The sequence below is a fragment of the Streptomyces sp. NPDC002911 genome (genome assembly GCF_053591835.1).
Genome location: NZ_JBSFUO010000005.1, coordinates 57,672 through 114,786 on the forward strand (window position 1 = coordinate 57,672; position 57,115 = coordinate 114,786).

A 57,115-nucleotide genomic window follows, 5' to 3' on the forward strand; every position below is an offset into this window, starting at 1 on the left:
CGTGGTCGAGGACGACGCTGCGGCGCAGGACCTGGAAGCCAAGCTGCAGTCAGTTGTCCGCGACGAGTCACCGGCTTTCGACGGCACGAAGGTGACCGTCGAGAAGGGCGAGCAGCCTATGGTGCGGGCCGTGGTCCCGGACACCGCCACTCAGCGGCCGGGCCGGCTGATCCGCACCGACGTGGAGCTGTGGATGGCCTCCGCCAGTGACGACTGATCAGGGTCCGGCGGTGGTACGCCGGGCGACGTACTGGCCGGCCAGTCACTGGGCGATCACACGGCCTTGATCACGGCCGCCCCGCGTGCAGGGCGGTCCGCGCGCTCGCGCTCATCGAAGCGAGCCGTCCCGGCACCGCATAAAGGCCGTACACACAGAGGGCAACCGCTTGGCCTCCAGCCGCGCAGCGTCCCGGAAGAACGGCGGGTACTGCGAACGCGCCAGCTCCTCCTTCAACGCCACCAGCAACCCACCGGCATCCAGCACCCGGTCCGCCTTGTCGACGAGCTCCGGCTGCGGAATCCGCCGTCCCTGCTCGAACGACGTAAATCGACTGCGCCGCACACCCCACCCGCTTGCCGAACTCCACCCGGTCCAGCCCCGCCCGCACCCGCGGCAGCTTCAACTGCTTTCCGAACGTGACCGCAACCCCGTTCTCCCACTTACCCTCCGGCTGCGTCCCCGACGAGGGCTGCCCTGACCACCGAACACCTTCACCGCAGATGCCAGACCGGGACCTCAGAGGCCGCCCAGGCCGGCCGCGAGGCCCGGACCGCGCATGCCAGGGAAGGCGTAGCCCTCGATCGCGTCCCACGGCACGTCGAGGTCGTCCATGTGCACGCGCCACTCCGCTTCTGGCAGCGCGCGGCGCAACTCGGGTGACCGAGGGCAGCACATGGTCGAGTACCGGCAGTGCCTTGCCCCGGTCGAACGGCATCTTGGCGGACCCGGCAACGACCTCGTCCGGCCGGCTGTCATCACTGTCGTACAGGTGCAAACTTTCCTGGTCCTCGTACGGGAAGGACGCCATGTGGGCGGCGACGATTCGCTCGGCAGCTGCCGTCTCGGCATCCGGTCAGCGGCGTGGCCCGGCTTGCACAGTAGTAGAGGCAAAACCCGGTATGCCTCCGGCTCGAAACGCTCTGGAGAGTGACCATGATCTGTTCAGAGCCCCTCCTGGGTACGGAAAAGCCGAATCGAAGTCGCCTGGTGTGACGGCGACGAACGGATGCCGAGCCGCCCCCGAGCCAGGACCGATCACGAGGTCCCCACTCTCGACCACCGCCACCGCTTCGCCGACACGCCATCTTGTGAAGGTCTGACCACGGATGTTCGGGTTCCTTGATCAGCCCTTGCGGGCGCCGCTCACCTCGACGTAAGTAACTGTTTCATGAACCTCTTCAGCCGCAGCTCCTTGCTCCGACGTCCGGAGCCCCGTACGGAGGAGCCAACTGCCTCCCCTGCGGCCGCCGGTGCGGCAGTTCTGCCGGATCCCCGTCTGGCCGCTCTCACAGGAGAGTGGATGATCGACCCCGCACACAGCAGGATCGGCTTCTCCGTGCGGCACGCCATGGTGACGACGGTGCGTGGCGCGTTCCTGGAGTACGAGAGCCGCCTCTACTTCGACGGGCGTAACCCTGCACGCTCGCGGGCCGAGATCTCGCTGGCCACCGCGAGTGTCGACACCGGTGTGGAGCAGCGCGACGCGCACCTGATCGGCCGCGACTTCCTGGACGCCAGGAATCACCCGCGAATCAGCTTCGTGAGCACGGCCGTGCAGCTCATCGGCACGGACGTCTACCGCATGACCGGTGACCTCACCATCCGGGGCATCACCGGGCCCGTGGTCCTGGATCTGACGTACATCGGGTACGTCACCGACCCGTTCGGTTACGAGCGCGTCGGGTTCGACGGGACCACCACCATCAACCGTTCCGACTGGGGCCTGACCTACAACGCCCGGCTGGCCGAGGGCGGCGCCATGGTCAGCGAGAGGCTCCGCCTGCAGTTCGACATCGCCGCCATCCGTACCCCCTCCGCCGGCTGAGACCTGTCAGGCCACCGGGCCGGCCGCCGCACCCCTGAACGTGTAGGGGGAGGCGCGCGGCGACACCCTCAGCGCCGCTTGGCTGCCGGAGGCACACCGGCCGAGGTGAGCACCCCGCAGTCGTCGATGCCTTCGTGGAGGTAGCGGTAGCCGGTGGTCCGGGAAACGCCGGCGTCCCGTGCCGGGCAGTGCACGCAAGCGTGTTCGCGGAACCAGGGCAGGACGAGCACGGCCTGGCGAAACGTCCCGAGCGCGCGGCTGCCGCGCGGGGTGCCGATGCGGCGCCGGGGGCGGGACAGCAGACGAGACAGGTGGTCCACGACATGGCGCGGGACGTCGAGCGTGGCAAACATAGGTGACCGACGTGAAGCCTCTGGGAATGCAGACATGCTCTTGTGGCGAGACCTGTCCTACCAGGAGCCTTACATGCGTCCGCGGCCGAGTGTGGTCCGTACGACTCGTCGTGGCCAGGCGGTAGTTCGCACCGCGTCGGGCAGGTGGTTCCCAGGGCTCGGCGGACGAGCCGGCTAACGCGCCACGCGGTAGCGGAGGTAGACGACTCTCGAGCTGAAGGTACGGGTCTCGACGAGTTCGAGATCCACACGGCGCTCGCGCTGGGGAAAGAATGGAATGCCACCGCCGACCAGCACCGGGTAGACCCTGGCCCGGTACTCGTCGATCAGACCCAGCGCGGCCGCCTCGGCAGCGAGGGTCGCGCCGCCGATCGCGATGGCGCCGTCCCCCGGTTCGACTCGCAACCGCTCGATCTCCTCCGCCAGGCCGCCAGAGGCCAGGCGGGCATTGCCCTGGACCTCCGACAGCGTGGTGGAGAACACCACCTTGGGGAGCGGCTTCCAGATCGCGGCAAACTCGAGGGTTGAGAAGTCGAGCGAGGAATTCTGGTCGGCGCTCTCCCAGTACAGCATCGTCTCGTAAAGCCGTCGTCCCAACAAGTGGACGCCGACCTCTCGCACCTCGTCGGTGGCCAAGCGAAAGACCTCCTCGTCGGGCGTCGTCCAGTCGAAGCCGCCGTCCGGGCCGACGATGTAACCGTCAAGTGAGACGCCCATCGAATAGGTCACGCTGCGCATCAGAAGTCCTCCTCGGTAAGGGGTTCGACAGTATGACTGCCGGACGCCGCAGAACTCATCGCGGCTCGTCGGATCCCCTGGGCCGAGTCACCACACGAGATCATCTCGATGAGAGAACCTCAGTGCGTACATCGCGTCAACACGCGTGGCCGACTCTGAATGGCGAATTGCCAAACCACATGCAAGCCTGAGAAAGGCCGAGGAGAACGGGCCGAACTCACCCCATCCTCCGAAACGCTGTTTCGAGGCCATTTCGAGCGGGTGACACCGAGAATTTCGGTCCGGTGACCGTCGAGGTGCAACGCGTGATCCGTTTCCGGCGTTTCGATCGCTGCCCCTGGACCACAGCCTCGACTACCTGGCCTTCCGGAAGACGGACCCCACGAGAACGACCAAATGACAGTGCGATTTCTTGACGGCGGACCGGTCGGCGTCGACCTGCGGCTCGCGATGGGGCGGGAGATCCATGAAGAAGGAAGGGGATCTCACCACCGAGACGCATTCCCACTGATTCTCGTACCGCCGGTGAATCCCACGGCTGGTCACCGTCCTCACCGGGCAGTCCACACCACCTGCTGACCTGGATCTCTCACCGGGAGCGGACATGAACCTCGATGACATCTCCTTCTGCGAAATCCACCCTACGGTCGGCATCGCCAGGCTGGGCGACAGCCCCGACGGCTTCTTCATCGGTCCGGAGGCCCCCGGCATGCCGCCGCGGCCCGACGGCGGCTTCAAGGACACCGCCGGACGGATCAAACGCCAAGCCGCCCGGTTCCGCCTGTACGCCTACGACCAGGCCGGCGCTGTCCTGGGCGAGCTCACCTCGGCCGACGCGCACATGTCCTGGACCGCCGAACTGGCCAACTCGAAGGGCGAGTGGTTCAAGTTCGCCGGGCGCTTCCACCAGTCCGGGGCGAACGCCGACCGCCGTAACCGGCATCTCGATCCCGGTGATCCCTCGGCTCGCGCCCGGCTGGTCATCCGGCCCGGCCCCCGCAGTGTGACCGGTCCGTCCCAGGACGGCACGGGCGCCCGGTTCGACACCGGAACCTTCCTGGGCACCCCGGTAGCGCTGGGGGAACTGCGCACCGACGAGGCCGGCCGACTGCTCGTCCTCGGCGGCTTCGGAAAGTCCGCCTCGGTCAAGGCCGCCAACCCGATCAGTCACTTCGCCAACAACGACTTCTGGTTCGACGACATCTCCGACGGTCCGGTCAGCGCGAGCGTACGCCTGGGCCCGCAGGGTCGCCTGGTACCGGTGACTCCCGCCTGGGTCGTGACGGTCCCTCCCGATTACGCACCCCACACGCCGAGCCTGATCACTCTGTACGACGTCGCCCTGGAGGCCGCCCGCACGTTGGGCAGGCTGCCTGTACCACCGGAGGTTTCCTTCACCCGGGACATCTACCCGTTGCTCGCCCGGCCGGTCGAACACGCATGGGTCAACGCGGTCGCGCGCCTGAAGCACGGCGCCGGGCGGAACTTCCTCACGCCTGACCGCCTCACCAAGCTGTCCTCGAACGCCGACGTCAACGCAGCGCACCGTCAGGCCGTCTTCGATCGCTTGCGTACGCCGAAGCCTGGACTTCTGGACCTCAGCCAGGCCAACGATGGATTCATGCCTGTCCTTGCCGGCGACGGAGGAGACAGAGACCCCGAGCAGCCGAACACCTGGCTGACACTTCTGCCAGGCCAGTACGAACGGATGCGGCGCTGGGCCGTCGGCGACTTCCTGGCCGACTGGCCGGGCGCGCCCGCCCCTGCAGTCCCGCTCGAAGCCTTCGCGCCTGAAGACCAGCCGCACGCTCTGGTACGGGCTGCGTTGGAGGCCTGCAGCGGCGGGGGATTCTTCCCTGGAATCGAGATGACGTACATCGCCGACAATCCGGCCACCTGGGCCGCGCCCTTCCGGCTCCGCAAAGACCTGACCGCCGGTGATGTCACCAAGTACATGGCCCTGCCCTGGCAGGCCGATTTCCACGCGTGCCACACCCACTGGTGGCCGGCTTCCCGTCCCGACGAAGTCCTTCCCGAGCCGGAGCACGACGCGCTCATCCAGGTCGCGGCCGAGGCGTTCAAGGAGTGGGACCGTGGCATCGACGACGCTGACGAAATGGTCGCGAGGTGGAGCACTCTCGGATTCGTCGTCGCCCGGACCGGCCCGGACGGCCGCACGATCCTGGTCGAGACAGAGCGGACGGTTACGGAGCCCGAGTAGGCCAGGCAGAGACTGGAGCAGTGGGTTGAGTGACAGCGGTTCGAACAGCGGCGTGAGGATGCGGCACTGCGACGTTCTGGTAGCCGGTGGCGGGCCCGCCGGGTGCGTGGCCGCGCTGAGCCTCGCCCGGGCCGGGGCGCGAGTCGTCATCGTCGCCCCGGTGGCCTCACCCGGCTCGAGGGTCGGGGAGAGCCTTGCTCCTACGGCCCGCCCGCTGCTGGAACGACTGGGAGTGCTCGACCGTATCGCCGCCGATGGGCACGCGCTCTGCCACGGCAACCTGGCCGCTTGGGGCGAGAACGCGCTCAGTGCCGCGGAGTATTCGTTCGGGCCGTACGGCGATGGCTGGCACCTGGACCGAGCCCGGTTCGATGCCGTCCTCCTGCAGGCAGCCCGGGCCGGTGGCGCCTGCCTGTACGCCGGGCGCGTCCGCGGCGTCCGACGGGAGCACGGTCATTGGCAGGTCGTCATGGGTGACGGCAGTGCTCTGCCCGCCGGCTATCTCGTCGACGCCACCGGCCGGGCGGCGCGGCTGGGCCGCCGGGTCGGAGCGACACTGACCCGCTCCGACCGCCTGGTCGCGGTCGCCGGACTGTTGGGTCCGCCGACGACGGGGGCAGCGGACCTGGAGCGGACTTCGCTGGTGGAGTCCACTCCCTGGGGCTGGTGGTACACCGCCCCCATGCCCGGTGGTGGGCGGATTGTGATGGCCATGACCGATGCTGACCTCAGCCGCGGCCTTCGTCTGCTCGATCCGGATGTGTGGTGGGCCCGAGTACAGCTCGCCGCTCACATCCGGGACCGCACCGCCCATTGGGAGGAGCCGCCCCGGCGGCTGCGGGTGCTGGCGGCAGGCTCCGCCTGCGCCGACCCGGCGGCCGGACCGGGCTGGGCAGCTGTCGGCGACGCCGCCACCGCGACCGACCCTCTGGCCGCCAGGGGGATCGTCACCGCGCTGGCCACCGGCCTGGCCGCGGCACGGGCCGTTCTGGCCGACCGAGCCGGTGAGACCGGTGCTCTGGATGCCTACGCTCGGCGCATCGCAGTCGTACACGCCGAGTACCTCCAGGCACAGGCCGCCCAGTACCGACGCGAACAACGCTGGGACACCCCGTTCTGGCGCCGCCGACACTGAAGCCACCTGCCTGTCAGCCTTATCCCCCTCCTCCGCCGCCCCGGAGGGAGCGTCACCCGCTGAGATCAAGCGTTCTCGGCCCCGCTTCCTGTTCTGTCCGCGACGTACCGGAATTCCGGACCGTATGTCTTGCCGCTGCCGTCCGGCAGCGGGATCCGCATCAGATCCTGTGCGGGCTCCCGCAGTCTGCGCATCTTCCCGATGGCTTGATTCAACAATTGCGTTGCCGTACCGGTCTGCTCCGTCTGCCACGCCTGTTCGAGGAAATAGAGCAGCGAGCTGTAGTGCTGGTTGAAGGTGTGGAGAATTCTCCTCACCTCGCTGGGGACCGCAGGAAGGCCCGCCTCCCAGCCGCCCCCGGGTACCGTTCCCATGGGGAAAGTCCCCGGCATGGGAATCTCGGCTCCTTGGAAGTCGAACGTCTTCGGATCCTCCGACACCACGATCAGCTTTCGGCCGTGATAGATCTCCCGGAACGAATAGAAGTGAGCCAGCTCACCGGGCTGCCCAGGGAACGGGTTCTCCGGCGAAGTCGTGGTTCCCTCGCCCTGTTCCTTGATGATCTTGATTGCGGCCTCGACGTCACTGAACGATCTGAGCGCTACAACGTCATTCCCCCTGCCATGGTGCGACATTCTTGCGGTGACCTGCCGGGTGCCCGCGATCAGGTCCTGCTGCTTTCGGAAGGATTCCAGGATTGCAGCGTAGAAAGCCCCGATGGACGTATGGCTTTCCCTGATCTCGGCGACTGGCTGGTCAGGCGCTTCGATCCGGGAGTACATGTCGAGCGAGTGCCTGGACAGCCCGGTCAGGGAGACAGACAGCTCGGGGCGCACCCCGCCGGGCAGGGGGCCGGGATACTTCGGCACCAGCCTCTCGTCGGCGACCCGCGGAGTACCGCCGACAGTGGTGAGCATATTGCACACCAATCCCATGTGGGACATCTCGTCGAAGACGATTTCTTCGATCGTCGTGAAGACGTCGGAGCCACGACCTGAATCATCGATCGACCAGAGCCCGCACAAATAGGGAGGAAGGGTCGCGAGTTCCAGCATGATGGCCTGTTGCAGCGCATTCTTCAGCCACACCTCGTCATGTTTTTCAGGAGGCATCGCCATGAGCTCGACGATCATGCTGCTTTCGAAGTCGAAGGCTGCGGCCACGGTTTCCCTCTCGGTCATGGATTCTGATCCATTTTGAAGCGAGGCGTGTCGACACCATCAGTGCGCAGGGGCCGTACTCCCGGAGTTCATCCGTACGGCTGACAAATGATCAGGCACACAGCTGGTCTGATCACACGCCCCTGGGGGTGAGCGTGGAGGCTGACGAAGCACTACCAAGCCCTGCTCCCTCGTCGGCGCCGCGCTTTCCGTACAGATCGCTGGACCGCACCTGCATCAGGCCTCCTCGTCGGCGCGGCCCTCGCCCGCCATGTACCGCCAGACCAGGGCGTGAGCCAGGACGACCAGGACGATCAGCATGAGAGCCTCGGTCTGGATGGGGCGCAGTCCGACGTGCCGCGCGAGTCCGGGCCAGGCACCGACGACGGCGATCAAGGCATAGAGCAGTCCGGCAGCGGTCTGCTGCCAGGTGATGAAGTGGTCGCCGCGGACACGGGCCAGCAGGCGCAAGGTGCACACGCAGCCGATCACGGAGAGGACGACGAAGGCCGATCTCCAGATCTTCGGCTGTTCGATGCCGCCGACCTGGGCGAACAGGCCCATCAGGGCGGGCAGCAGGAAAGAAAGGTAGATCCCGCCGACGACACGACGCAGGGCGGGGTCACGCATCCAGTCGGCATGGCTCTGCACGACGTTCCACCACAGGCCGACCAGGGCGAAGCAGGTCGTGGAGAAGAGGGCGTAGAAAGTACTGACATCCATGGACGACGAGGATGGCAGTGCTTCCGGCTCCGGCGGGCGCCACACGCCCTGCCACTCCCCGATGCCGCCGGTACGGACCAGTGAGGTCCATCGTCCGGTACCGCCGGCACGGCACCCGCCTCGTCGGCGGCGACGAATCCCACTCCGTCCGGACGGGCACTTCCGCCGAGGCCGCCTTCGGCCGCCCGGCTTCCTGGACCACCGATCGCGTGCCGCTTGGTGGCCCGGGACCGGAAAGCCCGACCAGTCCGTCGCAGGTTGGCAGGTGATGATGACCAGCTTGGCTGTCGCTGATCCTCCGGCCCCGCCCCCGGCGCGCCCTCGCCGGTGCTGGTGCCGGTGCCGGACCACCGGCCTTCGAACGCGAGCTCCACAAGGCCCGCAACCTCATCACACGCTACTTCGTCCGGGCCGGACACGCGGGAGTCCCTCGGGAGCACCTGCAGGAGGAGGGCCGTGCCGACGGCGTCCGCGCGGGGACGCCCCCAGGTCTCATGGGCGATGCGGAAGCCCGGGAGAACAGCACTCGTCTCCGGCGCCAGGGGACCACCCACTCCGGGGGGCGGCGACGGGTGGCCGAGGTACGGCCCGTGCGGCTCAGTACGACTGCACCTCAGTCCAGCTGCCGTACGCCCGCCGCGTCGCGCACGAACACCGTGCGGGTGTCCGTGGCACTGTAGCGCTCCCTGATGGTCAACGTTTCCGGCATCCCGGTCCCGGGTTCGTCCGGCCGCTCCCCGTAGAGGACGTAGGTCTTCGCCTCCTCGGTCTCTCCCTCCAGCTGCAACCAGCCCTTGCACCCGGCAACGGGGAAGGTACCGGTCGCCGTGATCGTCACGGAGGTGGCCGTCCGGCTGAGGGCGTACGTCGCCGTGCCGAGGTCCAAGCGCTTGCGGACCCCGTCCTTCCAGCGCTTGAAGAGGGCGATCCACTCCGCCGGCCACAGTCCGCCGGTGGCGGTCGGCGGCATATCGTCCTCCAGCCGGGCGAGGATGTTCTCTGCCTGGGCGACGACAGCGTCGTAGTCCCACAAGTCGCACAGAAAGGCCATGTGGGTGCGGTCGATGGCGCGGAACATGGGCCGGATGTGGAGCTCGAAGACAGGCGTCCGCACGTCAGCACACCTCCATCAGTACGTCCCTCAGCACGGCCTTCGTGCTGAGATCCGGTGGCTGCTGCGCGCTGCCGACGAGGTTCGGTGGCGGTGTGCACCGGAGAGTCAGCGCCTGGCCCTCGGCGGCCGCGGCCGCCGGCTCCGGCACCGCCGCCGCGTCGAACCGGACGGCGCAGGCGACCCGGTGATGCGGTCGCGGCTCGCAGCCCCTGCGCCCCCGGTGCCGGGCGCGCTCTCCGTGATCACCGGCGGGCGCGCGCCGGATGCCGATAGCGTGGATGCAGTCGTCCAGCTGCACGGCGCCCAGCGAATTGATGTTCCAGCGCTTCTTGGCCATCGTGGTACCTCCGTTTCCTCGAAGAAGGAAGATAGACAAGGCGGCGGCGTGCCCCCGAGCATGGCGCCGAACGAGGGCGCGCCAGAACCGGCCGGCCGAGAAGCCGCATCTCAGCCGAACGTCGTAGAGGACCTCTGCGCAGTGCAACGCGTCTGCGACGGCTTGGAGGCCCTGGAACCCGGCGTCGTCACCCTGACCCGTCGGCGTCCCGAACCGTCGGAAGCCCCGGACGACACCCTGCCCACGTGGTGCGCCGTCGCCCGTAAGGCGTAACGGCGGCTTTCCCGCTCCCCGCGCCCGCAGGACGTCACGCCGCCGTTCGTCCTTACCCCGCCCGCCGGCCCTCCGCCGCTCGTCCCGCCCGGCCCGGCCGCCGGACCGAGCCGTCGCGCGCTGCTGGTGGGGCTCGCAGCTGGAGCCGTGGCACTGACAGGGGGTGGCACGGCGCTGACCCTGTGGCTGTGGCTGTGGCTCCAAGAACGGAACGTTCGTCTGTTCCATCGACCCGGCGAAACGGAAAGTCGGCTGACAGATGGTGCTCACGAGCACCGAGACGCAGGCGAGCAAGGGCGATCTGTTCGTACCGTCCTCCGGGACGCGGCTGCTCTGGGCGAGCGCCAACACCGACGGGAGCGCCCCCTGCCATCACGGGCTCGAGCGCCATGGACGTACTGTCCCAAGGTGTTTACGGACCGTGGCGGGACGGCGCGCACTCCTCGGCCGGTGGCTTCTTCCTCCATGTGGCCGACCGCCTCTACGCCATCGACCCGGCCAACGGGCAAGTGGCCTGGAAATCACCTGAGGTCGCCTTCAAGGCCGTGGTGGCGAGCCCGGACGGGAAGGCGGTCTACGCCGCCGCCGGCACAGGCCTCGCGATGGTCGTCTACGCCCTGGACGCCCACACCGGAGACGTGCGCTGGGCGGGCTCCCTCTTCGAGGGAGGATCATCCGGCCTCCCGCACCTCCAGTGCGCCGACGACACGGTCTACCTGTGTACGGGCGCCTGGCTGTGGGCTCTCGATGCCGGTGACGGCAGGGCCCGTTGGAGGGCCGAGCTGGACTCCGCCGTGACCTATGGCCAGCTCCCGCTCTTCGCGGGGGACGGCTTCGTGTACGCCACGGGGCCGAAGGGGCTCATGGCCTTCACGTCGACAGGCAAGGCGACGTCCTGAGCGGTCGACGCCGACCGCGGGAGGGTGGCGACGACCATGCACAGCGCGGTCACATTTATGCCATACGATGCGCACACCTGTTCACCGCTTTTCCGTTTGAGGATGCCCACGTCATGTTTTTCGGTGTCACGTCCCGTTCAGCTCGCGGCATGTCCGCCGCAGTCGCCCTTCTCGCGATAGGCGCGGTGGGCTGCGCCGATGCCATCGACAGCGCCAAGGCCGGCGCCAAGACAGCAGTTCGTCAGCGGTCTGTCTTCTCGCTCACCCCTGGCGACTGCTACAACCCGAACAGCGCGGCGACGGCGAGCGAAGAGTTCAGCGTCGAGATCGTGCCCTGCGAGGAAGCACACGAGGGCCAGGTCGTCGGCGAGTTCGCCATCGACGGGGAGTCGGCGTACCCGGGTGACGCGGGGGCCTCGAAGATCGCGGACGAGCGGTGCCCGGCGGAGTCGCAGAAGTTCGTCTCCGACACCTGGGCGATACCCAAGGGCGTCGACCTCTTCTACTACTACCCCACCAGCGAGAGCTGGAAGACCGGCGACCGGGCGGTGAGCTGCACGTACGCCATGGAGAAGGGCACGTTTTCCGGCTCGCTCCAGAACAAGTCCCTGGACGCCGACCAACGCGCTTACCTGAAGGGCGCGAACGCCGTCTACGAGGCGCTGTGGAGCAACCAGCCCGAGGCGGAGGAGATCGAGAAGGACCTCGCCGGCTACAAGAAGCAGGCCGAGGCCGTCTCGACCGCGCTGAACACCCACCTGACGAACCTGAAGGGTGTGAAGCAGCCGGAGACCGTCAAGCTCCGCTCGCAGCTGACGGAGACCGCGGAGGCGTGGGAAGACGCCGCTTCGGCCGGCAACACGGACGATTTCTACGTCGCCTACGACCTGGCCTTCGCCGGCATCGACCCGAACAAGACGGTCGCCGCCCGGAAAGAGTTGAAGCTCGCCACCACTGTCCCGGCCGACGACGCCGAGGTGTGGGCCGGCTGATCCGCCGACCCGCGGACACCGCGTGAGGCGGTCCTCCGGTCCTCCCTCGCCCACCGGAGGACCGAAGTCGGCTTTCGCTGCGCCTTCCTGGCCGCCGCCGCGGCTCAGGACCCGGTGGCTGGGTTCGCCGGCCCCGAGTTCTCCCGGATGATCGCCGACAGTCCCACGCTCGCGGCCTGTCTGCGTGGCCTGCACGACAGGCCGCGAGGAGGCGCTGGCCGAGGCGTCAGGCACCTCAGCCGGCGACATCGCCGCGATTCTCGAACAGGAGGCCGCCCTCGCCTTCGCTCTGCTGGGACCGTCCCTCGCGGACTACGCGGCGGCTTGGGGGCCACCGCCGGGCACGTACGGTGTCAGCCGCCCTGTGGTCAGCGCTGCCAGCGCCCCGGGCGCGCCCTCGGGTCCACGGATGCCGGGGAATGCGTTGACGTCGACCACGACAGGCTCGCCCCTGCGGTCCAGCACATCGATCCCGTAGACGTCCAGGCCGAAGACCTCACCCACGTACAGGGCCAACCGCGTCCAGGCGGGCGGTGGTTCGCCGGTCACGGGGCCGGGCAGCGGGCTCGTGGTCCGCACCGTCCCGGGTGCGGGGCGCAGGCCGGTGAACACCTGGCCGGCGATGACCCACAGCTTGTGGTCCCAGCCGCTGTTCGGTGTGAACTCCTGGACCACCACGGGCTCCTCGGGCCACGCGGCGGCGATTTCACGGAGCCGTGCCGGGCCGTCCACGCGGACGACGAGGTCTCCGCGGCGGTTGTGGCGGCTCTTGACCATCAACGGATATCTCTCCGCGTCCGGCAGGAGCGCGCACAGCGCCGGCAGCGTGCGGGTGCGCGGCATCGGGATTCCCGCCCCCGCCGCCACCTCCGCGATCCGGCTCCTGTCCTGGCAGAGCTCCGTCGCCGCGGCCGAGTTCACCACCCGGGCGCCTCGCGCCTCGAGGGCGCGGGCCAGCGCCAGAGCTCTGGGGGTGTGCGCCTTGAGCAGGTAGACATCGGCGAGGCCGGCTCCGTCCGCCGCGCCTTCGGAGTCCGGGTCGGCGTACGTCACCTCGTGCCGCGCCTGGAGCAACAGGGAGGCCGTGGCGGCGAGCATCGGATGATCCGGCTTGTCGGTCAGCAGGCACACCCTCATACGGCTTTGCTCCCGAGCGCGTTGACGAGGGCGGCGGCCGGCTTGGGGGACGGTATCTGCAGGGGCAGGAGCGTTTCCGGGCCGATGAGCCGCCCCGGCCCGGTGCGTCCGTTCCCGCGCCTGGCGAGGCCCAGGATGGCGTCGGCGACCCGCGCCACGGAATCGGGGACCTGCCGGAAGCTGGGGAAGTCGTTGATGTCGACGACGACAGGGCCGTCGGGCCCCAGCACGATGTCGACGCCGTACAGATCGAGTCCGAAGACTTCTCCGACCCGTTCGGCCACCGCCGCCACCTCGGCGGACAGCGGCACTCCTCTCGCCTCGACCGGCCGGTCGGGGTGGAGCGGCGACTGCCGCCGGGTCGCGTGGAGTTCTCCCGCGAGGCAGTACACCTTCAGGTCGGCACCGGAGTTGGGTACGTAGGGCTGTGCGATGAGCCGCCCTCCCCCGGCCTCCTCCCCCTCCCCGGACGACAGCCCGGCCGGATCGCGCACCAGACGGACCCCGCGGCCCGAGCTGCCTTCGGCGGGCTTGACGACCAGCGGGAAGAGCTCGTCCGGGACGGCGGCGAACAGCGCGGCCCGTGGGGCCGTGTACGTCACCGGCACCGGCAGCCCGTGCTGTCGCGCGATCACCGAGGTCAGGGCCTTGTCGCGCACCGGGCGGATGGAGCGGGCGTCGTTCACCGTGGTCAGCCCGACGGCCGCGGCGGCCTCGAGCAGCGTGAGCCCCGGGCCCCCGGAGACGGTCTTGAGTATCCAGGCATCGTGGGTCCCGCCCCGGATCTCCTCGGAGACGCGCATCATCGAGGCGCCTGGCCTGACCACATCCACGTGATGCCCCAAGGTTTTCAGCCGTACGACTACATCGAGCGGCATGCCGTCCTGCCGGTACTGCTCTTCGACGAGGAAGCAGAGCTTCATCCGAGAACTCCTCGGCGCCACCGTAGGAACGTGAGCGCACAGCGATCCGCGCGGCGCCCTTGAGGACACCTCCGAAATGGATACGCTACGTCACATTAACCCCCAAGCTTGAAGGGCGGGGGGCCTGGTGGCCACGGCACGGACGGACACCAGGGCGCCGGCAGCGCTTCACACCCCCATCCGCCCCTCCACATGGACGAGGAAAGACCGTTGAGCCCTGCCCCTTCGCCCTTCCGACTCGTCCCCGGCGCCCCCGGCTCCCCTGTGCTGCTGCACGTCCCGCACTCCTCCCGGGCCATCCCGGAGCAGGTACGCGGCGGCATCGTGCTCGGTGACGAGGCGCTTGAAGCCGAACTCGACCACATCACGGACTCCCACACGGCCGACCTGGCCGCCAGGGCCTCCGAGGCCTGCGCGGCGGCGCCCTGGCGCTTCGTCAACGGCCTGTCCAGGCTGGTCGTCGACCCCGAGCGGTTTCCCGACGACCGGGAGGAGATGCTGGCCGTCGGCATGGGCGCGGTCTATACCCGCACCACGCACCGGAAGCCGCTCCGCCCGGCCGGTGCGGACCCGGAGCCGCTGCTCGACCGGTATTTCCACCCGTACGCGCGGGCGATGACCGCAGCCGTCGACGAACGGCTCGCCGCCATGGGACGGGCCGTCGTCATCGACGTCCACTCCTACCCGGCCACCGCGCTCCCGTACGAACTGCACGGCACCGGTCCGCGCCCTCCGGTCTGCCTGGGCACCGACGGCTTTCACACGCCGCCCGGGCTTCTGGCCCGGGCGGAGGCGGCATTCGCGGGATTCGGCGGCACAGGGCTGAACAGCCCCTTCCCTGGTACGTACGTGCCGTTGAAGCACTACGGGACGGACCCGCGGGTCAGCGCGCTGATGATCGAGATCCGGCGCGACCTGTACATGACCGAGCCGGGCGGACCGGCCGGCCCGGGGCTGGACGCACTGGCCTCGGCGCTGGCCGGGCTGGTGGACGCCCTCCTGGACGCATGACGAGGGGCGCAGAAGGCGCACGGGAGGCGCATAAGGAGCGCCTGTTGCGGGGATGCCACCAGCAGGTCACCTGAGTGCATAACCTTGTGTGGCACGTGAGTGCAAGCGGGTGCACGAGGCGTCGTTCAGTCCACGGGGGGAGCTGGATGGTCGACGACAGAGCCGACTGGTCGGAGCGGGACCTGGCCGTACGCAGACGCGTGGCTGAGGCCCTCAGCAGGCAGCCGGGGCCGTTGCGTCCGCTCCCGGCCCTCATGCTTCTGGGGCCACGCGGCAGCGGGAAGACGGCGCTCATGGGGCATCTGCGCCAGTGGGCGCAGCGCGTGCCGCTGGCGCACATCGATCTGGAGCCGGTCGGCGAGCGGGGCGGAACGCCCATCGACGTGCTGATCGAGACGGCCTTCCAACTCAGCGCCCGTCACGACGGCATCCCCCGACTGGGCTTTCCCGCCCTGGGCTCGCTGCTCGCCGCCGTCGGCACCGCCGTGGACGCGCGCAGCCGGGAGCGAGCCGTCCGTGACATGGCCGAGGCACTGCGGGCAGGGCGTGCGCGGGAGCATTCGTATCAGGAGTTGCAGGGAATCGTCGACGGAGTCGCCCAGCTCGCCGGTCTGGGACTGCCCGGCTGGAGTTCCGTCGTGGTGCCTCTCGTCCAGGGCGGGATACGCATGCGGCTCGGGCTGCGGCTGCGCCGTCGCCTGGCCGAGATGTCCGCCTCCGGCCCGGGGCGCGGTGCGACGGCCGACTTCCTGGTGGGCGTCAATCGGCTGTACCACGGCTATCCGGCCCAACGGGCCGAGGCCGAGCGGGTGTTGCTCGACTCCTTCCTCGCCGACCTGCGCGGTGCCTATGCCTCCGGCCGCGCCGACCGGCTGCGGACCACGCACTGCCTCGCTCTCCTGGACAACGCGGACTCCTCCGTCGGCGAGGCCTTCCTCACGCTCCTGCTCGAATCGCGCGAGCGCTCCGGCCGCCCCGATCCGCTGCTCGTCGTGACGACAGCGCGCAAGCGCCCGGAAACGCTCGTCCGCGCGGAGACGGGTAGTGGGCACCGCCCCGACTACCGTGAGAGCTGGCCGCAGCCCGCCCTCCTCCGGCCGCTGTCTGCGGGACCGCTCGTGGCGGCGGGGCAGTTGCGTGATCTCAGCCGCCGTGAGGTCGAGGCCCAGGCAGCCGCCACCCTCGACACACTGCCGACCGGTTCCGTGCTGCCGCGCGCCGACAACGCGGTGCAGTGGCTCGGCTGGATCGTGTACGAGATCACCCGGGGCCATCCCGCGGGAACCGCCGCCGTGCTCGACACGCTGCGCCGCATGCCCGCGGACCTGCCGTGGGACGAACGTGTCCACCAGTGCCTCGCCCCGCTCGACGGCAGCGTCCAGCCCGTGCCCACGCTGTCCGCCGGACCGGGACTGCTCGAACTGCTGCTGCGCGACTGCTCCGCACAGCTGGCCCGGCTGATGCCACGGGTCGCCGCCGGGGTAACCCTCGGCCGGGCGGAGACCTGCGAATCCCTGTGGGAGGGGCAGGAGCCCGTGCTACGGGAGTTCGTCGGCTACTGCGCGGACGATCTGCGGACCGTGCCCGAACCCGACGAGGGTCTGCCCGCCCTGCACCGGCTCACCCGCTTCCTGCTGCTGCGCCGTCTGGAGGGCGCACCGGAGGACGTCGGACCGGGCTCCTGGAAGGGCGCACACCGGGCGCTGCGTGCGGCGGCCACGGCCCGTGGTGATCTGCGTGCCGCCGCGTACCACAACCTGGCCCTGGACGATCTCGGCTCCGCCGTCGACTATCTGCGGGACCGTTTCGACGAGACGGGCGCGGACGAGTGGTGCGCCGACCTGGCCTGGCTCCAGCGTGCCCCGTGCCGTTGGGACTCAGCCCTGCCCGAGGCGGCCCGCGAACGGTACGAACGCCTCGTCGGCGTCGCCGGGGGCGATCCCGCCCGCCGTGCCATCACCAGGCTGCTGGCGGCCGGCTGGATCACCCCGCACCCGCGGCCCGACGGGGCCGCCCAGCCGTACGGGGATCCGCTGGGCGACCCGTACGCGGAGCTGTATCCCGACATCGCCGAGGAGTTCCTGACGCTCCGCCGGCCCATCGGCGACGAACACGACCGCCATGTGCTGCTGCGTATGGCTCAGCGCTACGAAAGGAAGCCGTGGTGGTAGCTCCCGACGACGACACGTTCGTCCCCCCGCGCCCGCCCCGGCGCAAGGCACCGTGGATCGCGGCGGGTGTCATCGTGCTGGCCGCCGCGGTGTGGGGCGGTGCGGAGGCGTATGAGGCCTGGCAGCACAACAAGGTGGAATGTGCGCCGGGCATCCTCAAGGTGGGGGCCCGCGAGGAGTGCATCGGCGTCAGTGACGGTTCGTTCACCTTCGACCCGTCGCTGAAGGAGGTCATGGGCAAGATCGAGGCGGAGAACGAGCGCGTCGAGAAGTCCGGCAAGAAGTACGTCTCCCTCGCCTATGTCGAGCCGCTGACCACGGTCAAGGGCGAGGAGGAGGCCAAGTACGGGCTCCGGGGCGAGCTGATGGGCGCCCATCTGGCGCAGCGCGAGCTCAACGACCCCCGTCTCGGCGCCGGACGCGGCGATCTGCCGCAGATACGCCTGCTCGTCGGCAATCTCGGGCTGCGGTCGGAGCAGTGGCGAACCCTCACCGACGATCTCGTCGCCCTCTCCGAGGACGAGAACCGTCTTGTCGCCGTCGCCGGCTTCGGACAGAGCCGCGGGGGAACACAGAACGCGGTCGACGCGCTCCGTGAGGCGGGTATCCCGATGATGGGCGCGACGGTGACCGCGGACAGCCTCTCCGACGCGGCCCGGCCCGGTTTCTTCCGTACGTCCGCGCCCAACCGCGACCAGGCCAGGGGCGCGGCCAACTATTTGAAGAAGCAGCAGGAGAAAGACCCCGGTTACCAGGTCGCGGTCATCCGCGACCGCAATGAGGACGACATCTACAACACCTCCATGTCCAGCGCGTTCACGCAGGCGGCCGAGGAACGGGGGCTGAAGCTCGAGGGCACCCCTCTGGAGTTCCTCTCCGGTGTGGACGGAGTGTCCAACGCCTTCTCGTCCGTCGCCGACAAGGTGTGCGACCTCCGTCCCGACGCGGTGTTCTTCGCGGGCCGGGGCATCAACATCCGCAACTTCATCTACTCCATGTCCGCACCGGACCGCCGGTGCCCGGTCACCCTGGTCACAGGTGACGACGCGGTCGGCGCCTACTACGGCTCGCTGGTGAGCGAACCGCAGCGGGAGAAGTTCCGTACCGAGTGGACGGACAGCAGGGTGACCGTCCTGTACGCCTCGCTGGCCCATCCCGCGCTGGCCGGCGAGCTCTATGCCGAGGCGAACAATCCGTTGCCGGACTTCCTCTCCCTGTACCGGACGGAGTTCGGCGGAGCGGCCGACGCCACCATGCAGGTCCTCCAGGACGGCCAGGTCATCATGGGCCACGACGCGCTCTGGACGCTCGGAGTCGCCGTACGTAACGCGGCGGGACCCGACGGCAAGGGACAGGTCAATACGGGCGCCGCACTCCAGATGCTGCTCCAGCTCAGCGGCAGGGCGGCCGTGTCGGGCCTCAGCGGGCCCATCTCCTTCGCCTCGGACGGAAATCCGGACGGCAAACCGATGGCGCTGGTGCGGATGGAGCCGTCAGGTGTGTACACGTTCCGTGAGGTGCTGCGGCCGTAGCAGTGCTGTCCCGGGGTGCGCGCATCATAGGTCTCGGTGTCGCGGCGACAGGGTGCCGGCGGGATCCGGTCGAGGACCCGGCGGCGGGCACCGGCCAGATGGGCGGGCTGTTCCGCCCCCATGGCACGCAGCCCGGTCTCGGTGAGGACGGCGTCGTTCCCACAGCCGTCCTGGCCTGGGCCGGCGTCCCCACACCGTCTTCACCGAAGGCCCGACCCGGTACTGCAACGCCTGAAACTGCCCAGCCGCACAGCTGACGGCTTTCGGAGGAAGGGGGTGCGCGCGTCCCGTACGCCTCGACCCGGTGGTTCCCCCTCCGGACGCGGCGTCGGTCGCGGCCCTGCGACGACTCAGAAGAAGACGCCGCACCTCAGCAGTACGTTCGCGTACGGCCGGGCCTCCCCCGTCCGCACCACCAGACGTGCGGACGCGCTGTGCGCCTTCAGCTCTTCGTGCGGCACGTGTGTCAGGTCCGGTAGGCGGGCGGTCAGGAGGGCGGAGGCTTCCGGGTTGCCCTCCCGTATCTCCTCGGCCGCCGTCGCCCCCTCCACGACGAGCTCGTCCAGCAGGCCGTCCAGGACGTCGGCGAACGACGGGACGCCCGCCCGGAAAGCCAGGTCGACCACGCGGGGCCCCGGTGGGATGGGCATGCCCACGTCGCAGATCAGGACGCCGTCGCCGTGGCCGAGCTCGGCCACGGCTCCCGCGAGGTGACGGTTCAGGATGCCGGACTTCTTCACAGTGCAGAGACCTCTTCCGCGGTCGGGAAGGACGCCTGCGCGCCTTCCTTGGTGACGGCTGCCGCGCCTACCCGTACGGCGAACGCGGCGGCCTCGATGAGTCCCTCGCCCAGGCCGAGCCGCCAGGCGAGAGCGGCGGTGAACGCGTCGCCCGCGCCCGTGGTGTCCACGGCGTCGACCTGAGGGCTCGGCACCCGCACGGCGCCATCGCCACGGGTGTCGGCGACGAGCGCGCCGTCCGCGCCCAGGGTGATCACCACCGAGCGCGGGCCGAGGGCGGTGAGCCCCCGCGCCCAGGACTCCGGGGTGCTGCCCGCGCTCTCCCCGAGGATGTAGCGCGCCTCGTGCTCGTTGACCACCAGAGGGTCGCAGGCGGCCAGCACCTCGTCGGGGAGCGGCGCGGGTGGGGAGGGGTTGAGGACCAGACGCGCGCCCGGGGCGAGGGCGCGGGCCGTCTCCGCGACGGTGGCCGGCGGGATCTCCAACTGTACGGAGACGACGCGGGCCGATGCGAAGAGTGGTCCCGCGGCCCTGATGTCCCCGGGGGTGAGCCGGGCGTTGGCGCCCGGGGAGACGACGATGCTGTTGTCCCCCGAGGGGTCGACGGTGATGAGGGCGACACCGGTCGGCGCCCCGCCGACGAGGACCCCGCCCGTGTCGACGCCGGCCGCCTGCTGCGAGGCGCGCAGCAGTTGCCCGTGGGCGTCGTCGCCGACCCGGGCCAGCAGCGCCGTACGGGCACCGAGGCGGGCAGCGGCCACCGCCTGGTTGGCGCCCTTGCCGCCGGGGTGGACGACGAGGTCGGAGCCGAGCACCGTCTCCCCCGGCCCGGGGCGGCGGTCGACGCCGACGACCAGGTCGGCGTTGGCCGAGCCGACGACCAGCAGGTCGTACCGGGAAGGCGCGGAGGCCGAGGACAACGCGTGATCGTACATCTGAGCAGTACCTTCCGTGATCAGGAGAAGTCGGCGACGTTCTGCCGGGTGACGACCTTGACCGGCACCTTCACCATGCTGTCGACCTTCTTGTCGTCGGCTGCCCGGACCGCGTTCTGTACGGCGATCTTCCCCAGCTCCTTGGGCTGCTGGGCGACGGACGCGTACAGGGTGCCCGCCTCGACCGCCGTCAGGCCGTCGGGGGTGCCGTCGAAGCCGACGACCGAGACGGACTTCCCGGCCTTGCTGCCCAGCGCCTTGACGGCACCGAGAGCCATCTCGTCGTTCTCGGCGAAGACACCGGTGATGCCCGGGTGGGACTGGAGCAGGTTGGTCATGACGTCCAGGCCCTTGGTGCGGTCGAAGTCGGCCGGCTGGGCCGCCACGATCTTGATGTCCGGGTACGCCTTGATGCCTGCGGCGAAGCCCGCACCGCGCTCGCGGCTGGCGGAGGTGCCTGCGGTGCCCTGCAGGACGATGATGCTTCCCTTGCCGCCGAGCCGGTCCGCGAGCGTCTTCGCGGCGAGCCTGCCGCCGGCGACGTTGTCGGAGGCGACGAGCGTCGCGGTCTCGGCCTTGTTGACGCCGCGGTCGGCGGCGACGACCGGGATGTCGGCCTTGTTGGCACCCCTGACACCGGGGCCGACCGCGTCGGAGTCCACCGGGTTGACGATGACGGAGTCCACCCCGGAACTGGTGAAGTTCTCCAGCTGGTTGGCCTGCTGCGAGGCGTCGTTCTGGGCGTCGGTGACGGTGAGGTCGATCCCGGCCTTCTCGGCCTCCTGCTGCGCGCCTTCCTTCATCTGCACGAAGAACGGGTTGTTCAGGGTGGAGAGCGACATGCCCACCTTGGTGGTGGTGCCGGAGGAACCGGACTTGAAGAAGGTCACGGCGGCGATGACGGCGGCCAGGCAGACCACCGCGATACCGACCTGCATCGCTCCCTTGCGGCCCTTCCCGGGTCCTCCGGGCGCGGCGGACGCGCCGCCGGCGGACGCTGCACCCGATCCGGCCTTGCGGCGGAGCGTATCCAGCAGCACCGCGAGGGCGATGACGACGCCGATGACGACCTGCTGCCAGAAAGCGGACACGGACAGGAGGTTGAGGCCGTTGCGGAGCACCGCGAGTATCAGCGCGCCGATCAGGGTGCCGGATGCCTTGCCCACACCGCCCGCGAGGCTGGCGCCGCCGATGACGACCGCGGCGATGGCGTCGAGTTCGTACCCCTGTGCGGCCTGCGGCTGCGCGGAGACCAGGCGGGAGGCGAGGACGATACCGGCGACGGCGGCGAAGAGACCGGAGAGCGCGTAAATGGCCAGCTTCTGCTTCTTGACCCGCAGTCCGGAGAGCCGGGCCGCCTCCTCGTTGCCGCCGATGGCGTACATCGAGCGGCCGATGTAGGTGCGGGCCAGGATGAGCGCCGCTATCAGGCCCATCGCGATCATCACGAGGACCGGGACGGGCAGCCAACCGCCGAGCGTGTCACCGAGCACGGAGACGGACCCGGGGAACGGGATCGGCCGGCCCTGGGAGATGACCAGGGAGAGACCGCGGGCCACCGAAAGCATGGCCAGCGTCGCGATGAACGAGGGCAGCTTGCCGTAGGCGACGAGGGCGCCGCTGACGAAGCCGCAGGCGATGCCGGTGGCGACGGCGAGAATGACGGCGAGCCAGACCGGAACGCCTTCGGAGGTCGCCGTCCAGGCCAGGACGGTGGCGGAGAGCGCGGCGACGGAGCCGACCGAGAGGTCGATGCCCGCCGAGACGATGACGAAGGTGACGCCGAACGCGAGGATCGCGGTCACCGCCGCCTGGACACCGACGTTCAGGAGGTTCTGAGTGGTGAGGAAGTCGCCGGAGAGCAGCGACATCGCCACCAGGAGGACGACCAGCGCGCTGAGGGCGCCGTTGTCGAGCAGGAGACGGCGGAGGGTGTGTCCGGCGCCGCCCGCGCCCGCCTTGCTCGGATGCGTGTCAGTGGCCACGGGGGCTCTCCTCTGCGTTCTCTGCGTGCTCGGTGGATTCTGTTACGGGGGCTGCGCTGACGGCGAGTGCCATCACGGCGTCCTGGGTGGCTTCGTGGGCGGGGAGTTCTCCCGCGATGCGGCCCTGGGCCATGACCAGAACCCGGTCGCTCATGCCGAGGACCTCGGGCAGGTCGCTGGAGATCATCAGGACGGCGTGTCCGGAAGCCGTCAGCTCGTTGATGAGCTGGTAGATCTCGACCTTGGCCCCGACATCGATGCCGCGCGTCGGTTCGTCGAGGATCAGCACCCGGGTGTCGGCCAGGAGCCACTTGCCGATGACGACCTTCTGCTGGTTGCCGCCGGACAGGGTGCGGACGTGCTGGCCGAGGCCCGCCATCCGTACGCCGAGCTGCTCGGCGACGCGGGCGGCAGCGGTGCGCTGCCCCTTGACGTCGACGAGTCCGGCGCGGGTCGCCGAGCGGAGGGTGACGAGGCCGAGGTTCTCCTGCACCGAGGCGTCGAGCACGAGGCCCTGACCCTTGCGGTCCTCGGGGACCAGCCCGATGCCGGCGCCCATGGCGGCGGTCACGTCGTGCTTGCCCAGGCGCTCGCCCTGAACGTCGACGGTGCCGGCGTCGTAGGGGTCGGCGCCGAAGACGGCACGGGCGACCTCGGTGCGGCCCGCTCCGACCAGCCCGGCGAGGCCGACGACCTCGCCGGCCTTCACGTCGAAGCTGATGTCGTGGAAGACCCCGTCGCGGGTGAGCCCGCGGACGGAGAGCAACGGGTGCCCCGTTTCCGGGCGTTCGCGTGGGTACTGCTGGTCGATGCTGCGTCCCACCATCAGCTGGACGAGCTCCGCCTCGGGTGTCGAGGCGGGCACCTGGTCGATACTGCGGCCGTCGCGCAGGACGGTGACGCGGTCGCCGAGGGCCGCGATCTCGTCGAGGTGGTGGGTGATGAAGACGATGCCGACGCCGTCGGCGCGCAACTGCCGCACGATCGCGAACAGCTTGTCGACCTCCTCGGAAGTGAGGACGGCGGTCGGTTCGTCCATGATCAGGACGCGCGCGTCGAGGCTGAGCGCCTTCGCGATCTCGACCATCTGCAGGCGGGCGATGCCCAGTTCACGGACTCTTGCCCTGGGTGAGATGTGCAGGCCGACACGGCGCAGGAGCACCTCGGCGTCGGCCTCCATACGCCGACGGTCGATCATCCCGAAGCGGCGCGGCTGCCGGCCGAGAAAGATGTTCTCGGCGACCGTCAGATCGGGCACCAGGTTGAACTCCTGGTAGATCGTGGCGATTCCGAGCTTCTCGGCGTCCTGCGCACCATGGATGCGCACCTCCTGGCCACCGGCGAAGATCCGGCCGCTGTCCGGGCGATAGGCGCCGGAGAGCATCTTGATGAGGGTGCTCTTACCGGCCCCGTTCTCACCGAGCAGGACATGCACTTCACCGCTGCGCAGGTCGAAGTCGACACTGTCCAGGGCGACGACACCGGGGAAGGTCTTGCGTACGCCTTCGATGCGCAGCAGCTCCACTGATTCGCTCACTGGTTGCTCCCGGGGGTGGAGGTGCGCTCGCCGCAGGAGCCGCGTACGACGAGGGTGGCGGGCAGGGTGACGGACTGCGGGGGACGGCCCTCGACGATGTCGACCAGCGCGCGGACGGCGGCGCGGCCGAGCTCGCCCGTCGGCTGGGCGATCGCGGTGATCGGCGGACCGGTGTGGACGAACCACGGGATGTCGTCGAAAGCCGCGATCCCGATCTCCTCGGGGACGCGCAGGCCACGGGCGCGGATGGCGTCCAGAGCGCCGAGCGCCATGAGGTTGTCGGCGGCGAACACGATCTCGGGCGGGTCGGGGAGCGACAGGAAGTGCTCGGTGGCGCGCCGTCCGCTGTCGGCCTGGAAGTCGCCCTGCCCGATGTATGCGTCGGGCAGGGCGAGTCCGTGGGCGCGCATCGCTTCCCTGAAGGCCTCGACACGCTCGTTGCCCGTGGTGGTGGCCGCCGGGCCGGCGATGATGGCGAGCCGGCGGTGGCCGAGCGCGTACAGATGGGCGACCAGCTCCTGGATGGCCGCGTGGCCGTCCGCCCGCACGACGGGGACGTCCACCCCGGGAATCCAGCGGTCGACGAACACCATCGGCGTACCGGTTCGTGCGACGTCCAGCAGCATCGGGGACTCGCCGTCGGCGGGTGAGACCAGGAGCCCGTCGATCCTGCGGTCCAGGAGCGTACGGACGTGGTGGTCCTGCTGCTCGGGCCGCTCGTCGGCGTTGCCGATGATCACGCTGTAGCCGAGCGCGCGGGCCTCCTCCTCCACGGAGCGGGCCAGCGCGGTGAAGTAGGGGTTGAGTACGTCGCTGATGACGAGGCCGAGCGTGCGGGTCTGGTCGGTGCGCAGCGAGCGGGCCACAGCGTTGGGCCGGTAGCCGAGGGCGTCGACGGCGGCGAGGACGCGTCCGCGTGCGTCCGGGCTGACGGAGGGATGACTGTTGAGGACACGGGAGACCGTGGCGACAGAGACTCCTGCCTGGGCCGCGACATCCTTGATGCTCGCCATTTCCGGACCACCTCCTTGTGGTTTCCGTGAGCCTCGAGACCATCGGAACGGGCCGTGGAATCGATTACATGGGTGATTGGAATCGATTCCACGGCTGAAAACAAGCCCCTCCCCCTGCCCGAGACCCGATCGTGACACGAGCGCCCGCACGGCACTCCGGGAGACGGCGTGCACACATGGAGTCGAGGGCGACGGGACCCAGGGCGCGGCCGCGGCGGCCGGCGGCCCGATCGCCCCACCGGCCGGAAAGGCCACCAGGGAGAACCGCTCACCATGTCCGAATGAAGCCCTGTCGCCACCCGGGAATAGCTCTCCGCCTATTCGGCACCGACGGCAGGCAGTCTCGACACCCTGAACATCCGGCATTCCGGACACCCGCCCAATTACCGGAATCGCCTGCCTCTCGGAGTTCTCCGCCCTCATCGGTACGCATGCGCAAACGCATTTCAGCCACGCCTATTCGGACAGGAGGGCCGAACGAGCAGGAGTGGACCGAGGTGCAGGTGGGCACTCGGTGTGACCTGACTCCCCTATCGCCTCTCCGAACGGCCCACCGTCCGGCCCGAGTCGCGACGCGCAAGGCGTGGACCGCCCACCGTCCGCCCCGAGGCGCGACATGCAAGGCGACTTGATGGTCACCTATCTGCTCAATGCGCTTTCGGCACGGATAATTTCACCCTTCCAATGCTCTACTTCCACATTCTTCACACGAGATTAACCTGACAGGAATTTCCACCTGTTAACGTCGTTGGCACAGCAGACGAAGTACGGGAGGAGGCGCAGTGCGAGATGCGACGGCCCGGATCGTGATCTCGATCCTGACCGCCATCCTGTTGGCCGTGCAATTTCCGGTCCCTGCCGCCCCCTCCTCATCCGCCTACAGCGCCCAGGAGTCCCCCGCCGGCTCTCCGGAAACGCACTCGGTCGGCCTCCCGGGCCAGGATGTGACGCCGGCCTGGCAGGAGTACACCCCGTGCGGTCCGCCGAGCCAGGAGCGGGAGCCGAACGGCCTGCTGCACACCCGCGACCGGCACCGCGCTGTGGTCCAGTCCGTCCCCGAGACCCTCTCTCGCTGCCTGGTTACAGGTGACACCTCCGTCCGGCCCCCGACCGCGGCACTCATCGCGGCGGCCGACCCGCACCGCACACCCTCGGCCTCTCTCTCTCCTGCCGTGCTTCAGGTGTTCCGCTGCTGAGCTGATCCGCGGCGCTACAGACCTCGCCCGCAGGCTCCGCACCGCCAGGAGCGGCGACGTGCGTTCATGTCGCCGTGCCCGCCCGCACCACTGTTCTCGTACGTACGCCGACGCGCCTTCAGCTGCGCGCCAGGAGGAACAACAAGTATGCAACCCCTCATCGATCACGCCCGATCCTTCCGCGAGCGGTCCACGGAGCGTCCTGAGGAGTTCGCCCAACTGGCCCAAGGCCAGTCCCCGCAGGTCCTGTTCATCACCTGCTCGGACTCCCGGGTCGTGCCCGCCCTCATCACCGGCGCCCGCCCCGGTGAACTCTTCGAACTGCGGACTGCCGGCAACATCGTCCCCCCGTACGCTCCCGGGCAGCCCACCAGCGAGGCAGCCACCGTGGAGTACGCGGTGGAGGTGCTCGGCGTCACGGACATCGTCGTCTGCGGCCACTCGCACTGCGGCGCCGTCGGCGCTCTGGTGCGCGGCGACGACCTGACCGCGGTGCCCGCTGTGCGCGACTGGCTCGCGCACTCGTCTTCCCGCCCCGAAGGAGCGGTGGGAGACCCGGCCGTGGCCGAAGCCGTGAAGAACCACGTGCTGACGCAGTTGCTGAGGCTGCGCTCCTATCCATGCGTCGACAACGGTCTGGCCGGAGGACGACTGCGTCTGCACGGCTGGTTCTACGAGGTGCACACTGGAGCCGTACTGACGCACGACGCGGCCTCCGACACCTTCCAGACGCTGTGAAGGCCGGTATGGAACGCCGAATGACGTTTCCCCATCTGCGGCAGGACTTCACCGCCTCGATCGTCGTCTTCCTCGTCGCCCTGCCCCTGTGCGTGGGCGTCGCCGTGGCCTCCGGTGTGCCGGCGGAGCTGGGGCTGATCACCGGCATCGTGGGTGGCCTCGTCACAGGCTTCATGCGTGGCAGCAGCCTTCAGGTGTCAGGGCCGGCCGCCGGTCTGACCGTGCTGGTCTTCGAAGCCGTCCGGAGCTTCGGGCTCGCCGCTCTCGGAGTGATCGTGCTGACCGCCGGGCTGCTTCAGCTCGCCATGGGCGCCCTGAAGCTGGGGCGCTGGTTCCGGGCCATCTCGGTCTCGGTCGTCGAGGGCATGCTCGCCGGTATCGGGCTCGTGCTCATCGCGGGCCAGCTCTACGCGGCGGCCGGCCTGGAGGCCCCGGCCTCCGGGCTGGGCAAGATAGCCGGACTTCCCGGGGCTCTGGCGGACGCCGCCGTCAGCACCGAGGCGCTCACGTCGCTCGCGGTCGGCGCCGGCACCATCGCGGTGATGGTGCTGTGGAAGCACATGCCCGAGCGGGTGAGGGCCGTCCCCGGCGCTCTTGCCGCGGTCGCACTGGCCACGCTCGCCTCACTCGTGTTCAGCCTGCCGGTCGCCGAAGTCGAGGTGCGCGGCCTGCTCGATGCCGTCCAGCTGCCCGGGCTCGACGCGTTCGGCCAGCTGGCGAGCGTGAGCGTGCTCGGGACGGTGTTGGCCTTCACCCTGATCGCCTCCGCCGAGAGCCTGTTCAGCGCGGCTGCCGTCGACCGGCTCCACGACGGGCCGCGCACGCAGTACGACAAGGAGCTGATGGCCCAGGGGACCGGAAACGCCGTCTGCGGGCTGCTGGGCGCACTGCCGATGACCGCGGTCATCGTCCGCAGCTCCGCCAACGTCCAGGCGGGAGCGAAGACCAAGGCGTCCCGGGTCCTGCACGGCGTGTGGCTGCTGCTCTTCGCGGCGCTGCTGCCGGCGGCCCTGGCACTGATCCCGCTGCCGGCCCTGGCGGGAATCCTCGTCCATGCGGGCTGGAAACTGATTCCGCTGCGTACCATCGCGACGCTGTGGCGCGAACACCGGGGCGAGGCACTCATCCTGGTGGCGACAGCCGTGGCCATCGTCACGGTGAACATGTTCGAGGGCGTGCTGATCGGCCTGGCGCTCTCCGTCGCCAAGACGGCCTGGGACGCCTCACACGTCACCATGAACGTCATCGACAAGGGGGCGGGCCCCGTCCAGGCGTACCTGTCGGGGAACGCGACCTTCCTGAAGCTGCCGAAGATTCTCGACAGTCTGGAGGACCTGCCCCAGGACCGGCCCGTGGAACTGGATCTCTCCGGCCTCCACCACCTGGACCATGCCTGCCGCACGGCACTGGAGAACTGGGCGGCACGGCACAGTTCGCCCGGCACGGAACCCGTGCAGCTGACCGAACCGGCCATGGTGGAAACCGCCTCCGGCTGACGCCGTGGAAGCCCCGGCCGCGATCCACCTGCGGCCGGGGCTTTCGTCGGCGTCCTGCACGCCACGGCCTCGGAACGCAGAAAAACCCCACCGAAGTGGGGTTCCTGTTCCTACCTGGTGTCCGAGGGGGGACTTGAACCCCCACGCCCGATAAAGGGCACTAGCACCTCAAGCTAGCGCGTCTGCCATTCCGCCACCCGGACAAGGTGTTTGTCGTCCCGAGGGCTTCCCCGTGGCGACAAAGAAAACAATACCAGGGGTTTGGGGTGCCTCTCACCTGCGTTTTCGGTGGTCAGTGCGGTGCGGGTTCCCCTCGGGCAGGTCCGACGTGGACGTGCGTACGTTCCGTGGTGTGCCGCGTACGCGACGTGCTTTCCGGGCTCGGGCCTCCAGGATCTCGCGGGCGAGGAGATCCGGAGGTGCGCGGCCGCGAGGGGCCGCTGAAGATCAAGTCAGCCTCTCCCGCGAGCTGGGGCTCAGGTCCTGAAGGCCGACGACCCGCAGCAGTTCGAGCCGCTCGTGCGTCGGCGTGCCCGGCCGCGCCGAGTGCACGACGAGCTGCTGGCTGTGGCCGTCGCTGAGCAGCACGTCGCAGTCGAGGTCGAGGAGGCCGACCACCGGGTGCAGGAACCTCTTCGGCGACGGGCGGCGCACCACGACATCGTGCGACTTCCACAGCTCCTCGAACTCCTGCGACTTGGAACGGAGTTCGGCAACGAGTGCGGCGGGGCCGCAGTCGTCGGGGCGGGCCCCTACGACCGCCCGCAGGCTTGCCACGTGCGCGCGGGCGTGTTGCTCGTGGTTCCCGGGCGGGGACAGGTCCCGCCCACCCGGCACCGTGAACCACCGGCGGATCAGGTTCGCCCCGGTGTGGTCGCCGGCCAGGGCCACCGCCATGGTGTTCTGCGCGAGCACCCCGCCCCAGTCGCTCACCACCATCGCCGGGAGGTCGTGCAGCCGGTCCAGGATCAGCAGCAGCCCCGGACGGACATGGTCCGAGGAACCGCCCGGCCGGGGCGGCTCCTCGCCCGCCAGGTGGAACAGGTGGTCACGCTCCGTGTCCGTGAGCCGCAGTGCGCGGGCGAGAGCGGTGAGCAGCTGCCGCGACGGGTGGGAACCGCGGCGCTGTTCCAGCCGCGTGTAGTAGTCCGTGGACATCCCGGCGAACTGCGCCACCTCCTCGCGGCGCAGGCCCGGGGTGCGGCGCCGCGGACCCGCGCTCAGGCCCACGTCGCTGGGGGCCAGACGGGTACGGGAGCGGCGCAGGAAGTCGGCGAGTTCGGTTCGGTCCACGGTTTCAGGATCCCCTGGATCCGGAAGCGTATCCAGGGAGTGCCGGTCCCTGGATACACGCGTCTCTCCCGCAGTTGCCGCCGCTCCCGCACGCTTCGGGCATGGCTACGACAACGAGGAGGCGGCCATGCTGACATTGGTGACAGGAGCGACGGGCCAGGTCGGGCGACGGTTCGTGCCGCGGCTGCTGCGGAGCGCGGCGGCCGGCGACGAGGTGCGGATCCTGGTGCGGGACGCGGCGCGCGGCGCGCGGTTCGCCGACCTCGGCGCCCAGGTGCTGGTCGGCGATCTGCGTGACGTGGAGGTGCTCGGCAAGGCGACGGCCGGTGTGGACGCGGTGGTGAACGTCGCCGCCGCGTTCCGCGGGGTGCCGGACGAGGAGGCGCGGGCAGTGAACCGCGACGCGGCCATCGAGCTCGGCCGGGCCGCGGTGGCCTCCGGCGTGCGGCGGTTCGTGCAGGTCAGCACCGGACTCGTGTACGGCGCGGGGCGGGGCAGGGCGCTGGTGGAGGACGACGAGACGGTGCCGGGCAGTCACTTGTGGGGCGTCTACCCCGAGTCCAAGTGGGAGGCGGAGTGTGCACTCGGAGCGTTGGACGGCCTGAACGACCTCCGCATCGGCCGGCTGCCGTTCGTGTACGGAGACGGGGACCCGCATCTCACCGACGTGATGAAGTGGGCACCGGACTGGCCCGCCATGCAGCGCCTGCACATGGGTCACCACATGGACGTGGCGCAAGGCCTGCAGCGGCTGCTGTACGCGCCCGGGGCGCACGCTGTCTACAACATCGCCGACGACGCCCCGGTCACCATGGTCGACCTCTTCCGGTTCCATGGCCTGCCGGTGCCGCAGGAGGCGTACGAGAAGGACGTCCCGGACCCCTGGCACAGCGTGATGTCGACGACCCGCATCCGTCACGAACTGGGTTACCGCCCGCTGGTGCCGTCGGTGTGGACGGCGCGGGAGGCGGGCGTGCTGTAACCGGCTCGGCAACGGCCTCGGCCTGTCGGCGGCGTGGGCCCACGCGCTGCGAGGCCCACGCCCGCCGCGGCATCAGGGCATGAGGTGGTAGTCCGGGAAATTGCCCGGCAGTCTCTCCTCCCCCGGGCCGTCGGTGACGGCCCGCACGAGCAGTTCACCGCCGACGAACGCACCGCGCCAGGAGGCGCCGAAGCCGCCGAAGAGCTCCTCGCGGTCACCCCGGGAACGTGGCTTGTTGTGCCCGGTCTTGAAGGCTCGGATCTGCGGGGCCAATCGCTCGTACGTCACCGGATCGTCGGTGGAGAGGGTCGCGACCAGGGCCCCGTTCGACGCGTTCATGGCGGAGAGGAGTTCGGCCTCGGTGTCGACCAGGACGATTGTGTCGACCGGGCCGAAGGGTTCCGCGTGGTGGAGGGGCGAGGACGGAGGCGGGTTCAGGAGCGTGACCGGGTGGAGGTAGGCGCTGGTGTCCTGGCCGGGGAGGAAGCGGGCGTCCGCCGCGGATCCCTGATGGAGGGGGACGGCCCCGCGGTCGATCGCCTCGGTGACCTGGTCGTGGAGTTCCTTGGCCTTGGCGGCGTTGATCAGAGGGCCGAAGTCCAGGACGGGGAGCGGGTCGGAGGGGTGCTCCACCGCGAGGGGGTGTCCGGTCCGGAGGGAGCGCACGGCGGGGAGATAGGCCGCCAGGAAGTCCGCGAAGAGGGTGCGCTGGACGACGAACCGGGGGTAGGCGGTGCAGCGCTGCTTGCCGTAGTCGAAGAGCTTCGGGATGACGGCGGTGAGGGACGGCCAGTCCGTGTGGTTCCAGATGCCCCAGGTGTTGAGGCCCTCCTGTTCGAGGATGTGCCGCTTGCCGAGGTCGGCGACGGCGGTGGCGATGCGGGCGCCTGTGTCACGGCCGCCGACGAAGGAGACACAGCCGATCTCTGCCGACCGGACCAGGGGCTCGGACAGTTCGCTTCCGCTGCCGCTGAGGAGGGTGAGCGGAATGCCTTCTCGGGCCGCGAGCGCGCAGGCCAGGGTGAGGCAGGAGACACCGCCGTCGGTGGGGGTCTTGGCGATCACCGCGTTGCCGGCCAGGGCTTGTACGAGCAGCGCGTGGACCAGCACGGACATGGGGTAGTTCCAGCTGGCGATGTTGGAGACGGGACCGGCGAGAGGGGTGCGGCCGGCCAGGAGCCGGTCGCTGTGGTCGACGTACCAGCGGACCCCGTCGATGGCACGGTCCACGTCTGCCTGTGCGAGGCGCCAGGGTTTGCCGATCTCCCAGACCAGGAGCAGGGCGAGAAGTTCGCGGTGTTCGGTCAGGGCGTCGAGGGTGGCCGAGACGCGGGCACGGCGCTCGGGGAGCGGGATGTGGCGCCAGGCGCGGTGCTGGTCAAGGGATGCGCGTACCGCTTGCCGGGCGGCAGCCGCGTCCAAGCGGGGCGGACCGGTGATGGAAGTGTTGTCGACGGGACTGGTGGCGGGGAGGGTGCGGCCGTCAGGGTGCCACGTCGCGGCCCAGAGGTTGCGGGCCCGGTCGTCCTGGAAGGCCTCGGGGGCCGTGGTGAGACAGCGTTGCCAGGCGTCCTGCCAGGCGGTCCCTGGTTTGAGGGTGAGGGTGGTGGGGGCCGCGGGCGTCGGTGCGGGTGTCTGTGTCATGGGGTCTCCGCTCTGGGTGCGGGGTGCGGGGTGCGGGGTGCGGGTGCGGGGCGCGGGGTGCGGGGGCGGGGCGCGGGGTGCGGGGCGCGGGGTGCGGGGGCGGGGCGCGGGGTGCGGGGCGCGGGGTGCGGGGGCGGGGCAGGTGGGGCGCCTGCGGCGGGCCTGTTCCCCTACCCGCCCCTTCCCGTAACCGGGGCTCCGCCCCAGGCCCCGGTCCTCAATCTCCCCCAGACTTCGTCCGGGGGACCCCCAACGGGCTTGATGGAGGCGGCTCTGCTGTCAGGCGCGCAGCCTGGCCTCCGCCAGGCGGGCCGTCTCCGTGGGGGTGGCGCCCACCGCGACCCCCGCCGCTTCCAGCGCCTTCTTCTTCGCCGCGGCTGTGCCCGAGGAGCCCGAGACGATCGCTCCCGCATGGCCCATCGTCTTGCCCTCCGGGGCTGTGAAGCCCGCGATGTAGCCGACCACCGGCTTGGTGATGTGCCGGGCGATGTGCGCCGCGGCGCGTTCCTCCGCGTCGCCGCCGATCTCGCCGATCAGGACGATCAGTTCGGTGTCCGGGTCGTTCTCGAACGCCGTCAGGCAGTCGATGTGCGTCGTGCCGATCACCGGGTCGCCGCCGATGCCCACCGCGGTCGAGAAGCCGGTCTCACGGAGTTCGTGCATCAGCTGGTAGGTGAGCGTGCCCGACTTGGAGACCAGGCCGATGCGACCGGGCTTCGTCGCGATGTCGGCGGGGATGATGCCCGCGTTGGACTGGCCCGGACTGATCACCCCGGGGCAGTTGGGCCCGAGGATGCGTGTGCCGCGCGCCGTGGCGTGGGCGTGGAAGGCGACCGCGTCGTGGACGGGGATGCCCTCCGTGATGACGACAGCCAGGCCGATACCGGCGTCCGCCGCCTCGACGACGGCTGCCTCGGCGAACGGCGGCGGGACGAAGACGACGGTGACGTCGGCGCCGGTGGCGCCCATCGCGTCGCGTACGGAGCCGAAGACCGGGACCGTACGGTCGTCGAGGTCCACGGTGCGGCCTGCCTTGCGCGGATTGACGCCGCCGACGATCTGGGTACCGGCCGCGAGCATCCGCCTGGTGTGCTTCATGCCCTCCGCGCCGGTCATGCCCTGGACGAGGACCTTGCTCTCCTTGCGGAGGAAGATGGCCATGATCAGTTTCCTCCCAGGGCCAGTCGGGCTGCTCGGTCGGCTGCGCCGTCCATCGTGGTGACCTGCTGGACCATCGGGTGCGCGCGGTCGTCGAGGATCGCCCTGCCGCGCGCGGCGTTGTTGCCGTCGAGGCGGACGACCAGGGGCTTCGTCAGGTGGACGGAGTCGAGGGCCTGGACGATGCCGTCGGCGACCGCGTCGCAGGCGGTGATGCCGCCGAACACGTTGACGAGGACGGACTTCACCGACGGGTCGGAGAGGATGACCGTGAGGCCGTCGGCCATGACACGGGCCGAGGCGCCACCCCCGATGTCGAGGAAGTTGGCCGGTCGGGCCCCGCAGCCGGCGACGACGTCGAGGGTGGACATGACAAGCCCCGCGCCGTTGCCGATGACGCCGACCTCGCCGTCGAGCTTGACGTAGTCGATCCCCATGGCGGCTGCCGCCGCCTCCAGCGGCTCCCCGTGCGGGTCGGCGGTGTCCGCGGACCGACGGGACTGCCGGAAGGCGGCGTTGTCGTCCAGGGTCACTTTGCCGTCCAGCGCGAGGATCCGGCCGTCCGTGGTACGGACCAGGGGGTTGACCTCGACGAGCAGGGCGTCCTCCTGGGTGAGGACCTGCCACAGCGCCTGGAGTACGGGTGCGGTCTCCGGCGGCAGGGAGGCCGCCTCGGCGATCTGTGCCGCCTTGGCCGCCGTGACCCCCTCGGCCGGGTCGACCGGGATCCGGGCCACCGCCTCCGGGCGGGTGGCGGCGACCTCCTCGATGTCCACGCCGCCCTCCGCCGAGGCTATGGCGACGAAGGTTCCGGCGGCCCGGTCCAGGACGTAGCCGACGTAGAACTCCGCCTCGATGTCGACGGGCTGAGCGAGCATTACCGTACGGACGACATGGCCTTTGATGTCCATGCCGAGGATGTGGCGTGCGGTGACGACCGCGGCGCCCGGGTCCGCGGCGACCTTCACCCCGCCTGCCTTGCCCCGGCCACCCACTTTCACCTGCGCCTTGACGACGACACGGCCGCCGAGCCGTTCGGCCGCGGCGTGCACCGCGGACGGGTGGTCCACCACCTCGGCATCCGGTACGGCGATGCCGTGATCCGCGAAGAGTTGCCTTGCCTGGTGCTCGTACAGATTCATAGCCACTCCCGATCGTGCCGATTGTGAAAGTGCCGCACGCCCCCTGGACACCACCCACCGGATGCGGGATAACAAGCTTCATACAGTATTCGTCGACTGTATGCAATGTACCGCGAGAGCGGCGGAGCGGCTCCCGCACTCCCCTACGAAGGGACAGGACATCGCCATGCCCGAGGACAGCCAGGACAACCAGAACCTCATCTCCGGTGGGCACTTGGTCGCCAAGGCACTCAAGGCGGAGGGGGTGGAACGCATCTACACCCTTTGTGGCGGCCACATCATCGACATCTACGACGGCTGCGTCGACGAGGGCATCGAGGTCGTCGACGTACGGCACGAGCAGGTGGCCGCCCACGCGGCCGACGGCTACGCCCGGATCACCGGGAAGCCGGGGTGCGCCGTCGTCACGGCGGGCCCGGGGACGACCGATGCCGTCACCGGCGTCGCCAACGCCTTCCGCGCGGAGTCACCGATGCTCCTGATCGGTGGTCAGGGGGCGCACACCCAGCACAAGATGGGTTCGCTCCAGGACCTGCCGCACGTCGACATGATGACGCCGATCACCAAGTTCGCGGCCACAGTGCCGGACACCGCGCGGGCGGCGGACATGGTGTCGATGGCGTTCCGGGAGTGCTTCCACGGGGCCCCCGGGCCGTCGTTCCTGGAGATCCCGCGCGATGTGCTCGACGCGAAGGTGCCGGCAGGCAAGGCACGGGTCCCCGAAGCCGGCCGGTACCGCGCGTCCACCCACGCGGGAGGCGATCCGGCCGACATCGAGAAGCTGGCCGATCTCCTCGTCCACGCCGAGAAGCCAGCCGTCCTGCTGGGCAGTCAGGTCTGGACGACACGGGCCACGGACTCGGCCACCGAGCTCGTACGGACCCTCAACATCCCCGCTTACATGAACGGCGCGGGCCGCGGCACCCTGCCGCCCGGCGATCCGCACCACTTCCAGCTCTCGCGGCGCTACGCGTTCTCCAACGCCGACCTCATCGTGATCGTGGGGACGCCCTTCGACTTCCGGATGGGCTACGGCAAGCGGCTCTCGCCCGATGCCACCGTCGTCCAGATCGACCTCGACTACCGCACCGTGGGCAAGAACCGCGACATCGACCTCGGGATCGTCGGTGACGCCTCGATCGTCCTGAAGGCCGTCACGGAGGCCGCGAGCGGCCGGCTCAACGGCGGATCGGCTCTGCGCAAGGCGTGGCTGGACGAACTGCGGGCCGCCGAGCAGACGGCGATCGAGAAGCGGCTGCCCCAGCTGAAGTCGGACGCCTCACCCATCCACCCGTACCGGCTGGTGAGCGAGATCAACGACTTCCTGACCGAGGACTCCATCTACATAGGGGACGGCGGCGACATCGTCACCTTCTCCGGGCAGGTCGTCCAGCCCCGCACCCCCGGCCACTGGATGGACCCGGGCCCGCTCGGCACGCTCGGGGTCGGGGTGCCGTTCGTGCTTGCTGCCAAGCAGGCCAGGCCCGACAAGGAGGTGGTGGCGCTGTTCGGCGACGGCGCGTTCTCCCTCACCGGGTGGGACTTCGAGACACTGGTCCGCTACAACCTTCCCTTCGTCGGGGTCGTCGGCAACAACTCCTCGATGAACCAGATCCGTTACGGCCAGAAGGCCAAGTACGGCGACGAACGCGAGCGGGTCGGCAACACCCTCGGGGACGTCCACTACGACAAGTTCGCCCAGATGCTGGGCGGTTACGGCGAAGAGGTGCGCGACCCCGCGGACATCGCCCCCGCGCTGCGCCGGGCGCGTGAGTCGGGTCTGCCCTCGCTGATCAACGTCTGGGTCGACCCGGACGCGTACGCCCCCGGAACGATGAACCAGACCATGTACAAGTAGCAGAGGAGCCGTTGGCATGACCAAAGCTCTTGAGGGCGTGCGTGTCCTCGACATGACGCATGTACAGTCCGGTCCCTCCGCCACCCAGCTGCTCGGCTGGCTCGGTGCGGATGTGGTCAAGCTGGAGGCGCCGAGCGGCGACATCACCCGCAAGCAGTTGCGGGATCTGCCCGACGTCGACTCCCTCTACTTCACGATGCTCAACTGCAACAAGCGGAGCATCACCCTCAACACCAAGAGCGAGCGCGGCAAGGAGATCCTCACCGAGCTCATCCGCCGCAGCGACGTGATGGTGGAGAACTTCGGCCCGGGCGCCGTGGACCGCATGGGGTTCACCTGGAAGCGGATCCAGGAGATCAACCCCCGGATCGTCTACGCCTCCATCAAGGGCTTCGGCGAAGGCCCGTACACCAAGTTCAAGGCGTACGAGGTCGTCGCGCAGGCCATGGGCGGCTCGATGTCCACCACCGGATTCGCCGACGGACCGCCGCTCGCCACCGGCGCCCAGATCGGTGACTCGGGCACGGGCATCCACGCGGTGGCCGGCATCCTCGCCGCCCTGTTCCAGCGCGAGACCACCGGGCGCGGGCAGCGGGTGAACGTGGCGATGCAGCACGCGGTGCTCAATCTGTGCCGGGTCAAGCTCCGCGACCAGCAGCGGCTGGAGCACGGACCGCTCGCCGAGTACCCGAACGCCCAGGACACGGCCGATGCCGACGAGGTGCCGCGCAGCGGCAACGCCAGCGGCGGCGGCCAGCCGGGGTGGGCGGTGAAGTGCGCGCCGGGCGGGCCCAACGACTACGTCTACGTCATCGTGCAGCCGGTCGGCTGGAAGCCTCTGTCCACGCTCATCGGCCGGCCCGAACTGGCGGACGACCCCGAGTGGGCGACGCCGGAGTCCCGGCTGCCGAAGCTCGGCAAGATGTTCCAGCTGATCGAGGAGTGGTCGGCGACGCTCCCCAAGTGGGACGTCCTGGAACAGCTCAACGCGCACAACATCCCGTGCGGCCCGATCCTCTCCACCAAAGAGATCGTCGAGGACGAGTCACTCGCCGCCAACGAGATGGTGGTCCGTGTCGAACACCCCGAGCGCGGCACCTTCACCACGGTCGGCAGCCCGCTGAAGCTGTCCGACTCCCCCGTCGACATCGTCACCTCCCCGCTGCTCGGTCAGCACAACGCGGAGGTCTACGTCGGCGAACTGGGCCTGGGTGACGAGGAACTGCTGCTGCTGAAGACGAACGGAGTCATCTGAGCATGGCCGGAACAGTCGAGACACAGGAGCAGGAACGCGTCAGGGCACTGCTCGAACGCGTCCGGGGCGAGGGGCGCAGTGCGCTCACCGCACCGGAGGGAAAGATCATCGCCGACGCGTACGGGATCACGGTGCCGGGTGAGGGCCTGGCCCGTGACGTCGACGAAGCGGTGGCGCTGGCCGACCGGCTCGGCGGGCCCGTCGTCCTCAAGATCGTATCTCCCGACATCCTGCACAAGACGGATGCGGGCGGCGTCGTAATCGGGGTGGCGGGCGCGCAGGAGGTGCGCGCGGCGTTCTGCACCATCGTGAAGAACGCCAAGGCCTACGCGGCGGACGCGCGGATCGAGGGCGTGCAGGTGCAGCAGCTGGTGCCGCCCGGCCAGGAGGTCATCGTCGGGGCGGTCACCGACCCGACCTTCGGGAAGGTGGTGGCGTTCGGCCTCGGCGGGGTCCTGGTCGAGGTGCTCAAGGACATCACCTTCCGGCTGGCCCCGGTGACCGCGGACGAGGCACGGTCGATGCTCGACTCGATCGGCGCCGCGGAGGTCCTGAAGGGGGTGCGCGGGGCGCCTGCCGTGGACCGGTGGGCGCTGGCGGAGCAGATCCGGCGGGTTTCCCGACTGGTCACGGACTTCCCCCAGATCGCCGAGGTCGACCTCAATCCCGTCATCGCGTCGCCGGACGGGGCGGTCGCCGCCGACATCCGGATACTGCTGACGACAGAGGAGGCCAAGGTAAGGCGCCGTTACAGCCGCGAGGAGATCCTCGTGTCGATGCGCCGGCTGATGGAGCCGCGCTCCGTGGCGGTCATAGGCGCCTCCAACGAGCAGGGCAAGATCGGCAATTCGGTGATGCGCAACCTCATCGACGGTGGTTTCACGGGCGAGATCCATCCGGTGAACCCCAAGGCCGATGACATCCTTGGCCGCAAGGCGTACAAGAGTGTCACCGACGTGCCCGGTGAGGTGGATGTGGCGGTCTTCGCGATCCCCGCCAAGTTCGTCGCGTCGGCGCTCCAGGAGGTGGGCCGCAAGAAAATCCCCAACGCCGTTCTCATCCCGTCCGGCTTCGCCGAGACCGGCGAACAGGCCCTGCAGGACGAGATCGTGGCGATCGGCGAGCAGTACGGCGTGCGGCTCCTCGGGCCGAACATCTACGGCTACTACTCGACGTGGCAGGATCTCTGCGCGACGTTCTGCACCCCGTACGACGTCAGGGGCCCGGTGGCGCTGACCTCCCAGTCCGGCGGCATCGGTATGGCGATCCTGGGATTCGCGCGGTCGACGAACACGGGGGTGTCGGCGATCGTCGGGCTCGGCAACAAGTCCGACATCGACGAGGACGACCTGCTGACCTGGTTCGGCGAGGACCCGAACACCGAGTGCATCGCGATGCACCTGGAGGACCTCAAGGACGGGCGGGCGTTCGTGGAGGCGGCGCGGGCGACCGTGCGCAAGAAGCCCGTCGTGGTCCTGAAGGCGGGGCGGACGAGCGCGGGTGCCAAGGCGGCGGGCTCCCACACGGGGGCGCTGGCCGGGGACGACGCCGTGTACGACGACATCCTGCGGCAGGCGGGGGTGATCCGGGCGCCTGGTCTGCACGACATGCTGGAGTACGCGCGGGCGCTGCCCGTGCTCCCGGCACCCAAGGGCGACAACGTCGTGATCATCACGGGGGCGGGAGGCTCGGGGGTGCTCCTGTCGGACGCGATCGTCGACAACGGGCTCTCACTGATGGAGATCCCGCCGGATCTGGACACGGCGTTCAAGGCGTTCATCCCGCCGTTCGGCGCGGCCGGGAACCCGATCGACATCACGGGCGGTGAGCCGCCGTCGACGTACGAGGCGACGATCCGGCTGGGGATGGAGGATCCGCGGATCCACGCGTTGGTGCTGGGCTACTGGCACACGATCGTCACCCCGCCGATGGTCTTCGCCGAACTGACGGCCCGGGTGGTGGAGGAGTTCCGGACACGCGGGATCGAGAAGCCGGTGGTGGCGTCGCTGGCGGGCGACACGGAGGTCGAGGAGGCGTGCGCGTACCTGTTCGCGCGGGGCGTCGTCGCGTATCCGTACACCACGGAGCGTCCGGTCGCCGTACTCGGTGCGAAGTACAGGTGGGCCAGGGCCGCCGGGTTGCTGGGCGGTGGCCGATGACCTGATGACGACGGCTCGAACCACGGGGTCTGCGGCGTACCGCTCCGCCGCGGGCCCCCGCGAGAAGTGAGAACGGGCAGGGGGCGCTGGCCAGACTTCTTCCACGCAAGGGGTTCGATCGACATGACGACAACAGACCTCTCCACATCCGTCCCCTACAGGGAGGTGACGGACGCCAACGGCCGGACCTACCGGCTCGGCGAGAGCGACATCGACATCATGGGCCGCAAGCGCAAGTGGATGGTCATCCTGCCGTGGGTCGGCATGATGGGCATCAGCTCGGCTGAGTACGCCTTCGCGTCGGCGGAGGACACGCTGCACCACGCACACAACTGGGACAGCGGTCACATCTATTGGATGATGACCGTCTGGGTGTTCTTCCAGGCCGCGGTCGCCATGCCCGCGGGCAGGCTGCGGGAGACCGGCAAGCTGCCGGCCCGCTGGGCGATGATGCTCGGCGCGACGGGCACCCTCCTCGGCTACCTGTCACTGGCGTACGCGCCGCACGTGATCTTCGCGTACATCGGCTTCAGTGTGTTCTCCGGCATGGGCGCCGGGATGGTCTACGCGACCTGCGTCAACATGGTCGGCAAGTGGTACCCGGAGCGCCGGGGCGGCAAGACGGGCTTCGTCAACGGCGGTTTCGCCTACGGTTCGGTCCCGTTCGTCTTCATCTTCACCGGATTCATGGACATCACCAATTTCAGGTGGGTCCTGGTCTCGGCGGGCGTCTTCCTCGCCGCGCTCGTGGCCTGCGCCGGCTTCTTCTTCCGGGACCCGCCGAAGAACTGGTGGCCCTCCGAGATCGACCCGCTCAACCCGCCCGAGGACCCGCGGGCCCGCCGTGCGCTGGAGAAGAACCCGCCGGCCATCAAGCAGTACTCCCCGGGCGAGGCCTGGAGGACCGGCCGCGTGGCGCTCATGTGGTGCTGTCTCGCCTGTACCTCCGGCGTGAACATCTTCGGTATCGCCTTCCAGGTCGACATCGGCCAGGACGCGGGCTTCGCCGCCGGGATCGTGGCCACCGCGATGTCACTCAAGGCGATCGTCAACGGCACCGGGCGCGGCGTCATCGGCTGGCTTTCCGACCTCTACGGCCGCAAGAAGTGCCTGCTGTACGTCTGCGTCATCCTGGGGCTCGCTCAGTTCGGCATCATATGGGCGGCCGAGATGAAGAGCCTGCCTCTGTTCCTGCTCTTCTCCGCGATCTCCGGCTTCGGCGGCGGCGCCATCTTCCCGATGTTCGCCGCGATGACCGCGGACTACTTCGGTGAGAACAACAACGCCACCAATTACGGCATGGTCTACAGCTCCAAGCTCGTCTCCGGACTGGGAGCGGGGATGGGCTTCATGGTCGTCGACGCCTGGGGGCTCAACGGCGCCTTCATCCTGGCGGGCAGCATCTCGTTCTTCGCGGGATTCCTCGCCCTGTTCCTCGCAGCACCCGGCCGCGACCGGAAGGGCAACCCGCTGGTGAAGGCCGGCCCGGCCCCGATAATCCGGGAGACCGACTGATCGCACACCCGCAGCACACGCGTGGGACCCGGTTCCTGGAACCGGGCCCCACGCGTGTGTGCCGTCAGGCGTCATTCCCCGCAGCGGCCCTCGCGGAGCGAGTGCAGGTGCTCGCTGGACTTGCGGGCGAAGGCGAGGGACTCGACCGGGTTGTCGTGCTCGGTCTGCCAGTGGTGGTAGGTACGGCCGCGGTGCGTGCGTGCGGTGACCCGGCTGAGGAAGTTCTTGTAGTCGATGTCCCCGTCGCCGACGTCCGTCATCCTGTAGCCGTCGCGGACGGAGTCGTCACGCGTGCCGTCCTTGACGTGGAAGAGGGGGTAGCGGTCGGGCTGCTTGAGTACGTAGTCGATGGGGTTGAAGGGGGCTGGTGTGCCGTCCACCCGCTTACCGAAGCGGAACTGGGCGCAGAACGCCCAGTAGATGTCCATCTCGAGATAGACGAGGTCGGGGTCGGTTTCGGCGAGCAGGACGTCGTAGAGACGCACCTTCGGTTTGTCGGTGGCGAAGGAGAACTCCTCCGCGTGGTTGTGCTGGTAGAACTTCATGCCGCGCTTGCGGGCGGCGGCGCCGTAGGTGTTGAAGTCCTCGGCGGCGCGCTTCCAGCCGTCGACCGTGGAGCCGTAGCGGAAGGGCCCGGAGGCGGTGCCGATGTGCTTGATGCCGAGGGCTTCCGCCTCGTCGAGGACCTTGGTGAGGTTCTGGGCGAAGGAGTAGGCATCGGGGTTGTTGTCGTCGTAGTAGTTGACGTGGCTGCCGATGGGGGTGAGGCCGTGGTCCTTGGCCAGCCTCTTGAGCTGGGCGAGTTTGATGGGGCCGGCCGAGCCCTGGGTGTATCCGGCGAACTCGATCTCGTCGTAGCCGTACTTCTCGAGTTCGGCGAAGACGGGGGCGAAACCGAGGGTGGAGACCTTGTCGCGGAGGCTGTACAGCTGGATGCCGAGGCGGCCGGGAGGCAGGACGGCACGGCCCTTGCCGTGGCCGTCACCGTGTCCGTGGCCGGGCCCCTGGCCGCCCTGCGGGCTCGACGCCTGGGCGGCGGCGCCGCTGAGGAGGGTGGCGGCGGTGGCTCCGGCAGCGACGCCCAGGACGTTGCGGCGGCTGAGTCTGCGTGCGAGCTCGGGGTCCTTCGGGGTGCGGCTCATGATCACTGATCTCCCTGTGAACGTGCGGGCGGGGCGGATTGTCAGTGCAGTCCGGCAAGCTGGAGCAGCAAGGACTTCACTTCGGTGGCCTGGACACGGCCGGAGAATGCCTGGGGGGTGGAGCAGAGGATGAGCGGACCTTCGTCGTCGCTCGTGGGAAGGCGGCCGTGGCTTCCGCGAATAGGTGAGGGGTCCAGGGGGACGACCGCCATGCGGTAGCGCATCCCGAGCTTCTTGCGGGCGACCGCGGAGGCGGCTCTGACCCGGACGTAGGGGTCCTGGGGGTCCATGAAGAGCTCCACAGGGTCGTAGCCCGGCTTGCGGTGGATCTCGACGAGCTGCGCGAAGTCGGGCGCGCGGTCGTCGTCGAGCCAGTAGTAGTACGTGAACCAGGCGTCCTTCTCCGCTACGGCGACGAGTTCGCCGGAGCGGGGATGGTCCAGGTGGTGGGCCTTCTTGCCCTCGTCGTCGAGGAGTTGCTCGATGCCGGGAAGGTCCGCGAGGGCTTCCCGGGTCGCTTCGAGGTCCTCGGGCCGGCGCACGTAGATGTGGGCGAGCTGGTGGTCGGCGACGGCGAATGCGCGGGACGCCATCGGGTCGAGGTATTCCATGCCGTCCTGGGTGTGGACCTCCAGCAGGCCGGCGCGGCGCAGGGCCCGGTTGATGTCGACGGGCCGGTCGACCCGGGTGATGCCGTACTCGGAGAGGGCGACGACGGTGCGGCCCTCGGCCCTGGCGTCGTCGAGCAGGGGTGCCACGGCCCGGTCGAGGTCGGCGGCGGCCCGGTGGGAGCGGGGGTCGTCGGGGCCGTAGCGCTGGAGGTCGTAGTCGAGGTGCGGGAGGTAGCAGAGGGCCAGGTCGGGGGTGCGGGTGGCGAGGATGTGCCGGGTGGCGTCGATGATCCACTGCGAGGAGACGAGGTCGGCGCCGGGGCCCCAGAAGTGGAAGAGGGGGAAGGTGCCGAGCTTCTCGGTCAGTTCGTCGTGCAGGCCCGGGGGCCTGGTGTAGCAGTCGGGTTCCTTGCGGCCGTCGGCGTAGTACACGGGGCGAGGGGTGACGGTCCAGTCGGTGTCGGCGCCCATGGCGTACCACCAGCAGATGTTGGCGACGGTGTAGCCGGGGTGGGCACGTCTGGCGGCGTCCCAGAGTTTGTCACCGGCGACGAGTCCGTTGTGCTGGCGCCACAGGAGGACGTCGCCGAGTTCGCGGAAGTACCAGCCGTTGGCGACGATGCCGTGCTCGGAGGGGGTGGTGCCGGTGAGGAAGGTGGACTGGGCGGCACAGGTGACGGCGGGCAGGACGGTGGAGAGGGGGGCTTGTGCGCCGGCTCCGGCCATGGCCCTCAGGTTCGGCATGTGCCGGAGCAGCTGGGGAGTGAGGCCGACGACGTCGAGGACCAGGAGCGGGGTGGGGCGCGTACCGGCTTCGGGGGCGGTCAAGGAAGCTCCTTCAGTCCGAGGTCGACAAGGAGGTCGCGAGCGAGGGTGAGTTCGGCGGCGATGCCGTCGGCGAGCTGGGTGCGGGTGCGCGGTCGCAGCTCGGCGGGTAGCGCCTGCCAGGTGTACGTCTCGACTTCGAGGTGGCGGGTGAGGGGAGCGGGTCCGCCGACGAGCCGGTCCAGCACGGACTGGAGGACGGGGAGGGTGGAGGTGAGCGGAGGCGCCGGCGGTGCGTGCAGGGGGACGTGGAAGTGCGAGCGCCAGGGCGTGCTGTCGGGAAGCGCGCCACCGGAGACCGCCTCGCCGAGGTCGTCGGTCCCGCGCAGCCCCGAGTCGGTGAGCGTGCGTGTCTGGTGCAGGAACCGGGGTTCGGCGAAGGCGCCCAGGGCGGCACGCACCTCGGGCAGGTGCGGGTGTTCGGCGTGCAGCGCCGCGGAGAGCTGAGCCTTGGCGACACGGACCCCCGCCGTGTTCAGGGCGTCGAGCGCGGTGTCCGGGTCCTCGAAGGAGGTGGCGAGGTGACAGGTGTCGACGCAGATGCCGATGCGGTCGTGGCCGACCGCGGTGAGGGGCCCGATGGCGTCGGCGGTGGTCTCCACGGTGCAGCCCGGTTCGGGTTCGAGGCCGATCCTGACGGACTTGCCGGTCAGTTCGGCGAGGGCGTCGAGCCGCTGCGCGAGAGCGGTGAGCGCCTTCTGTGCGATTCCGGCCGCCGTGGGGTCGTCGGCGAACGGGGTGCGCCAGGCGATCGGCAGGGTCGAGATGGTGCCTTCGGTGACGTCGTCGGGGAGCAGGGCGGCGAGCAGCCGGGCCAGGTCGGTGGTGTGGGCGAGCCGCTCGGGGTCGGTCCAGTCCGGTGTGTAGACGCGGTACTTGACCTCCTGGGCTCCGAAGCCCTCGTAGGGGAAGCCGTTGAGGGTGACCACTTCGAGTCCGCGGTGGTCGAGCTCGCCACGCAGCGAGCGCAGTGCGGCGGGGTCGTTGATCAGGGCGCGGGCGGCGTCCTTGGCGAGCCAGAGACCGATGCCGAGGCGGTCCCGGCCGAGCCGCCTGCGTACGGGCTCGCAGTGGTCGCGCAGCTGGGCGCGGACTCCTTCGAGGGTCTCGGCGGGGTGCACGTTGGTGCAGTACGCGAGGTGGACGGTGGAGCCGTCGGGGTGGCGGAAGCGCACGGATCACTCCCCGCCGCGGAGGATGGAGTTGCCCTCGTGGAGCGGGCCGGGGGCGACGGTGTCGAGCTGGAGCCGGCCGCTCTGCCCGTAGAAGGCGACGGGGTTGCGCCAGAGCACCTTGTCGACGTCGTCCTCGTCGAATCCGGCTTTCAGCATGGTGTCGGCGACCTTGCGGGTCTTCAGCGGGTCGCTCTTGCCCCAGTCGGCGGCCGAGTTGACCAGGATCCTGTCGGTGCCGTGGTTCCGCAGGACCGTGATCATGCGATCCTCGTCCATCTTGGTGTCCGGGTAGATGGAGAAGCCGGCCCAGCAGCCGCTGTCGAGGGCGTCCTGCACGGTCGTCTCGTTGAGGTGGTCGAGCAGGACCAGCTCCGGGGCGAGGTCCGACTCGCGGATGACGTCGATGGTGCGGTGCAGGCCGGCGAGCTTGTCGCGGTGCGGGGTGTGGACGAGCGCGGGAAGTCCGTGGTCGGCGGCGAGCTGCAGCTGGGTGGCGAGGGCGGTGTCCTCGGCGGGGGTCATCGAGTCGTAGCCGATCTCACCGACGGCGACGACGGAGTCCTTGACGAGGTAGCGGGGCAGTGCGTCCAGCACGGGAGTGCAGCGGGGGTCGTTCGCCTCTTTGGGGTTGAGGGCGAGCGTGCAGTGGTGGGCGATGCCGTACTGGGAGGCGCGGAAGGGTTCCCAGCCGAGGAGGGCGTCGAAGTAGTCGAAGAAGCTGGCGGGCGAGGTGCGGGGCTGGCCGAGCCAGAAGGAGGGTTCGACGAGCGCCCGGACCCCGGCGTCGTACATCGCCTGGTAGTCGTCCGTGGTGCGGGAGGTCATGTGGATGTGGGGGTCGAAGATACGCATCAGGACTCCTCCGTGGGGGCCGGGGCGGGCGCCGGGGCCGTGAGGTCGAGGACGGTCCGCAGACCTGTGGGCACGGCACGGCCGGCCGCGGTGCGTTCGGCGGCGAAGTCGCGCAGCATGCGGGCGAGTTCGGCGTCACCACGGGCACGCTCGCCGAGCCGGTCGAGGGCCTCGACGGGGACCTCGGTGAAGAGGCACTTGAGGACGGCGTGCCGCCAGCCGTGCGTGTCGAGGTGGGACGCGCCGTACGGGCCGACGGCCGCCGCGACCAGCCGGGTGTCGTTGGTGCGCAGGGCGTCCTCGACGAGCGGGAGTGCGGCGGCGCCGAGGTCGAGCCGGTGCAGGGTGAGGAGGACGGCGCGGCGCTCGGCGGCGGTGCCCTGTTCGTACAGCCTGGTCACGGCCGGCAGCCCCGCACGGGCTTCGACGAGCAGCAGCGCGCGTACGGAGTCGGCGTGCTCCAGTCCGCAGTGCCGGCCCGCCGAGGCGAACCGAAGCTCCCAGGGAGGGGAGCCGGTGCCGGTGTCGGGGTGGGCCGCTGCGTGTGCGGCCTCGGCGAGCGCTTCGTCGAGCCAGGCCCTGGCGGCCCCGCGGAGCTGGTCGTCGAGTTCCTTGCGGCTGATCAGCACGGTGCGGCTCCGTTCGTCGTCCCGGTGGCCCGGCGCAGGAAGTCGATGGAGCGGCGGGCGAGTTCGGGGCCCGCGTGGGAGTGCCGGGGCAGTTCGACGACGGTGAGGCCGGCGTAGCCGGTGGAGTCGAGCGCTTCCAGCACCGGCGGGAAGTCGATCTCGCCGTCACCGAACGGCAGGTGTTCGTGTACGCCGCGGCGCATGTCCTCGACCTGGACGTGACGCAGCCAGGGCGCGGCTTCCTTCACGCAGTCGACGGGCGAGGCGGGTTCCAGGCACTGGCAGTGGCCTATGTCGAGGGTCAGCCCGAGCGGGCCCGGGTCGCCGAGGAGGGTGCGGAGATGGTGGAAGTCGGCGAGCGTGGCCAGGAGGTGGCCGGGTTCCGGTTCGATGGCGAGGGGGATACCCGCGCGGTCGGAGGCGTCCAGTACGGGGGCGAGTGCCTCGGTCAGCCGCCGCCACGCGGTGTCCGTGGCGGTGTCCGGCGGGGTGATACCGCTGAAGCAGTGCACGGCGTGGGCGCCGAGGTCGGCGGCCACCTCGACGGCACGGACGAGCAGCGCGGTGCGGGCCGCACGGGCCCCGGGGTCGAGGTCGAGGAGGGACGGGCCGTGTTTGCGCCGGGGGTCGAGGACGTAGCGCGCGCCGGTCTCGACGGTGACACCGAGGCCCAGGACGGTGAGCCTGCGGGCCACCTGGCGGGTGCGGGCTGCGAGGTCAGGGGCGAGCGGATCGAGGTGCATGTGGTCGAGGGTCAGGCCGACCCCGTCGTAGCCGAGGTCGGCGAGGAGACCGAGGGCGTCGTCGAGGCGGAGATCGGTCAGGCCGTTGGTTCCGTAGCCGAGGCGAAGGGTCATGTGGGACTCACCTTCCGGGCGAGCGCGCGGGCGAGAGGGACGAGCCCCATGACCGCGAGCCCGCCGACGGGTGCCCCGGACCTGGCGGCGAGTGCGGCCTGCAGCGGGATCATCGCCCGGATACCGCCGCCGACGGCGCGCTGGGTGAGGGGCGGGGACGGGTTGAGGGCGGCGTGGAACAACGGGACCGCGGAGGTGCGGAGGTAGGCGCCGGTGAAGGCGGGCAGCAGCAGCCGTCCGGCGGGGGTGCGGGGCGGCTCCCCCGGCGTCGGCCGGCCGCGCAGGACGGCGGCTCCCAGTCCGGCGACAGCGGCCAGGGCCGCCAGCGGTGCGGCAGTGGAACCGCCCTGCGCCTCGTGCCGGGAGACGGCGGTCACGGCGTAGGTGTGCGCGCCGAGCACGAGGGCGGCGGGCAGCGCGGCGGAGGGTGCGCGGGCGGGGACCGGTGGCCGGCCGGAGGCGGTGGCCGGCCGGGGAGCCGTGGCGGCCCCTCCCCCGCCGGTGGCCGCCGTCGCGCCGAGCAGCAGGTCCAGGGTGCGGGCGGTGGCCATGGCGGCCGGTCCCAGCTTCGTGTGCTTGAGGCGCAGGTCGTAGGCCCAGACCGTGGCCGCCAGTCCGGATGCCACCGCCAGGGCGGGGCGGCCCGCGCGGGCCGCCAGGGCCAGGCCCGCCGCCGTCAGGGCGCCCGCCGCGGCCAGGGCTGCCCCCGGCGCGACGCGGCCCGAGGGGATCGGGCGGTGCGGGCGGTCGACGGCGTCCTCCTCCCGGTCCGCCCAGTCGTTGAGCGCCATGCCCGCCTCGTACAGGCACAGTGACGTGCCGACCGCGAGTGCCGTCCCCCGGCCGGGGCGCAGGCCGACGGCAGCCGCGCCGGCGAGGGCGTCGCCGGGCACGCTGAACAGTGCGGACACACGCAGCAGTTCCGCCCAGGCCCGCAGGCGCGCGCGGGCGCCGGGCCTGTCCGGTGCGGGCGCAGTCCCGCCCGCACCGGACAGGCTGTCCGGGGGCGCCGCCCGGCGGGCGCCGAGCAGCCCCGGCGTCGCTGCCGCGGCGGCGAACAGCCGCAGCGGCTTCACCGGGCGGCCCGCATACGTTCGGCGAAGGCCAGCAGTTCCGCGTACTGCTCGGGCAGCGCGGCCGGCCCGCCGTCCGGGTCCTTGAAGTAGAAGCCCAGTTCGGGCCGTGGCCCCGTCAGCCCGCTCTCGTGGGCGCGGGCCAGCAGCCGGGCCAGATCCAGGATCAGCGGCGCGGCGAGGGCGGAGTCGCAGCCCTGCCAGATCGTCTGGAGGATCATCCGTGAGCCGAGGAATCCGTCGAAGGCGATGTGGTCCCATGCCGTCTTCCAGTCCCCCATCGCCGGTACGTCGTCGATGTGGACCTCGCCCTGCGGGGCGGCCCCGAGCGTGTCGGCGAGTACGCGTTCCTTGCCCGCGTTCTTGGCGGCCGCCGCCGCCGGATCGGCCAGCGCCGCCCCGTCCCCGCCGCCCAGCAGGTTCGTGCCCGACCACGCCCGCACGGGCAGAGCACGCTGGACGAACATCGGTGCGAGTACGGAACGGAGCAGCGTCTGGCCTGTCTTGCCGTCGCGTCCGGCGTGGGGAAGTCCGCAGGAGTCGACGGCGTCCTGGAGGTGCGGGCTGCGCAGCCCGGTGGACGGGGTGAAGTTGACGTACGGGCAGCCGGCACGGAGTGCGGCCGCCGCGTAGAGGGAGCTGGCGGGCAGCCGGGAGTCGTCCTCACCGGGGGCGGGTTCGGTCGAGGCGACGTTGATGACGACCGTACGGGCCAGCCCGTGGCGGTGCGCGAAGTCCTCGATGTCGGCGGCGAAGGCGGTGATGAGCTCCTCGTCGGTGCGGGTGTCGCCCGGCAGCGGGCCGCCGGGGCGTATCTCCGCGTCGGCGGCGGTGAGTTCGGCTTCGACGGCCGAGGGCAGTCCGTACGGGAGCACTCCACCGGCGGCGAGGGCCTCGGCCCGCTTGGGCAGGGGACAGTTGAGGGTGTCGTGGCCGCCGAAGACCAGGGAGGTCAGCGGTGGCAGTCCGGTGTCGGTGAAGGGCGGTGTCTCGGTGACCATGCCGGTCGGCGGGTGGAGCCCTGCCGCGATGGCCGCGCACCCTGCGGTGGCGGTGGTTGCGACGGAGCCCCGGGCTCCGATGAACCAGACTCCGGTACGAACGGCATATGAGGTCACGGGCTGCCTCCCAGGGGGGGATGAAGAGGGGTGGTGGGTCGGTGGGCGGGGAAGAGCTGTGCCTCCCCGCCCACCGACGGTGAAGTGGCCGCCCTACGTCGAGGGCAGCTCCTTCAGCTGGATGTTGCGGAAGGACACCTGGTCGTCGGCTCCGTGGTTCTGGAGGCCGAAGTAGCCGTCCTTGAGGCTGCGGGCCGGGTCGGTGTTGGTGAAGTCATTGATCTTCACCCCGTTGAGGAAGACCTGCAGACGCTCGCCCTGGACCTTGATCTCGTAACTGTTCCACTGGCCGGGCGGCCGCAGAACCTGGTCACGGGCTTTGATGTTGGCTGATTTGAAGGTGTAGACGGCGCCGGTCGTACGGTCCGCCGCGTCGGTGGCGTCGATCTGGACCTCGTAGCCGTTGTTCACCGCGGACCACGGGTCGTCCGACTCGGGGAAGCCCACGAAGACACCGGAGTTGTCGTCGCCGGTCATCTTCCAGTCGAGCTTCAGCGAGTAGGAGTGCAGCTCCTTGGCCTGGTAGGTCAGAAGGCCCATGCCGCCTTCGGAGCGCAGCTCACCGTCGGCGACGGCGAACTTCCCGGGGCCGGCCTGCTTCCACCCTTCGAGGGTCTTGCCGTTGAAGATCGACCGGTAGCCGGTGTCCGGCTTGCAGTTGGCCTTCACCTGGCCGGCGGCGTAGCGCAGTCCGCCCAGCAGGTGCTGACGGAGGGCGGGTTCGGCGTAGGACTCCTTGGTGTGGCCGAGGCCGGTGTAGAAGGAGCGGCCGCCCTGGTACGCCTGGCACCAGGCGATCGGGTGGTCGCCCTTCATGGTCCCGCCGGTGTAGGTGGTCTCGTCCAGCGTGGCGAGGACCTGGGCCTTGTCCCGGGGGTTGCTGCGGTAGTTGTACCACTCGTCGGTGCGGTCCCAGGCCTCGTCCAGGTGCGCGGTCGCCGGGTGGTCGTGGTTCTCCACCCGGACGGTCGCGGGCTGGATCTTCGGGTGCGAGTCGAAGTAGGCGCCGACGAGCCCTCCGTAGAACTCCCAGTCGTACTCCGTGTCGGCCGCGGCGTGGACGCCCATGTAGCCGCCGCCGGTGGACACGAAGTTCTCGAACGCCTTCTTCTGATCGGCGTTCAGGACGTCACCGGTGGTCGACAGGAAGACGACGGCGTCGTAGCGCGCCAGGTTGCTGGTCGTGAACTGGCCGGACTCCTCGGTGGAGTCGACCGTGATGTTGGTGTCCTTGCCCAGTTCCTTCAGCGCGGCTGTGCCCTCGGGTATCGAGTCGTGCCGGAAGCCGCCCGTCTTGGAGAAGACGAGGACGCGCTTCGCGGTCCGGTCGACCGGGCTGTTCGAGAGTGCGAAGTCGTCCACGTCGTACAGTGCTCCGGCTCCGCCCTTGAAGACCAGGAAGAGTTCCGTGGCCTTCTTCGGTGCGCCGCGCAGCGGCACGTCGATGTCCTGGAACGTGTCCCAGCTGCCGGTCACCGGGACGGGCGCGGAGCCGAGGATCTTGCCCGTGGGCGATCCGGCCCGCACCTCGAGGAAGCCTCCCGCCCCCGCCGAGGAGGTACGGGCGGTGAGCTTCGTGGAACCGGCGAGGATGTACGGGGTGAAGGAGATCCAGTCGTCGTTGTCGATGTCGCCGACGGTCCTGCCGCCGTGTGCACTGCTCTTGCTCGGTGTGGTGACACCGGAGGAGTTGTCGAAGTGCTCGGCCTGTCGGTGGCGCGGCTGGAGCTTCGCCTGGTCACGGCCGCTCAGTGCGGCCTGACCGCCACCGCCGCCGTCCGTGTAGGACGCCGAGATGCCGCCGTAGATGTTGGCGTTCGGGTCGTGCCCGCCCTCCATCTCGGTCTTGATGGTGCCTTCGCAGCCGTGCTCCGTGGTGATGTCGTGCCCGTGGCTGTCATGGCCCAGGGTGAACTTGACCTCGACCTTGGAGCAGTCGACGGTGCCGTCCTCCGGGTCCGTGACGGTCACCTTGAAGGGCACCTCGTCACCGAACTCGAACTGCTGGCCGTCGGACGGGAACTGCATGTCGACGACGGGCGCGGTGTTGCCCACGGTCACGTGCACGCTCGCCGAACCGGTGCGGCCCGTCGGGTCCTCGGCGGTCACCGTGGCGGTGTAGGTGCCGTTCTTCTTGTACGTGTACGTGGGGTTGGCGGCCGTGGACTTTCCGCCGTCGCCGAAGTCCCAGGCGTACGTCAGGGCGTCGCCGTCCCCGTCGGTGGTACCTGCCGAGGAGAACTTCACCTTCAGCGGCGCGACACCGGAGGTTTTGTTCGAGGAGGCCTCGGCGATCGGTGAGCGGCCGCCGGTGGCGTTCTCGATGCGGTACAGCCCCGAGTGCTCGTCCCCGCCGAACCAGGAGAGGCCGTAGTCCAGGACGTACAGCGCGCCGTCGGGCCCGAACGCCATGTCCATCACCTGTGTCCCGGTCCACGGGATGTCGTTGATGGACTGGACGGCGCCGTCGGCGTCCTGCTCGATGCGCTTGATCCACTGCCGGCCGAACTCTCCGGCGAAGAAGTCCCCGTCGTACTCCTCGGGGAACTTCACCGGGGAGTCGAGGTCCGCGTCGTAGTGGTAGACGGGCCCGCCCATCGGGGACTCGGAGCCGGTGCCGAACTCGGGCACGGACGCGCCGTCGTAAGGGATCCAGGCTGCCTCGGCGGGCGGCAGGTCGGCCAGGCCCGTGTTGTGCGCCGACTCGTTCTTCGGGGCGGCGCAGTCGAAGGCCGGTCCGGAGGTCTGCGTCGCGAAGTCGTAGTCGCGGTAGGCCTCGTTGTTGCCGGTACAGAAGGGCCAGCCGAAGTTGCCGGGCTTCGTCACCCGGGCGAACTCGACCTGCCCGGCCGGTCCGCGGTTCGGGTCCGCGGCACCGGCGTCGGGGCCGTAGTCCCCGACGTAGAGGATGCCGGTGGCCTGGTCCACGCTGAAGCGGAAGGGGTTGCGGAAGCCCATCGCGTAGACCTCGGGACGCGTCTTGTCCGTGCCCGGGGCGAAGAGGTTGCCCTCCGGGACGGTGTACGAGCCGTCGTCGGCGACCTTGATGCGGAGGATCTTGCCGCGGAGGTCGTTGGTGTTGCCGGAGGTGCGGCGGGCGTCGAAGGCGGGGTTACGGTCGGCCCGGTCGTCCAGCGGGGAGAAGCCGTCGGACGAGAACGGGTTGGAGTCGTCCCCCGTCGAGAGGTAGAGGTTGCCCTGCGCGTCGAAGTCGATGTCGCCGCCCACGTGGCAGCACATGCCGCGCGTGGCCGGGATGTCCAGGACCTTCTTCTCGCTGGCGTTGTCGAGAGTGCCGTCCTCGTTGAGCACGAAGCGGGAGAGGCGGTTCACGCCGTCGAACTTCGCGAAGTCTTCGGCGGTGCCGTTCTCCGGTGCGTCGCCGGCGGGGGTGTCCAGCGGAGGCGCGTAGTAGAGGTAGATCGCGCGGTTCTCGGCGAAATCGGGGTCGACGCCGATTCCCTGGAGCCCTTCCTCGTCGTGCGAGTAGACGGGGATGGTCCCGGAGATCCGGGTGTTGCCCCCGCTGTCCGTGATCCGCAGCTCGCCGCTGCGCGAGGTGTGCAGCACGCTGCGGTCGGGGAGCACCGCCAGCGAGATGGGTTCGCCGGTCTCGGCCGCGCCCTTGGCGAGGGTGACCTGCTGGAAGTCCTCGGCGGCGTCCTGAGCGGCCGAGGCCTGTGGGGCGTCGGCGGTGGCGGCGGGCGAGGAACCCAGGGTGAGGGTTGCGGCGGCGAGTATTCCGCCGGTAAGGAGGGCGATTGATTTTCGGGCGCGGAGCCTTCTGCTGCTTCTCTGCACGTGCGTCCTCCGGAGTGTGCCGGTTGTTCGGGCGGTGCGTTCTGCCGTTTCTGCGCGGGGACTGCCGCGCTCGTCTCCGAGGCCGCCTTGCGGGGCTCCGGTGACGCGAGTCATGTCGTGTGCACGTAGGGGACCGTAGCCGTGTTCGTCCCGTACGGAAAGCCCTTGCGCAGGGGCTGGGTTGAACTTTTGTCCACGGGTGGACAAAGAGGCGTCCGGGCACGTGGGATCGCCCCGCGGCGCTTGCCCGGTGCCGCGGCAAGGCCCGCCGGGCCCCGCCGGTGATCGAGGCGCGGGGGGCCGTGGGGCGGAGCCCCCGAGGAGGCCCCGCCCCACGCCCCACGCCCCGGGGTTAGTCGCCCCCTCCGAACGCCGCGTCGAACGACGCGCTGGGCGGATCGAAGTCGAACCGCTTCAGCGAGGCCAGCGCCTCCGGCGCCCCCGTCAGCCGGTCCATACCCGCGTCCTCCCACTCCACCGAGACCGGCCCCTCGTACCCGATGGACCGCAGCATCCGGAACACGTCCTCCCAGGGCACGTCCCCGTGCCCCGCCGAGACGAAGTCCCAGCCGCGCCGTGGATCGCCCCACGGCAGATGGGAGCCGAGACGCCCGTTGCGGCCGTCGAGACGTTTGCGGGCCTCTTTGCAGTCCACGTGGTAGATCCGGTCCCGGAAGTCGTACAGGAAGCCGACCGGGTCGAGGTCCTGCCACACGAAGTGGCTCGGGTCGAAGTTCAGCCCGAACGCGGGCCGGTGGTCCACCGCTTCCAGGGCCCGCTGCGTGGTCCAGTAGTCGTACGCGATCTCGCTCGGGTGCACCTCGTGGGCGAAGCGCACACCCTCGGCGTCGAAGACGTCCAGGATCGGGTTCCACCGCTCCGCGAAGTCCTCGTAGCCGCGTTCGATCATGTGTGGCGGGACCGGCGGGAACATGGCGACCAGGTGCCAGATAGAGGACCCGGTGAAGCCGATGACCGTGTCCACACCGAACGCGGCCGCCGCCCGCGCGGTGTTCTTGATCTCCTCGGCGGCCCGCCTGCGGACGCCTTCCGGGTCCCCGTCGCCCCAGATCCGGCCGGGAAGGATGCCCTGGTGGCGTTCGTCGATCGGGTTGTCGCAGACCGCCTGGCCCACCAGGTGGTTGGAGATCGCCCAGCACTTGAGCCCGTACTTGTCGAGCAGCTGCCGCCGCCCGTCGAGGTAGCCGGGATCCGCGAGGGCCTTGTCGACCTCGAAGTGGTCACCCCAACAGGCGAGTTCGAGCCCGTCGTAGCCGAAGTCGCGGGCGAGCCGGCAGACCTCCTCCAGTGGCAGGTCGGCCCACTGGCCGGTGAAGAGAGTGAAGGGACGGGGCATGCGCGGAACCTCCTAGAAGGGGACCGGGGTGTGTACGGAGTTCTTGGCGGCGCTCTCCTCGACGGCGGCGAGCACCCGCTGCACCTGGAGCCCGTCGGCGAACGACGGTACGGGGGGACGTCCTTCGGCGATCGTGCACACCACGTCACGGACCTGGTGGACGAAGGTGTGCTCGTAGCCCAGACCGTGACCCGGCGGCCACCACGCCTCCAGATAGGGATGCTGCGGTTCGGTGACGAGGATCCGGCGGAAGCCGGCGCTGGTTGCCGGTTCGGTGTGGTCGTGGAAGGAGAGTTCGTTGAGCCGTTCCAGGTCGAAGGCGATCGAGCCCAGCTCGCCGTTGATCTCCAGGCGCAGGGCGTTCTTGCGGCCCGCCGCCATCCTGGTCGCCTCGAAGGAGGCCAGGGCTCCCGACGCCAGCCGCCCGGTGAACAGGGTCGCGTCGTCGACCGTGACCGCCCCCCGCGCGGTACCGTCCCCGGCACCCGAGAGCCCGGCTGCGGTGCCGGTGAGCACGGGCCTCTCCCGTACGAAGGTCTCGCTCACCGCCGACACCCCGACCAGCGGCTCCCCCGCCAGGTACTGGGCGAGGTCGACGATGTGCGCCCCCAGGTCTCCCAGCGCGCCGGATCCGGCGCGCTCGCGGTCGAGCCGCCAGGTGAGCGGCGACAGGGGGTCGACGAGCCAGTCCTGGAGGTAGGCCGCCCGTACGTGCCTTAAGGCGCCCAGCCTGCCCTCCTCGATCAGCGTGCGGGCGTAGGTGAGGGCGGGCACCTTGCGGTAGTTGAAGCCCACGATCGCCACCTGGCCGCGGGCCGCCGCCCGCTCCGCGGCCTCGGCCATGGCTTCCGCCTCGGCGACCGTGTTGGCCAGCGGCTTCTCGCACAGCACGTGCTTGCCCGCTTCGAGCGCGGCGATGGCGATCTCCGCATGGCTGTCGCCGGGGGTGCAGATGTCGACCAGCTGGACATCGTCCCGTTCGATCAGGGCCCGCCAGTCGGTCTCGGCGGCGGCCCACCCGTGCCGCGCGGCGGCCGCGTCGACGGCCGCACGGTCCCGTCCGCAGATCGCGGCGAGAGCGGGTCTCACCGGCAGGTCGAAGACGTGTCCCGCGGTGCGCCACCCCTGTGAGTGGGCGGCACCCATGAAGGCGTACCCGACCATGCCGACGCCGAGCGTCGGGGGCGGCGGCGGTGTCTCGGTCTCCTGCTCCGAATCTTCCCTACGGGCCATGCGGGCTTCCTCCTCGTCGGTGGTTCGGTGGCTGCGGCGGTGCGGGATCAGCTGAAGCCCGTCGGCAGGTACTGGTCGATGTTCTCCTTCGTCACCACGGCCGAGTACAGGGTCAGCGAGGTCGGGATCTCCATCTCCGAGAGGCCGGAGATGCCCTTGCTCTGGCCGAGGGCGCGCGCCAGGTCGATCGCGGAGGCGGCCATCGTGGGCGGGTAGAGCACGGTGGCCTTCAGGACGCTGTTGTCAGCCTTGATGGCGTCCATCGCGGACTTCGCGCCCGCCCCGCCGACCATGATGAACTCGTCGCGGCCGGCCTGCTGGATGGCCCGCAGCGCACCCACGCCCTGGTCGTCGTCGTGGTTCCACAGGGCGTCGAACTGCTTCTGAGCCTGGAGGAGCTGCGCCATCTTGGCCTGGCCCGACTCCACGGTGAAGTCGGCGGCCTGACGCGCCACCAGCTTGACGTTGGAGTAGTTCTTCAGGGCGTCGGCGAAGCCCTGGCTGCGCTGCTTGGTGAGTTCCAGGCTGTCGACGCCGGCGAGCTCGACGACCTTGGCGTTCGGCTTGTCCTTGAGCTGCTCGCCGATGTAGTGCCCGGCGTTGAGGCCCATGCCGTAGTTGTCGCCGCCGACCCAGCAGCGGTAGGCCTGCGGTGAGGCGAAGACGCGGTCCAGGTTGACGACCGGGATACCGGCCTTCATGGCTTCCAGGCCGACCTGGGTGAGCGCCTTGCCGTCGGCGGGGAGGACGACGAGGACGTCGACCTTCTTGTTGATGAGGGTCTTGACCTGGCCGATCTGGGCAGCGGTGTCGTTGGAGCCCTCGGTGGTCTCCAGGGTCACCTCGGAGTACTTCTCCGCCCGCGCCTTGGCCTGCACGTTGATGGCGTTGAGCCACCCGTGGTCGGCCTGGGGGCCGGCGAAGCCGATGGTGACGGGCTTGCCGGGCTTGTCGTCGGCGGCGGGCTGGTTGCTCTGCGCCGCCGCCGCCTCCTTGGGCTCGTTGCTGGTGCAGGCGGTGAGGAAGGCTCCC

At 70.0% G+C, this 57,115-nt stretch carries 47 protein-coding genes, 1 tRNA gene and 2 pseudogenes (2 of these 50 only partly in view); 19 read left to right on the top strand and 31 right to left on the bottom strand.

All coding sequences use genetic code 11. The features are described 5' to 3' along the window. Window positions 1-217, top strand: the end of a protein-coding gene (locus ACWD04_RS10185) for a hypothetical protein (protein ID WP_451130088.1). Its footprint begins 695 nt before the window's first position; 217 of the gene's 912 nt are visible here — the last part of the coding sequence; its start codon lies beyond the left edge, outside the window; it ends in the stop codon at window positions 215-217. Window positions 218-338: 121 nt separating this feature from the next. Here the strand turns inward: ACWD04_RS10185 and ACWD04_RS10190 are convergent. After that, window positions 339-722, bottom strand: a pseudogene (locus ACWD04_RS10190) (helix-turn-helix domain-containing protein); the annotation flags it as partial. 666 nt (window positions 723-1,388) lie between these two features. Here ACWD04_RS10190 and ACWD04_RS10195 point away from each other — a divergent pair. Further along, window positions 1,389-2,045, top strand: a complete 657-nt coding sequence (locus ACWD04_RS10195) for a YceI family protein (RefSeq protein ID WP_451130090.1) — start codon at window positions 1,389-1,391, stop codon at window positions 2,043-2,045. A 68-nt stretch (window positions 2,046-2,113) separates the two neighbouring features. On the opposite strand, the gene ACWD04_RS10200 is transcribed toward ACWD04_RS10195, so the two are convergent. Together ACWD04_RS10200 and ACWD04_RS10205 are read right to left on the bottom strand one after the other, a co-directional pair. Next, on the bottom strand, window positions 2,114-2,398 hold the full coding sequence (locus tag ACWD04_RS10200; RefSeq protein WP_451130091.1) for a hypothetical protein: 285 nt from the start codon (window positions 2,396-2,398) through the stop codon (window positions 2,114-2,116). A gap of 174 nt (window positions 2,399-2,572) precedes the next feature. After that, entirely contained in the window at window positions 2,573-3,136 is a 564-nt protein-coding gene (locus tag ACWD04_RS10205) for a dihydrofolate reductase family protein (protein ID WP_451130093.1), read from the bottom strand. A 604-nt stretch (window positions 3,137-3,740) separates the two neighbouring features. On the opposite strand from ACWD04_RS10205, the gene ACWD04_RS10210 reads away from it, so the two are divergent. Together ACWD04_RS10210 and ACWD04_RS10215 are read left to right on the top strand one after the other, a co-directional pair. Beyond that, on the top strand, window positions 3,741-5,357 hold the full coding sequence (locus ACWD04_RS10210; RefSeq protein ID WP_451130095.1) for a LodA/GoxA family CTQ-dependent oxidase: 1,617 nt from the start codon (window positions 3,741-3,743) through the stop codon (window positions 5,355-5,357). 25 nt (window positions 5,358-5,382) lie between these two features. Then, window positions 5,383-6,492: an NAD(P)/FAD-dependent oxidoreductase gene (locus ACWD04_RS10215; RefSeq protein WP_451130097.1), complete on the top strand. Its 1,110-nt coding sequence runs from the start codon at window positions 5,383-5,385 to the stop codon at window positions 6,490-6,492. Window positions 6,493-6,557: 65 nt separating this feature from the next. Here the strand turns inward: ACWD04_RS10215 and ACWD04_RS10220 are convergent, their stop codons facing one another. The 4 genes from ACWD04_RS10220 to ACWD04_RS10235 all read right to left on the bottom strand — a co-directional run bounded on the left by ACWD04_RS10220 (window position 6,558) and on the right by ACWD04_RS10235 (window position 9,826). After that, window positions 6,558-7,673 (bottom strand): ferritin-like domain-containing protein, encoded by a 1,116-nt coding sequence (locus tag ACWD04_RS10220; RefSeq protein WP_451130099.1) that lies wholly within the window; start codon window positions 7,671-7,673, stop codon window positions 6,558-6,560. Between the two features lie 216 nt (window positions 7,674-7,889). Continuing rightward, entirely contained in the window at window positions 7,890-8,375 is a 486-nt protein-coding gene (locus tag ACWD04_RS10225) for a hypothetical protein (RefSeq protein WP_451130101.1), read from the bottom strand. A gap of 613 nt (window positions 8,376-8,988) precedes the next feature. Then, the gene (locus ACWD04_RS10230; RefSeq protein WP_451130103.1) at window positions 8,989-9,489 is read right to left on the bottom strand and encodes a hypothetical protein; all 501 of its coding nucleotides are present in this window, start codon (window positions 9,487-9,489) and stop codon (window positions 8,989-8,991) included. A gap of 1 nt (window position 9,490) precedes the next feature. Continuing rightward, window positions 9,491-9,826 (bottom strand): hypothetical protein, encoded by a 336-nt coding sequence (locus ACWD04_RS10235; protein ID WP_451130105.1) that lies wholly within the window; start codon window positions 9,824-9,826, stop codon window positions 9,491-9,493. A 141-nt stretch (window positions 9,827-9,967) separates the two neighbouring features. On the opposite strand from ACWD04_RS10235, the gene ACWD04_RS10240 reads away from it, so the two are divergent. The 4 genes and pseudogenes from ACWD04_RS10240 to ACWD04_RS10255 all read left to right on the top strand — a co-directional run. Next, window positions 9,968-10,099, top strand: a complete 132-nt coding sequence (locus tag ACWD04_RS10240) for a hypothetical protein (RefSeq protein WP_451130107.1) — start codon at window positions 9,968-9,970, stop codon at window positions 10,097-10,099. Window positions 10,100-10,488: 389 nt separating this feature from the next. Next, the gene (locus ACWD04_RS10245) at window positions 10,489-10,998 is read left to right on the top strand and encodes an outer membrane protein assembly factor BamB family protein (protein WP_451130109.1); all 510 of its coding nucleotides are present in this window, start codon (window positions 10,489-10,491) and stop codon (window positions 10,996-10,998) included. 113 nt (window positions 10,999-11,111) lie between these two features. Beyond that, window positions 11,112-11,990: a septum formation family protein gene (locus ACWD04_RS10250; protein ID WP_451130111.1), complete on the top strand. Its 879-nt coding sequence runs from the start codon at window positions 11,112-11,114 to the stop codon at window positions 11,988-11,990. 75 nt (window positions 11,991-12,065) lie between these two features. Then, window positions 12,066-12,306, top strand: a pseudogene (locus ACWD04_RS10255) (TetR family transcriptional regulator); the annotation flags it as partial. Here ACWD04_RS10255 and ACWD04_RS10260 read toward each other — a convergent pair. After that, window positions 12,303-13,127 carry an ATP-grasp domain-containing protein gene (locus ACWD04_RS10260; RefSeq protein ID WP_451130113.1) on the bottom strand — a complete coding sequence of 275 codons (825 nt, stop codon included), beginning with the start codon at window positions 13,125-13,127 and terminating at the stop codon, window positions 12,303-12,305. The pseudogene ACWD04_RS10255 and the gene ACWD04_RS10260 sit on opposite strands and share 4 nt — an antisense overlap. Beyond that, complete coding sequence (locus tag ACWD04_RS10265) at window positions 13,124-14,050, bottom strand: ATP-grasp domain-containing protein (protein ID WP_451130115.1); 927 nt, start codon at window positions 14,048-14,050, stop codon at window positions 13,124-13,126. The genes ACWD04_RS10260 and ACWD04_RS10265 overlap by 4 nt, the downstream gene beginning before the upstream one ends. Before the next feature lie 210 nt (window positions 14,051-14,260). On the opposite strand from ACWD04_RS10265, the gene ACWD04_RS10270 reads away from it, so the two are divergent. The 3 genes from ACWD04_RS10270 to ACWD04_RS10280 all read left to right on the top strand — a co-directional run bounded on the left by ACWD04_RS10270 (window position 14,261) and on the right by ACWD04_RS10280 (window position 18,764). Beyond that, window positions 14,261-15,061, top strand: a complete 801-nt coding sequence (locus tag ACWD04_RS10270) for an N-formylglutamate amidohydrolase (RefSeq protein WP_451130117.1) — start codon at window positions 14,261-14,263, stop codon at window positions 15,059-15,061. A 146-nt stretch (window positions 15,062-15,207) separates the two neighbouring features. Then, a complete protein-coding gene (locus ACWD04_RS10275; RefSeq protein WP_451130119.1) occupies window positions 15,208-17,232 on the top strand; it encodes an ATP-binding protein in 2,025 nt (674 codons plus the stop codon). After that, on the top strand, window positions 17,223-18,764 hold the full coding sequence (locus ACWD04_RS10280; protein WP_451130121.1) for an ABC transporter substrate-binding protein: 1,542 nt from the start codon (window positions 17,223-17,225) through the stop codon (window positions 18,762-18,764). The genes ACWD04_RS10275 and ACWD04_RS10280 overlap by 10 nt, the downstream gene beginning before the upstream one ends. A 350-nt stretch (window positions 18,765-19,114) precedes the next feature. Here the strand turns inward: ACWD04_RS10280 and rbsD are convergent, their stop codons facing one another. Genes rbsD through ACWD04_RS10305 form a run of 5 tightly spaced genes read right to left on the bottom strand, consistent with a single transcriptional unit; the run spans window position 19,115 to window position 24,974 of the window. Next, window positions 19,115-19,504: a D-ribose pyranase gene (rbsD, locus tag ACWD04_RS10285; RefSeq protein ID WP_451130123.1), complete on the bottom strand. Its 390-nt coding sequence runs from the start codon at window positions 19,502-19,504 to the stop codon at window positions 19,115-19,117. After that, complete coding sequence (locus ACWD04_RS10290) at window positions 19,501-20,439, bottom strand: ribokinase (RefSeq protein ID WP_451130125.1); 939 nt, start codon at window positions 20,437-20,439, stop codon at window positions 19,501-19,503. The genes rbsD and ACWD04_RS10290 overlap by 4 nt, the downstream gene beginning before the upstream one ends. Before the next feature lie 20 nt (window positions 20,440-20,459). After that, window positions 20,460-22,424, bottom strand: a complete 1,965-nt coding sequence (locus ACWD04_RS10295; RefSeq protein WP_451130127.1) for an ABC transporter permease/substrate-binding protein — start codon at window positions 22,422-22,424, stop codon at window positions 20,460-20,462. Next, the gene (locus tag ACWD04_RS10300) at window positions 22,414-23,961 is read right to left on the bottom strand and encodes a sugar ABC transporter ATP-binding protein (protein ID WP_451130129.1); all 1,548 of its coding nucleotides are present in this window, start codon (window positions 23,959-23,961) and stop codon (window positions 22,414-22,416) included. The genes ACWD04_RS10295 and ACWD04_RS10300 overlap by 11 nt, the downstream gene beginning before the upstream one ends. Further along, window positions 23,958-24,974, bottom strand: a complete 1,017-nt coding sequence (locus ACWD04_RS10305; RefSeq protein ID WP_451130131.1) for a LacI family DNA-binding transcriptional regulator — start codon at window positions 24,972-24,974, stop codon at window positions 23,958-23,960. Before ACWD04_RS10305 ends, ACWD04_RS10300 begins: the two co-directional genes overlap by 4 nt. Window positions 24,975-25,756: 782 nt before the next feature. On the opposite strand from ACWD04_RS10305, the gene ACWD04_RS10310 reads away from it, so the two are divergent. From ACWD04_RS10310 to ACWD04_RS10320, 3 genes are all read left to right on the top strand, one after another. Further along, complete coding sequence (locus tag ACWD04_RS10310) at window positions 25,757-26,170, top strand: hypothetical protein (RefSeq protein WP_451130133.1); 414 nt, start codon at window positions 25,757-25,759, stop codon at window positions 26,168-26,170. A 147-nt stretch (window positions 26,171-26,317) separates the two neighbouring features. Beyond that, window positions 26,318-26,908, top strand: coding sequence for a carbonic anhydrase (locus ACWD04_RS10315; RefSeq protein WP_451130135.1), 591 nt, complete (start codon window positions 26,318-26,320; stop codon window positions 26,906-26,908). An 8-nt stretch (window positions 26,909-26,916) separates the two neighbouring features. Beyond that, the gene (locus ACWD04_RS10320) at window positions 26,917-28,404 is read left to right on the top strand and encodes a SulP family inorganic anion transporter (RefSeq protein WP_451130137.1); all 1,488 of its coding nucleotides are present in this window, start codon (window positions 26,917-26,919) and stop codon (window positions 28,402-28,404) included. Between the two features lie 115 nt (window positions 28,405-28,519). Here ACWD04_RS10320 and ACWD04_RS10325 read toward each other — a convergent pair. Both ACWD04_RS10325 and ACWD04_RS10330 read right to left on the bottom strand, forming a co-directional pair. Continuing rightward, window positions 28,520-28,607, bottom strand: a tRNA-Leu gene (locus ACWD04_RS10325). A gap of 244 nt (window positions 28,608-28,851) precedes the next feature. After that, complete coding sequence (locus ACWD04_RS10330) at window positions 28,852-29,697, bottom strand: helix-turn-helix transcriptional regulator (protein ID WP_451130139.1); 846 nt, start codon at window positions 29,695-29,697, stop codon at window positions 28,852-28,854. 127 nt (window positions 29,698-29,824) lie between these two features. Between ACWD04_RS10330 and ACWD04_RS10335 the strand changes: the two genes are divergently transcribed. Then, window positions 29,825-30,679: an NAD-dependent epimerase/dehydratase family protein gene (locus ACWD04_RS10335; protein WP_451130141.1), complete on the top strand. Its 855-nt coding sequence runs from the start codon at window positions 29,825-29,827 to the stop codon at window positions 30,677-30,679. 72 nt (window positions 30,680-30,751) lie between these two features. Here the strand turns inward: ACWD04_RS10335 and ACWD04_RS10340 are convergent, their stop codons facing one another. The 3 genes from ACWD04_RS10340 to sucC form a co-directional block, all read right to left on the bottom strand. Then, window positions 30,752-32,323 carry an aldehyde dehydrogenase family protein gene (locus tag ACWD04_RS10340; protein WP_451130143.1) on the bottom strand — a complete coding sequence of 524 codons (1,572 nt, stop codon included), beginning with the start codon at window positions 32,321-32,323 and terminating at the stop codon, window positions 30,752-30,754. A gap of 279 nt (window positions 32,324-32,602) precedes the next feature. Continuing rightward, window positions 32,603-33,484, bottom strand: a complete 882-nt coding sequence (sucD, locus tag ACWD04_RS10345) for a succinate--CoA ligase subunit alpha (protein ID WP_451130145.1) — start codon at window positions 33,482-33,484, stop codon at window positions 32,603-32,605. Window positions 33,485-33,486: 2 nt separating this feature from the next. Next, window positions 33,487-34,623, bottom strand: a complete 1,137-nt coding sequence (gene sucC / locus ACWD04_RS10350; protein ID WP_451130147.1) for an ADP-forming succinate--CoA ligase subunit beta — start codon at window positions 34,621-34,623, stop codon at window positions 33,487-33,489. Between the two features lie 166 nt (window positions 34,624-34,789). Here sucC and ACWD04_RS10355 point away from each other — a divergent pair, with 166 nt between their 5' ends. The 4 genes from ACWD04_RS10355 (at window position 34,790) to ACWD04_RS10370 (ending at window position 41,410) form a co-directional block, all read left to right on the top strand. Beyond that, window positions 34,790-36,481 carry a thiamine pyrophosphate-binding protein gene (locus ACWD04_RS10355; protein ID WP_451130149.1) on the top strand — a complete coding sequence of 564 codons (1,692 nt, stop codon included), beginning with the start codon at window positions 34,790-34,792 and terminating at the stop codon, window positions 36,479-36,481. Between the two features lie 16 nt (window positions 36,482-36,497). Beyond that, window positions 36,498-37,736: a formyl-CoA transferase gene (gene frc, locus ACWD04_RS10360; protein ID WP_451130151.1), complete on the top strand. Its 1,239-nt coding sequence runs from the start codon at window positions 36,498-36,500 to the stop codon at window positions 37,734-37,736. Window positions 37,737-37,738: 2 nt separating this feature from the next. Beyond that, window positions 37,739-39,895 carry an acetate--CoA ligase family protein gene (locus tag ACWD04_RS10365; RefSeq protein WP_451130153.1) on the top strand — a complete coding sequence of 719 codons (2,157 nt, stop codon included), beginning with the start codon at window positions 37,739-37,741 and terminating at the stop codon, window positions 39,893-39,895. A 123-nt stretch (window positions 39,896-40,018) separates the two neighbouring features. Next, a complete protein-coding gene (locus ACWD04_RS10370) occupies window positions 40,019-41,410 on the top strand; it encodes an OFA family MFS transporter (protein ID WP_451130155.1) in 1,392 nt (463 codons plus the stop codon). A gap of 71 nt (window positions 41,411-41,481) precedes the next feature. On the opposite strand, the gene ACWD04_RS10375 is transcribed toward ACWD04_RS10370, so the two are convergent. The 12 genes from ACWD04_RS10375 to ACWD04_RS10430 form a co-directional block, all read right to left on the bottom strand. After that, window positions 41,482-42,552, bottom strand: a complete 1,071-nt coding sequence (locus ACWD04_RS10375) for a sugar phosphate isomerase/epimerase family protein (protein ID WP_451130157.1) — start codon at window positions 42,550-42,552, stop codon at window positions 41,482-41,484. A 41-nt stretch (window positions 42,553-42,593) separates the two neighbouring features. Further along, window positions 42,594-43,991, bottom strand: a complete 1,398-nt coding sequence (locus ACWD04_RS10380) for an alkaline phosphatase family protein (protein ID WP_451130159.1) — start codon at window positions 43,989-43,991, stop codon at window positions 42,594-42,596. Continuing rightward, window positions 43,988-45,163 (bottom strand): metabolite traffic protein EboE, encoded by a 1,176-nt coding sequence (gene eboE, locus ACWD04_RS10385; RefSeq protein WP_451130161.1) that lies wholly within the window; start codon window positions 45,161-45,163, stop codon window positions 43,988-43,990. The genes ACWD04_RS10380 and eboE overlap by 4 nt, the downstream gene beginning before the upstream one ends. Window positions 45,164-45,166: 3 nt before the next feature. Next, window positions 45,167-46,015 carry a TatD family hydrolase gene (locus tag ACWD04_RS10390; protein ID WP_451130163.1) on the bottom strand — a complete coding sequence of 283 codons (849 nt, stop codon included), beginning with the start codon at window positions 46,013-46,015 and terminating at the stop codon, window positions 45,167-45,169. Continuing rightward, complete coding sequence (locus ACWD04_RS10395) at window positions 46,015-46,644, bottom strand: EboA domain-containing protein (protein ID WP_451130165.1); 630 nt, start codon at window positions 46,642-46,644, stop codon at window positions 46,015-46,017. Before ACWD04_RS10395 ends, ACWD04_RS10390 begins: the two co-directional genes overlap by 1 nt. Beyond that, the gene (locus tag ACWD04_RS10400; RefSeq protein WP_451130167.1) at window positions 46,638-47,501 is read right to left on the bottom strand and encodes a sugar phosphate isomerase/epimerase family protein; all 864 of its coding nucleotides are present in this window, start codon (window positions 47,499-47,501) and stop codon (window positions 46,638-46,640) included. The genes ACWD04_RS10395 and ACWD04_RS10400 overlap by 7 nt, the downstream gene beginning before the upstream one ends. Continuing rightward, a complete protein-coding gene (locus ACWD04_RS10405; protein WP_451130169.1) occupies window positions 47,498-48,577 on the bottom strand; it encodes an SCO3242 family prenyltransferase in 1,080 nt (359 codons plus the stop codon). Before ACWD04_RS10405 ends, ACWD04_RS10400 begins: the two co-directional genes overlap by 4 nt. Next, window positions 48,574-49,692 carry an inositol-3-phosphate synthase gene (locus tag ACWD04_RS10410; RefSeq protein ID WP_451130171.1) on the bottom strand — a complete coding sequence of 373 codons (1,119 nt, stop codon included), beginning with the start codon at window positions 49,690-49,692 and terminating at the stop codon, window positions 48,574-48,576. The genes ACWD04_RS10405 and ACWD04_RS10410 overlap by 4 nt, the downstream gene beginning before the upstream one ends. Before the next feature lie 93 nt (window positions 49,693-49,785). Beyond that, on the bottom strand, window positions 49,786-53,493 hold the full coding sequence (locus ACWD04_RS10415) for a ThuA domain-containing protein (protein ID WP_451130173.1): 3,708 nt from the start codon (window positions 53,491-53,493) through the stop codon (window positions 49,786-49,788). 352 nt (window positions 53,494-53,845) lie between these two features. Beyond that, the gene (locus ACWD04_RS10420) at window positions 53,846-54,850 is read right to left on the bottom strand and encodes a sugar phosphate isomerase/epimerase family protein (protein WP_451130175.1); all 1,005 of its coding nucleotides are present in this window, start codon (window positions 54,848-54,850) and stop codon (window positions 53,846-53,848) included. A 12-nt stretch (window positions 54,851-54,862) separates the two neighbouring features. Then, entirely contained in the window at window positions 54,863-56,083 is a 1,221-nt protein-coding gene (locus tag ACWD04_RS10425) for a Gfo/Idh/MocA family protein (protein ID WP_451130177.1), read from the bottom strand. Window positions 56,084-56,130: 47 nt separating this feature from the next. After that, window positions 56,131-57,115, bottom strand: partial view of a substrate-binding domain-containing protein gene (locus ACWD04_RS10430; RefSeq protein ID WP_451130179.1) — the 3' portion only. It continues 53 nt past the right edge of the window; only the last 985 of its 1,038 coding nucleotides appear in the window; its start codon lies beyond the right edge, outside the window; the stop codon is at window positions 56,131-56,133.

Bases quoted from the DNA above. Each gene is read 5' to 3' on its own strand.
- ACWD04_RS10200 (WP_451130091.1), bottom strand. From the start codon at position 2,398: ATGTTTGCCACGCTCGACGTCCCGCGCCATGTCGTGGACCACCTGTCT.
- ACWD04_RS10355 (WP_451130149.1), top strand. From the start codon at position 34,790: ATGCCCGAGGACAGCCAGGACAACCAGAACCTCATCTCCGGTGGGCAC.
- ACWD04_RS10335 (WP_451130141.1), top strand. From the start codon at position 29,825: ATGCTGACATTGGTGACAGGAGCGACGGGCCAGGTCGGGCGACGGTTC.
- ACWD04_RS10390 (WP_451130163.1), bottom strand. From the start codon at position 46,015: ATGCGTATCTTCGACCCCCACATCCACATGACCTCCCGCACCACGGAC.
- ACWD04_RS10225 (WP_451130101.1), bottom strand. From the start codon at position 8,375: ATGGATGTCAGTACTTTCTACGCCCTCTTCTCCACGACCTGCTTCGCC.
- frc (WP_451130151.1), top strand. From the start codon at position 36,498: ATGACCAAAGCTCTTGAGGGCGTGCGTGTCCTCGACATGACGCATGTA.
- ACWD04_RS10370 (WP_451130155.1), top strand. From the start codon at position 40,019: ATGACGACAACAGACCTCTCCACATCCGTCCCCTACAGGGAGGTGACG.
- ACWD04_RS10400 (WP_451130167.1), bottom strand. From the start codon at position 47,501: ATGACCCTTCGCCTCGGCTACGGAACCAACGGCCTGACCGATCTCCGC.
- ACWD04_RS10260 (WP_451130113.1), bottom strand. From the start codon at position 13,127: ATGAGGGTGTGCCTGCTGACCGACAAGCCGGATCATCCGATGCTCGCC.
- sucC (WP_451130147.1), bottom strand. From the start codon at position 34,623: ATGAATCTGTACGAGCACCAGGCAAGGCAACTCTTCGCGGATCACGGC.
- ACWD04_RS10305 (WP_451130131.1), bottom strand. From the start codon at position 24,974: ATGGCGAGCATCAAGGATGTCGCGGCCCAGGCAGGAGTCTCTGTCGCC.
- sucD (WP_451130145.1), bottom strand. From the start codon at position 33,484: ATGGCCATCTTCCTCCGCAAGGAGAGCAAGGTCCTCGTCCAGGGCATG.
- ACWD04_RS10245 (WP_451130109.1), top strand. From the start codon at position 10,489: ATGGACGTACTGTCCCAAGGTGTTTACGGACCGTGGCGGGACGGCGCG.
- ACWD04_RS10265 (WP_451130115.1), bottom strand. From the start codon at position 14,050: ATGAAGCTCTGCTTCCTCGTCGAAGAGCAGTACCGGCAGGACGGCATG.
- ACWD04_RS10235 (WP_451130105.1), bottom strand. From the start codon at position 9,826: ATGGCCAAGAAGCGCTGGAACATCAATTCGCTGGGCGCCGTGCAGCTG.
- ACWD04_RS10275 (WP_451130119.1), top strand. From the start codon at position 15,208: ATGGTCGACGACAGAGCCGACTGGTCGGAGCGGGACCTGGCCGTACGC.
- ACWD04_RS10220 (WP_451130099.1), bottom strand. From the start codon at position 7,673: ATGACCGAGAGGGAAACCGTGGCCGCAGCCTTCGACTTCGAAAGCAGC.
- ACWD04_RS10250 (WP_451130111.1), top strand. From the start codon at position 11,112: ATGTTTTTCGGTGTCACGTCCCGTTCAGCTCGCGGCATGTCCGCCGCA.
- ACWD04_RS10195 (WP_451130090.1), top strand. From the start codon at position 1,389: ATGAACCTCTTCAGCCGCAGCTCCTTGCTCCGACGTCCGGAGCCCCGT.
- ACWD04_RS10320 (WP_451130137.1), top strand. From the start codon at position 26,917: ATGGAACGCCGAATGACGTTTCCCCATCTGCGGCAGGACTTCACCGCC.
- ACWD04_RS10425 (WP_451130177.1), bottom strand. From the start codon at position 56,083: ATGGCCCGTAGGGAAGATTCGGAGCAGGAGACCGAGACACCGCCGCCG.
- ACWD04_RS10365 (WP_451130153.1), top strand. From the start codon at position 37,739: ATGGCCGGAACAGTCGAGACACAGGAGCAGGAACGCGTCAGGGCACTG.
- ACWD04_RS10315 (WP_451130135.1), top strand. From the start codon at position 26,318: ATGCAACCCCTCATCGATCACGCCCGATCCTTCCGCGAGCGGTCCACG.
- ACWD04_RS10290 (WP_451130125.1), bottom strand. From the start codon at position 20,439: ATGTACGATCACGCGTTGTCCTCGGCCTCCGCGCCTTCCCGGTACGAC.
- ACWD04_RS10375 (WP_451130157.1), bottom strand. From the start codon at position 42,552: ATGAGCCGCACCCCGAAGGACCCCGAGCTCGCACGCAGACTCAGCCGC.
- ACWD04_RS10420 (WP_451130175.1), bottom strand. From the start codon at position 54,850: ATGCCCCGTCCCTTCACTCTCTTCACCGGCCAGTGGGCCGACCTGCCA.
- ACWD04_RS10205 (WP_451130093.1), bottom strand. From the start codon at position 3,136: ATGCGCAGCGTGACCTATTCGATGGGCGTCTCACTTGACGGTTACATC.
- ACWD04_RS10210 (WP_451130095.1), top strand. From the start codon at position 3,741: ATGAACCTCGATGACATCTCCTTCTGCGAAATCCACCCTACGGTCGGC.
- ACWD04_RS10340 (WP_451130143.1), bottom strand. From the start codon at position 32,323: ATGACACAGACACCCGCACCGACGCCCGCGGCCCCCACCACCCTCACC.